Source organism: Streptomyces sp. NPDC050560 (assembly GCF_044457285.1).
Taxonomy (GTDB): domain Bacteria; phylum Actinomycetota; class Actinomycetes; order Streptomycetales; family Streptomycetaceae; genus Streptomyces.
Map to the genome: position 1 here is coordinate 151,262 of NZ_JBITGT010000015.1, position 57,201 is coordinate 208,462.

Genomic DNA, 57,201 nt, shown 5'->3' on the forward strand with positions numbered 1-57,201 from the left:
ACGACGGGGCGGGGGCGCAGGGCACCCCGGGTGGGGGGCCGCGGGGCTAGTCCCCCCCCCCGGGGGCCCGGGGGCCCCCCCCCCCCCCCGGGGGGGGGGGGGGCCGGGGCGGCGGGGGGGGCCGGGCCCGCGGGCCCCGGCGCCTCGCCCGTCAAAACGCATGGTCGCGCCACTGGTCTACGCCAATATTGAGCGGCGTGGCCCTGCCGGAAATCTGGTACGGACCCGCCCCCGCCCCCCATAGTGGGCTCTGCCACCCGATCCGCCCGAGACCGAAGAACCTTGGGGGTTCCCCGCCCATGAGCAAAGCCGCCGACACCTCACGCAGAACCGTCCTCGCCGCCGCGGCCGCGACCGTCGCCGCCGCGGCGGCAGGCGCCTCGCCCGCGTCCGCGGCGAGCCGGGGCCGCCACCCGGGCCACGGCCGCCCTGGGCGGCCGGGGGCGCGCGCCGCGCTCGTCGACTACCACGGCTGGAGCACCGCGTCCGACTGGCGCGCGGGAACCGGCGACGGCACCCGGGTCACCGCGGGCGCACGCCCCGGTGTGACGATCGCCGCCCCCGTCGGCAGCACCGACTACACCGACCCGCACACCGGCACCACCGCCACCTGGGAGTACGCGACCTGGGCCTCTCCGGAGCACCGCCTCACGGTGCCCGCCACCGAGGCCATCGCGTCCTGGAACGCCGACACCCCGGCCGGCACCTGGGTGCAGATCGAGCTGGGCGGCACCTACTCGGACGGCACCGCCACCCCCTGGTACGTGATGGGCCGCTGGGCCGCGGGCGACGGGGACATCCGCCGCACCTCCGTCGACGACCAGAGCGACGACCGCAGCAGCGTCTCCACGGACACCTTCTCCATCGACGATGCGGACTCCGGGCTGCGCCTCGCCGCGTACCGGCTGCGCCTGACCCTCTACCGCAAGCCCGGCGGCGGCGCCTCGCCCACCGTGTGGCGGGCCGGCGCCATGGGCTCGGACGTCCCGGCCCGCTTCGAGGTGCCCGCGTCCACCCCGGGGCTCGCCCGCGAGCTGGACGTGCCGCGCTACTCCCAGGACGTGCACTCCGGCCAGTACCCGGAGTACGACGGCGGCGGCGAGGCGTGGTGCAGCCCCACGTCCTCCGAGATGATCATCGAGTACTGGGGCCGGGGCCCGAGCGCGGAGCAGCTCTCCTGGGTCGACCCCTCGTACGCCGATCCCTCCGTCTGCCACGCCGCCCGCTACACCTACGACTACCAGTACGAGGGCTGCGGCAACTGGCCCTTCAACGCCGCCTACGCGGCCACGTACCAGGGCCTCCAGGGCGTGGTCACCCGGCTCGGCTCGCTGAACGACGCGGAGCGGCTCGTCGGCGCGGGCATCCCGGTGATCACCTCGCAGTCCTTCCTCAAGGAGGAGCTGCCGGGCGCGGGCTACGGCACCTCGGGGCACCTGATGACGGTGATCGGCTTCACCGCGGAGGGCGATGTGATCGCCAACGACCCGGCGTCCTCCGACGACGACGCGGTGCGCCATGTCTACGACCGCAGGTCGTGGGAGAACATCTGGCTGCGCACCCAGCGCCACGACGCCGACGGCAACGTCGTGAGCGGCACCGGCGGCGTCTGCTACCTGTACTTCCCCGTCGAGCCCACCGAGGAGCAGCGCGCCGCGCTGCGCGCGGTCGGCGTCGTCTGACGGAGTCCGGCGGCGCCACGGGGCCCGCGCGCGAGGGGGCCCGCCCGGCACACCGCCGGACGGGCCCCCTCGCCGCGCCCGGGGCGCGGCTCCCGGGTCTCACCTGACCGCGTCGATCAGCTCCCCGTTCTGGGTGTCGCCGCTCAACTCCCAGAGGAACGTGCCTCCGAGGCCCTGCTGGTCCTTGTAGTCCATCTTGCCCGCGATGGTCTCGGGCGTGTCGTAGCTCCACCACTCGTTGCCGCAGTGCGCGTACGCGGTGCCCGCGACCGTGCCGGTGGCCGGGCAGCGGTCCTTGAGCACCTTGTAGTCGTCGATGCCCTGCTCGTACGTGCCCTGCGCAGGCCCGGTGGCGGTCCCGCCCGGCGCGTCCTGGGTGACGCCGGTCCAGCCGCGCCCGTAGAAGCCGATGCCCAGCAGCAGCTTGTCCGCGGGCACGCCCATGCCCTTGAGCTTGGCGATGGTCGCGTCGGTGCTGTAGCCCTCGATCGGGATGCCGTCGTACGAGGTCAGTGGGGAGTGCGGGGCGGTGGGTCCCTGCGCGTCCCAGGCGCCGAAGTAGTCGTAGGTCATCGGGTTGTACCAGTCGACGTACTGGGCCGCGCCCGCGTAGTCCGCGGTGTCCAGCTTGCCGCCGTCGGTGGCGTCGGCCGCGATGGCGGAGGTGACGAGATCGCCGCCGAACTTGTCGCGCAGCGCCCCCATCAGGTTCTTGTACGCGGCCGGGTCGCTGGTGTCACAGGAGAGCCCGCAGGAGCCGGGGTACTCCCAGTCGATGTCGATCCCGTCGAAGACGTCGGCCCAGCGGGAGTCCTCGACCAGGTCGTAGCAGGACTGGGCGAAGCCCTGCGGGTCCTGCGCCGCCTGTCCGAAGCCGCCCGACCAGGTCCAGCCGCCGAACGACCAGAGGATCTTCAGCCCGGGGTGCAGCTCCTTGAGCTTGCGTAGCTGGTTGAAGTTGCCGCGCAGCGGCTGGTCCCAGGTGTCGGCGACGCCGTCCACCGCCTGGTCCGCGGTGTACGCCTTGTCGGTGTCCGCGTAGGAGTCGCCCATGGCGCACTTGCCGCCCGTGACGTTGCCGAAGGCGTAGTTGATGTGGGTGAGCTTGTCGGCGGAGCCCGAGGTCTCCACGTTCTTGACGTGGTAGTTGCGGTCGTAGACGCCCCATTCGGTGAAGTAGCCGACGACGCGCGAGCCCGCCGCCCGTTCGGTGCCCGACGGGGGCGCCGACACCGACGCGCTCGCGCCGCTCGCGCCCGCGAGCAGTCCGGCGCCGAGCACGGCGCAGCACACCGCGGACAAGAGGGCTCTGAGGCGTCTGGGGGAGTGGTTCTGTCTGAGCATCGTGCCTCCTCGTGGGGGAGGGGAGCGGATGAAGACGTGCGGAAAACCCCCGGCGCCCGGGGGCGGGGCCCGCCGGCGCGCCGTGGGGGAACAGTAGGAGGACTAGACCAGTCAGTCAATGGTGTGTACCAATCCGGACGCCTGTTCCCCGGGCCCTGAGGGCCGTTCACGGGGCACGGTCGGACAAGTGACGGCCTGCCTCCGATCGGGCATACTCAACGCGCCACCGCCGTTGATCCCCATGCCCGCGATCCGGGACCGGGACGATCGGTGGACAAGCAGCAGCGCCGGGGGCCGCCCCGGTCGTGGCGTCGCCGCCGTACCCGCGCGGGCGCCGCAGTGCCCGACAGGGAGGAGATCGCCGCCATGTCAGACCACGCGCCGCATCCGGTGGAGCGCCAACTGCCCACGAGCGAGGCGAGGGACCTCCTCGCGCTCGTACGGGACATCGCCCGCCGCGAGATCGCCCCGAGCGCGGGGGAGGACGAGGCCGCGGGCCGCTTCCCCCGCGAGGTCTTCACCCTGCTCTCCGAGTCCGGCCTCCTCGGCCTCCCCTACGACGCCGAGTACGGCGGCGGCGACCAGCCCTACGAGGTCTACCTCCAGGTCCTTGAGGAACTGGCGGCGGCCCGGCTCACCGTCGGGCTCGGCGTGAGCGTCCACTCCCTCGCCTGTCACGCCCTGGCCCGCTTCGGCACCAAGGAGCAGCGCGCGGAACACCTGCCCGCGATGCTCGGCGGCGGCCTGCTCGGCGCCTACTGCCTCTCGGAGCCCGCCTCCGGGTCCGACGCCGCCTCCCTGCACACCAGGGCCGTCAGGGACGGCGACGGCTGGGTGCTCGACGGCACCAAGGCGTGGATCACCCACGGCGGCATCGCCGACTTCCACACCGTCCTCGCCCGTACGGGCGGCGAGGGCGCGCACGGCGTGACCGCGTTCCTGGTGCCCGCGGGCGCCCAGGGGCTGAGCGCGGCGCCGCCCGAGAAGAAGATGGGCCTGGGCGGCTCACCCACCGCCCAACTCCACTTCGACGCGGTCCGGGTGGCCGACGCGCGCCGGGTCGGCGACGAGGGGCAGGGCTTCCCGATCGCGCTGTCCGCGCTCGACTCCGGCCGTCTCGGCATCGCCGCCTGCGCGGTCGGCGTCGCGCAGGCCGCCCTCGACGCCGCCCTCGCCTGGGTCGGCGAGCGACAGCAGTTCGGCAAGCCGATCGGCGACTTCCAGGGGCTGCGCTTCCTCCTCGCCGACATGGCCACCGGCATCGAGGCGGGCCGCGCCCTGTACCTGGCGGCCGCCCGGCTGCGCGACGCGGGCCTGCCGTTCTCCCGCCAGGCCGCCATGGCCAAGCTGCACTGCACCGACACCGCGATGCGGGTCACCACCGACGCCGTCCAGGTCTTCGGCGGCTACGGCTACACCGCGGACTTCCCCGTCGAGCGGTATATGCGCGAGGCCAAGGTGCTCCAGATCGTCGAGGGCACCAACCAGATCCAGCGGGTTGTCATCGCCCGTCATCTGCTGGGGCCCGAGGCGGGCCGGGCTCCCGCGGTTCACTGACGAGCCGCCAGCGCGCCGGGGGCGCCGCGAGCCGCACCCACTCCGGGTCCGGGCGCCCCGGCAGCGTCCGGCCGCGCTGCGACCAGGCCCGCAGCAGCGCGTGGTAGATCGGCGGGTCCCGTGGCGCGGGCGGCCGGGGAACCGATTCTGCGGACACCGGGACCAGAAGCCTCCGACGGCGTACGGCCGTTGGCTGGGTGGGGGCGGTCATACCCCCTCAACGCGACACGGCCCGCTCCGGTCACCCCCGGGGCGGCACCTGATGGGTTCCCGCACGTCCGGGGCGTGGCGGACGCGTCCGTACGGGTGACGCGGGCGGTGGCGCGCCGGCCCGTACGGGACCGGGGCGCGGGACGCCGACCGTGCGGGACGGGGCGGGGAGCCGGACGGCGCCGGGCGCGCTCCCGGCGGAACCGGGTGACGCGGCGTCAGGCGCCGTACGGCGCGGGCGCCGGGTGGATGCCGGGTGGATCTGGCGCGGCGTCAGGCGACGCGGGGCCGCGCGCGGTGGCCGCCCGCGTGGGAGAACGGCTGGGTGCGCCAGTCGAGCCCCTGCGGGAGCGTCAGCAACTGGGCGCTCTCCTGCTCCACACCGCCGGGAGCGGCGTCGGTGTACGCGGCGTCGGCGGCCCTGCGGCCCGTGCCGGGGCAGAGCTGGAGGCCGAACGGGTCCCAGGGGGTGGGGCACATCCCGTGCCGGGGGAGTACGTCGTCGTCGGAGTGGAGCGCGATCGGGCGGGCGCAGTCCGGGCAGACCACGCGGTAGGCGTCCTCCTCGAAGTCGCCGACGCCCGCGGCCTCCGCCGCGGACACCAGCTCCAGAGCCTCGAACTCCTGCGGCGCGACGGCCACGGCGGAACGCTGCCTGCGTCCCGAGGAACGACCGGCGCGCTTGGGATTCTGCATGAAAGGATCTCCCCCTCGAATGGGCCGACAAGGCACTCGGCCTCGACCAAGGCAAGCATTTCCCGTCCGCCCCCCGCGGTAATCGCGACGCCCCAGGGCACGTCGCTGCATTGATGTGGCGTTCATCACATATCCATGCGCGGGCCCTCCGCGCCACCGCCCCGCACCGCCGCTGCCGCCCCGCACCGCCGCCCGTCGCACGCACCCGCCCGTCCCCGTCCGACTGTCCGGCGGCAGCGCTGCCCTGTAGGTTCTTGCGCCATGGAGGAGCTGGACCGACGCATCGTGGAGCTGCTCGTCGCGGACGGGCGGATGAGCTACACCGACCTGGGCAAGGCCACCGGCCTCTCCACGTCGGCCGTGCACCAGCGGGTGCGCCGGCTGGAGCAGCGCGGCGTGATCCGCGGCTACGCGGCGGTCGTCGACGCCGAGTCCGTGGGGCTCCCGCTGACGGCCTTCATCTCCGTCAAGCCCTTCGACCCCTCCGCGCCCGACGACATCGCCGAACGCCTCGCGGGCGTCCAGGAGATCGAGGCGTGCCACAGCGTCGCGGGCGACGAGAACTACATCCTCAAGGTCAGGGTCGCCACCCCGCACGAGCTGGAGAACCTGCTCGCCCGCGTCCGTACCCTGGCCGGGGTCTCGACCCGTACCACCGTCGTCCTCTCCACGCCCTACGAGGCCCGGCCGCCCCGCCTGTGACGACACGGCCGGTGCGTGGCCCTGTGCCCGCTCCGCCGGGCCGTGACGACAGACTTGGGCCGTGAACGCGCCGAACCCGTCGAACCCGCCGCACTCGCCGACCCCCTCGAACCGGCCAGGACCGCCGGCCCATGCGGCCCCGCCCGAGCCGCCGGTCCCGCCCGCCGACGGCCGTACCGTGCTACTGCGCGGGGGCGTCGTACACAGCCCCGCCGACCCCTTCGCCACCGCGCTCGCCACCACGGGCGGCCGGATCGCCTGGGTCGGGTCCGAGGGGGCGGCGGACGCCCTCGCCGACCACGCGGACGAGGTCGTCGACCTCGAAGGGGCCCTGGTCACCCCCGCGTTCACCGACGCCCATGTGCACACCACCGCCACCGGACTCGCCCTGACGGGACTCGACCTCAGTGACGCCGCGGACCGCACGGAGGCGCTCGCCCGCGTCCGCGCCCACGCCGCGGCCCGCCCCCGGGACCGGGTCCTGCTCGGCCACGGCTGGGACGCCGCCCGCTGGCCGGAACCCGCCCCGCCGACCCGCGCGGAACTCGACGCGGCCACCGGCCACCGGCCCGTCTACCTCTCCAGGATCGACGTGCACTCCGCGGCCGTGAGCACCGCCCTGCTCGACCTGGTGCCCGGGATCGAGGACCGCCTCGGCTACGACCCCGGCGGGCCGCTCACCCGGGACGCCCACCACGCGGTGCGCGCCGCCGCCTTCGACGCCGTCACGCCCGCCCAGCGCGCCGACGCCCAGCGGGCCGCGCTGCGCAGGGCCGCGGCGCTCGGCATCGGCTCCGTCCACGAGTGCGCGGGCCCCGAGATCAGCGGCGAGGACGACCTGGTGGCGCTGCTCGCCCTCGCCGCGGCGGAGCCCGGGCCCCGGGTCACCGGCTACTGGGGCGTCCCCGTCACCGGCGCCAAGGACGCCCTGCGGGTGCGGGACCTCGGCGCGGTCGGCGCCGCGGGCGACCTGTTCGTGGACGGCGCGCTCGGCTCCCACACCGCCCGCCTCGACGAGCCCTACGCGGACGCGCCCCACACCGGCGTCGGCTACCTGGACGCCGACGCCGTCGCCGCTCATGTCGCCGCCTGCACCGAGGCCGGGCTGCAGGCGGGCTTCCACGCCATCGGCGACGCCGCCGTACGGGCCGTGACCGACGGGGTGCGGGCCGCCGCGGGGCGGCTCGGCGCCGAGCGGGTGCGCGCCGCGCGCCACCGCGTGGAACACGCCGAGATGCTGACCCCCGAGACCGTCGCCGCCTTCGCCGACCTGGGCCTGACCGCCTCCGTGCAGCCCGCCTTCGACGCCCTCTGGGGCGGCGGCGACGGCATGTACGCGGCCCGCCTCGGCGCGGACCGCGCCCGTACCCTCAACCCCTACGCGGCGCTGCTGCGCGCTGGGGTCCCCCTGGCCTTCGGCTCCGACAGCCCCGTCACCCCGCTCGACCCCTGGGGCACCGTCAGGGCCGCAGCCCTGCACCGCACCGCGCGCCACCGGGTGTCCGTACGGGCCGCGTTCACCGCCCACACCAGGGGCGGCTGGCGGGCGGTCGGCCGCGACGACGGCGGCGTCCTCGCGCCCGGCGCGCCCGCCGACTACGCCGTCTGGCGCGTCGGCGGCCTCGTCGTCCAGGCCCCGGACGACCGGGTGGCGCGCTGGTCCACCGACCCCCGCTCCGGCACCCCGGGGCTGCCCCCGCTCGGCGCCGACGACCCGCTTCCCGTCTGTCTGCGGACCGTGGTCGGCGGGCGCCCCGTCCATGTGCGCCCGGACGAGTGATGTGCGGGTCACGCTCCCGGCGCCCACGGTGCGGTGTGCTCCCGTACGACCCGTGTAATCCCCGGCGAGTTTCCGTGTACGGGGAAAACGCCCGGGTGGGAAGGGGTGTTGACAGCCTGCGGCCGTCGCCGGGTAGTTTCGGCCGGGTCCACCGCTGGACGCCCGACCGGGGAAGCTCCACGCAGTCGTACGACGCCGCTGGGTCAGGGGCGGTGTGCCGCACCGGCGCACCACCGCTGGGAGCCAGGCCCACCGCCCGCGTCACGGGGGCGAGGGAGCGTTCCGTCCGGTCGGCGGGTGTGACCCGGGTGCGGCCCGGACGCTCAGTAGACAACGGCTCTCGGTCGATCCGCAGCCAGCGGACCCCAGGTCGGCCCGAAGAGCGGCCGGGCCCATCCGCAGCGGCCCCTGCCTCCCGCCCCGTCGTCGGGGCCGTGCCCACGCCCGCTGCCGACGCTCCCCGTTCCGGTGGTCCGGAGGGGCGGGGCCCCCTACGGCGGAGCCTCTCGTACCGGGCGGCCCCACCGGCGCGTTGGCCCCCCGCCGGGACATTAAGGTGGTCCCCTGTGTTCGACATGAAGGGGCAGCATGAACGACGGTGACGGCACCTCGGCAACGGGCGCGGGCGACAGGAGCTTCGGCCCGCTCGGCACCGCCCTGGTGATCATCCCGACCTACGACGAGGCGGAGAACATCGAGGCCATCGTGGGTCGGGTGCGCGCGAGCGTGCCGGAGGCCCATGTGCTGGTCGCCGACGACAACAGCCCCGACGGCACCGGCAAGATCGCCGACAAGCTGGCCGCCGCCGACGACCAGGTCCACGTGCTGCACCGCGAGGCCAAGGACGGCCTGGGCGCGGCCTATCTCGCGGGCTTCGCCTGGGGCCTCGAACACGGCTACGGCGTGCTGATCGAGATGGACGCGGACGGCTCGCACCGCCCCGAGGAACTGCCCCGGCTGCTGACCGCGCTCGCCGGGGCCGACCTGGTGCTCGGCTCCCGCTGGGTGCCGGGCGGGCGCGCCGTGAACTGGCCCAAGCACCGCGAGCTGATCTCACGCGGCGGCAGCATCTACTCCCGGGTCCTGCTCGACGTGCCCATCAGAGACGTCACCGGCGGCTACCGCGCCTTCCGCCGCGAGACCCTGGAGGGCCTCGGCCTCGGCGACGTGGCCTCCCAGGGCTACTGCTTCCAGGTCGACCTGGCGCGCCGCGCGGTGAAGGCGGGCTACCACGTCGTCGAGGTGCCGATCACATTCGCCGACCGTGAGCGCGGCGACTCCAAGATGAACCGGGCGATCGTCGCCGAGGCTCTGTGGCGCGTCACCGCCTGGGGCGTGGGCGAGCGCCTCGGCCGGGTCGCGGGGAACATCACGGGCGGCAGGAAGCGCCGCTGAGGCACGGCACCCCCGCCGGGCCGCTCAGCCGGTCAGCGGGGGGCGGGGGCCGTCGTCGCGGGGGTCACGGTCCTCGGGCGGCGAGTCGTCGTGGACGACCTCGCCCTGGACCACCTTGCCGTCCCCCGACCCGCCGCGGCCCCGGCCGGGGCCGAACGGGCCGCCCGCCGGGCCGCCCGGGTACGCGGCGCGCACCCGGCGCTCGACCGAGCCCTGGATCGCCGAGGCGAGGGACCTGCGCAGCGGCGGCAGCAGGAGCAGCAGCCCCGCGCCGTCGCCGATCGGGCCCGGGATCATCAGCAGCAGCCCGGCCAGCATCAGCAGCCCGTTGCCCTCGGAGCGGCCCTCGTCGGGCGGCATCTCGCCGCGCTGCTGGGCCTGGACGGTACGGGTGAGGTTGCGGAAGGCACGGCGGCCCGCGCCCTTCATCACCACCGCCCCCAGTACGACCCCGGCGACCAGCAGCAGGAACACCGCGAAGCCGCCCGCGGCCGAGCCGATCAGGGTCAGCAGCCAGATCTCCAGGATCAGCCAGACGGCGATGCCGACGGGCACGAGGCGCCGCGCGCGCGAGCGCCGCGGCGGGGTCCGGGTCGGTGACGGGGTCGGTGTGCCGAAGCTCATGCGTCCAGTGTGCCTGGTCGCGGCCGGGGACGGGGCGGTGAGGGCGGGGGAGCGGCCCGGAACGCAGAACAGCCGCCGACGGTGACCGTTCAGATCACCGCCCGCGGCTGAATCGCTTACCGGCCCGCCCCCGCGAGGGGGACGGGTGTCAGGCGGACTTGCGGCTGTCCCGGGGATGAACCGCGATGTTCATCGCCCCGGACCTGAGAACCGCCAGCCGCTCCTCAAGGACCTCTTCCAGCTCCTCGCGCGTGCGCCGCTCCATCAGCATGTCCCAGTGCGTGCGCGCGGGCTTCGCCTTCTTCTCCTCGGGTCCCTCGCCGTCCACGAGGAGTGCCTGGGCCCCGCAGACCTTGCACTCCCACTCCGGCGGGATCTCCGCCTCGACGGAGAAGGGCATCTCGAAACGGTGCCCCTTCTCGCATGCGTACTCCACGGCCTGGCGCGGAGCCAAGTCGATGCCGCGGTCCGTCTCGTAGCTGGTCACCACGAGGCGCGTGCCGCGAAGAGCTCGCTCACTCATGAATCGTGCCTCCCGGGCTTGTCGCCCACAGGACAGGTGTCGCTGTCGTCGTCATCCGGTCAACGTCCGGTCGGCGGTAAAGATTCCCGCTCAGGGTCATGCGTCGCCGTCGTAGCCGCAGCCTTGCCAACCATTCCGTACCCGCCGACGCCCGGTTTGTCACATCTGACAGGGAGTGTCACCGAGTGTTTCGCTCACATTGACGTGCAGTAACGGTACGCCTGGCAGGCCAAACGCGTACACTACCGCCCCCGGCCGCCGGTGTTAAATCCGCTCGGGCGGCGCGTTTCCCGCGCCCCGTGCCGCGCGCCGCACGGGGACCCGGGCGAGCAGCCCGAACCCGACCACGAAGAACACGACAAGCGAGATGATCGCGGACCGGTAGCTCCCGGTGAGCTGGTACGTGAGGCCGAAGAGCAGGGGGCCCAGCCAAGACATGCCCCGGTCGCTCATCTCGTATGCCGCGAAGTACTCCGCCTCTTTGCCCCGGGGCACCAGATGGGAGAAGAGCGAGCGGGAGAGCGCCTGCGAGCCGCCGAGGACCACGCCGATCGCGGCGGCGAGCGCGAAGAACCACACCGGCGCCCTCGCCGGGATGAAGTACCCGGCGGCCAGGATCAGCGTCCACGCCGCGAGCGAGCCGAGCACGGTGCGCTGCGCCCCGTACGTACGCGCGAGCCTGCCCATCCACAGCGCCCCGGCCAGCGCGAGCACCTGCACCATCAGCACCGCCGCGATCAGCGTCGACTGCCCGAGGCCCAACTCCTCGGAGCCGTACACGGACGCCTGCGAGACCACGGTCTGGATGCCGTCGTTGTAGACCAGGTACGCCAGCAGAAACGCCAGCGTGAGCGGCCTGCGGCGCATGTCGCGCACCGTCGCGGCCAACTGCCGCCAGCCCTGCGCGGGTGCCGCCGCCACGGCGCCGGGCTCCGCGTCCGCGGGGCCGCGGTCCCGCAGCCTGCGCAGCGGTATCAGCGTGAAGCCGCCCCACCACAGGCCCGCCGAGCACAGGCAGATCCGCACCGCGGTGCCCTCGGACACGCCGAAGCTGTCGTGCGCGAGGAACAGCACCAGGTTGAGCACGAGCACCAGCGCGCCCGCCGCGTACCCGTACGCCCAGCCGCGCGAGGACACCGCGTCCCGCTCCTCCGGCGTGGAGATCTGCGGCAGATAGGAGTTGTACAGCGCCGACGACACCGCGGTGCCCGCGTTCGCCACGATCAGCAGCGCACCGCCCAGCAGATAGCGGTCACCGCCGAGGAAGAGCATCGCCGTGGTGGCCAGTGCCCCGGTGTACGCGGCCACGCCCATCAGCCGCTTCTTGTGCCCCGACCGGTCGGCCGCCGCGCCTGCCGCGGGCATCAGCAGCACCGACACCACGATCGACGCCGACACGCAGTAGGCGAAGTACGACCCCGAGCTGACCGGGATGCCCAGCGGGTGCACCCGGCCGTGCGTGTCCGCCGCCTCCTTCGCCACGTCGGTCAGGTAGGGGCCGAGGAACACCGTCAGCACGCTGGTCGCGTAGACCGAGTTCGCCCAGTCGTAGAAGTACCAGCCCTGCTGCTGCCGCCTGCGGTCCGCCGCCGCGCCGCCGTCGTCGTCCCGCGCGATGGCCCGCGCCGTCTCGCTCCCCACCCGTGCCCTCGCTCCCCGGGGTATCCCGTCGTGTCCCGGCGCGCCCCACGCGCGCGTTACGCCCCTCGGCCTCCCGCGGGGGCCGTGCCCCAGGCCCGCGCGCGTGCGCGCCTCACACCCAGGCGCCCCGTTCCCGCAGCACCGTGCGCAGCGTGTCCGTGCGGTCGGTCATGATGCCATCCACCCCGAGGTCGAGGAGCCGGTGCATCTCCGCCGGGTCGTCGACGGTCCACACATGGACCTGGAGCCCGCGCGCGTGGGCGGCCCGCACGAAGAGCCGGTCCGCGACCGGCAGCCCCGACTGCCGCACTGGCACCTGCGCGCACACCGCGGAGCGCCGCACCGCCGCGGGCACGCCGTACGAGCGCAGCCGCAGCCCGAGCACGCCCCGGGTGCCGAAGGACGTCGCGAGCCGGGGTCCGGCCAGCCGCTGGGCGCGCGCCACCCGCGCCTCGGAGAACGAGCCGACGCAGACCCGGTCCCACGCCGAGGCGCGCTCCAGCAGGTCGAGCAGGGGCCGCAGCGCGGACTCGGCCTTCATGTCCACGTTCCAGCGGATGCCGGGGAACTCCTCAAGCAGCTCCTCGAAGCGGGGCACCGGCTCCTTGCCGCCCACCCGGGCCCCCGCCACCGCCCGCCACGGCAGCTCCGCTATCCGGCCCGTGCCGTCCGTGACCCGGTCGAGCGTGGCGTCGTGGAGCGCCGCGAGCACCCCGTCGGCGGTGGCGTGCACGTCGGTCTCCATATAGCGGTAGCCCGCGTCCGCCGCCCGGCGGAACGCCTCCACGGTGTTCTCCAGGCCGTCGGCCGCGCCCCCGCGGTGCGCGAAGGCGAGGGGGCCCGGATGGTCGAGGTAGGGGTGGCGCGTCTGCATGCTCACGCGCGCAGTATGGCGCGTCAGGGTGGCCCCCCGGCCACCGCCGGGCGGCCGGGGGGTGCGGGGCGCACGGCGAACACCCGCAGGAAGACCTGGGAGAGCGGCCCTATCGCCAGCGCGTAGAGCGCCGTGCCGACGCCCACGGTGCCGCCGCACGCGAACCCTGTGACCACCACCGCCACCTCGACACCGGTGCGGGCCAGCCCGATCGAGCGCCCGGTGCGCCGGTGCAGGCCCGTCATCAGGCCGTCGCGCGGCCCGGCGCCGAAGTCCGCGGCGACGTACAGGCCGGTGGCCACGCCGTTCAGCAGGATCGCCGCCGCCATCAGCGGGACCCGCACCGCGAGCTGGTGGACCGCGGGCACGACGGAGAGCACCGCGTCGATCGCCACCCCGACCACGATCACATTGGACGCCGTGCCGAGCCCGGGCCGCTCCCGCAGCGGCAGCCACAGCAGCAGCACGACCGCGCCCACCACGATGCTCACCGCGCCGATCGAGACCCCCGTCAGCCGCGAGAGGCCCTGGTGCAGCACGCCCCAGGGTTCGAGCCCGAGCCCCGCCTCGACCAGCAGCGCGGAGCTGACCCCGTACAGCAGCAGCCCGACGTAGAGCTGCGCGAGGCGGCGCAGCCGGCGCCGGGAGCGCGGCGCGCCGACGGCTCCGGTGCCGGGCTCGGCGGGCGGTTCCTCGGGCGGCTCGGCGGGCACGGCGGCCTCCATGGTGGCAGTGGCATGGCGCGTGTCATGCTGTGGTCTGTACATGAGGGCTATCCATGGCCAATTCGAGAAAGGTGGACCGATTCCCATGGCGCAGTGGACGTCGGCGGTGGGATCGGCACAGTTGTCCCGCCTCCTCGCCTCCCAGCAGTCCCGTCCCCCGTCCCCCGGTGCGAGGCGCCCGCCCGCCTATCGCGCGCTCGCCGACGGCATCAGGCTGCTGGTGCTGGAGGGCCGGGTCCCGGTCGCCGCCCGGCTGCCCGCCGAGCGCGAACTCGCGCTGGCCCTCGCGGTCAGCCGTACCACCGTCGCCGCGGCGTACGAGGAGCTGCGCACCGAGGGCTTCCTCGAATCCCGCAGGGGCGCCGGCAGTTGGACCGCGGTGCCCGCGGGCAACCCGCTGCCCGCGCGCGGCCTCGAACCGCTGCCCCCCGAGGCGCTCGGCTCCATGATCGACCTCGGCTGCGCGGCGCTGCCCGCGCCCGAGCCCTGGCTCACCCGCGCCGTCCAGGGCGCCCTTGCGGAGCTGCCGCCGTACGCGGCCACCCACGGGGACTACCCGGCCGGGCTCCCGGCGCTGCGGGAGACCCTGGCCGCGCGGTACACCGAGCGCGGCATCCCCACGATGCCCGAGCAGATCATGGTCACCACCGGCGCCATGGGGGCCATCGACGCCATCTGCCACCTCTTCGCCGGGCGCGGCGAGCGGGTCGCGGTGGAGTCCCCGAGCTACGCCAACATCCTCCAGCTCATGCGGGAGGCGGGCGCCCGGCTTGTGCCCGTCGCCATGGCCGAGAACCTGGGCGGCTGGGAGCTGCCGCGCTGGCGCCAGGTGCTGCGGGAGGCCGCGCCCCGGCTCGCGTACGTCGTCGCCGACTTCCACAACCCCACCGGCGCCCTGGAGAGCGACGAGCAGCGCCGCGCGCTGGTGGAGGCGGCCCGGCACTCCGGGACCGTGCTCGTCGTCGACGAGACCATGACCGAGCTGTGCCTCGACCCCGGCGTCACCATGCCGCGCCAGGTGCCCGCGTTCGACCCCGCGGGCTCCACCGTGATCACCGTCGGCTCCGCGAGCAAGGCGTTCTGGGCGGGCCTGCGGGTCGGCTGGGTGCGCGCCGCGCCCGACGTCATCCGCTCCCTGGTGGCCGCCAGGGCCTACGCCGACCTCGGCACCCCCGTGCTCGAACAGCTCGCGCTGAACTGGCTGCTGACCACCGGGGGCTGGGCGCAGGCCGCCGACATCAGGCGCGCCCAGGCCAGGGAGAACCGCGACGCGCTGGTGGCCGCCCTGCGCAGGGAACTGCCCGAGTGGGAGTTCACGGTCCCCTCCGGCGGCCTGACCCTCTGGGCACGTACCGGCGACCTCTCGGGTTCCCGCATCGCCGCGGTGGGGGAGCGGGTCGGCGTACGGGTCCCGTCGGGCCCCAGGTTCGGCGTGGACGGCGCCTTCGAGGGCTATGTGCGCCTGTCGTTCACCGTCGGCGGCGCGGTGGCCGACGAGGCGGCGGCCCGCCTCGCGGCCGCCGCCCGCCTGGTGGCGGAGGGCGCGGCGGGCGGCGAGTCACCGCGCACGTTCGTGGCGTGAGGGTCGGCGCGCGGCGTGCGATTGGCCCGCGGACCGCGTAGGGGCCGCGCCTTTCGCGCGGGTCGCGCGCCCGGCAGCCGCCGACACGCGCGTGAGCCCGAACCCGCCGCCCCCTACCGCTACCCCTCCGCGATGACCGGTACCGCGCGCCGTGGCGCGGTCGGGGGCGTGGCGTCGTCCGGTGTGGTCCCGTTCTCCAGGGCGGCGTCCGCTTCGGGCTCTTCCGGTTCCCCGGGCTGCCCGCTCTCCCCGCCCGGCAGCAGGGCGAGTACCGCCTCGCGCTCGTCCGGGGCCGCGGTGGTGTCGTACGGGTCGGGTGTCGCGGGGACCTGGAGCCGGTGTACGGGGCCCGTGCCGAAGCGGGCGTGGCCGCGGCCCGGCGGCACCGGGTCGTCGGCGGCCGCGCGCGGCGCGGTGCCCAGCACGTCCGCGACGAGTTCCGGCGGCGCCGAGCCGAGCACCACGCGCGCGCGGGTGCGGTGGAACACCGTCTCGCCCAGGCCGTCGAGCCCGTCGAACTGCTCGGCCACCACCACCGTCACCCCCGCCCCGCGCCCGTGCCGCAGCGGCACGTCGAGCAGCTCGCGCGGGTCCTGCCGCCCCTCGGCGGCCGCCAGGTGCGCCAGCACCCCGGGGCGGTCGAGCAGCAGCCACAGCGGGCGCGCCGTGTCCCCGGGCGGCTCCTGGCCCGCCTGGCGCGCGGCGCCCGCCGCGAGCAGCCGCCGCTCCGTCTCGCGCGCCACCCACTCCAGCGCCGCGAGCGCACCCGTCAGACCGCACTCCACCGCCCGTACCCCCGGCCGCCCCCGCAGGCACGCGAACTCGCCCGAGCCGCCGCCCTCCACGACCACCACCTCGCCCTGCCGCAGCGCCTGGAGCGCCACCGAGCGCAGCAGCGACGTCGTACCGCTGCCCGGCTGGCCCACCGCCAGCAGATGCGGCTCCACCGAGCGCGGCCCCGTGCGCCACAGCACGGGCGGCACGTCGCGCGGGGCGCCGTCGACCGTCACCGGCAGCGTCCTGCGCACCGCCACCGCGTCCGTGAACCCCAGCACGATCTCCCCTGGCGCGGTCACGAACCGCTGCGCCACGATCCCCGCGGGCAGCGGTGGCAGCGCCTCGACCAGCAGCTCGTTCGCCTCCGCCCGCCACTCGAAGTGGTACTCCCTGCCCCGTCCCGCCTTGGCGGCCACCAACTGCTCCACGCGTGCGCGCGCCCGCGCGTCCCCGTCGTCGAAGTACGCGGCGTAGCGCACCGTGAGCCGTTCGAGCCCGCCGTCCCCGTCGAACTCGCCCCCCTCGAAGACCCGGTCCCACGCGCCACCGTGCACATACCGCGGCTCGGGGTCGTCCGGGGACGAGAAGTGCGGCACCAGCGCCTCGTACAGCGAGCGCAGCCGCTGCGACTCCGCCTCGTCGGGGCCCTCCCGCACGGCGCGCCGCGGGCCGCGGCCGAGCCAGGCTGCGGCGCCCATCAGCGCGATGCCCGCCGTCAGCGGGCCGTACGGCACCAGCGCGACGACGAGGGCCACCGCGGCGACGAGGAAGACCAGGGGGCCGCGCCGGTCGCGCGGCGTGCCCGACCAGCCGCGCCGCGCCGCGCCCGCCAGCCTGCCCAGACCGCGCCCGACGGTGATCAGCGGGTGCAGCACGTCGCTCGCGCCGTCGGCCGCGCTCCGCGCCAGCTCCCGGCTCCTGGCCAGCCGTGCGGCGCCGGGGTCGGCGCGGGTGAGGATGCGGGGGAGGGGGCGGGCCACGTCTGTCTCCTGGGGGTACGCGCGGGATGCCGGAGCGGAAAAGGGGCGCCGGGGCCCTCGGAGGCCCGGCGGTGGCGTGACGCCCGGGGAAGGGCACGGGCGTCAGCGCGGTGTGCCTGTCAGAACTTGATGCCCCCGAGCAGCCCGGCGAGGCTCGCCCCTCCGGCCTGGATGCTCGGCGCGATGGCGGTGCCCGACAGATAGAAGCCGAACAGGGCGCAGACCGTCGCATGGGACGCCTTCAGGCCGTCCTTGCGGAAGAAGAGGAAGACGATGACGCCCAGCAGCATCACACCGGAAATGGACAGGATCATGAGATCTCCTGGTCGAAAAGGGGACAGTCACGATGAGTTCTTCCAGGCTCACAGGATGTATCCATACGATAAAAGGTGCAAGCAGGTGAAAAATCATCAGATTCCACCCGTTGGGGGAGCCCTGTGCACCCATCACGCCGCGCCGCCCCCCTCCGGCGCCGCGCCGCGGTGATCGTTGCCAAGGTGACACCAGGTCATGTGCCGCCACGGGCAGTACGCTGGCGATTCACCCGTACGGCCGCGCGCCGTCCGTCCCCCCAAGCGCCACCGCAGTCCCCACGGAAAGGCGACCCGCTCATGAGCGAAGCACCCGACCCCCAGGTCGTGGAGCTGGCCACCAAGATCTTCGACCTCGCCCGGCAGGGCGACACGGAGAAGCTCGCGGCCTACGTCGACGCGGGCGTGCCCGCGAACCTCACCAACGACCGCGGCGACTCCCTCGTCATGCTCGCCGCCTACCACGGCCACGCCGACGCGGTACGGGCCCTGCTGGCGCGCGGCGCCGAGCCCGACCGCGCCAACGACCGCGGCCAGACCCCGCTCGCGGGCGCCGTCTTCAAGGGCGCGGACGAGGTGGTGCGGGCCCTGCTCGACGGCGGCGCCGACCCCTCGGCAGGGATGCCCTCCGCGCTCGACACGGCCCGGATGTTCGGCAAGACGGACCTCGTCGAGCTGTTCGGCTCGCACTGACCCGGCCCGCCGCCGGGCCGCGCACGGCCGCCGCCGGGAGCGCGCACCGGCGGCGGGAGAAATGTGGTCGCGGCGGACAGAACCCCTGGTCCATCATGACGACGTGATTCACGGACGCGACGGCGGGGCAGATGTTGCCGCACCGCGCGGGCCGTGAGCGGCCCATCGGGGCCACACCGACGAGAGGCAGAGGAAGATGGTCTACAGCAAGCCAAGGACGACGGGCGCCCCCCTGTGTTGCCGAGACGCCCGGTAGCGCACGGTCCCCGGCCACGTCGAGCTTGATGTGAGGCTGTTTCCCATGTTCGAACCGGTCATAGCGCCCAGTGGTACGCTCCTCGGCCTGCTCCAGCGCGGCCGCGGCGACGGCACGCTGCACGCGCTCACCGCCCCCAGGGACGAGGCGCTCACGGCCCTCACCCACTGCGTCCTGAGCGACCCCCGCAGGGACTGGCAGGTGGAGAACCGCTCCCTCTACTACGCCCGTCTCTATCTCGACCTGCACGGTGGCCTCGGCGCCGTCGAGCGCCACCTCTTCGATCCCGACGACGCCCTCGACACCGACGAGGCACGCACCGGGCTCGCCCTCTCCGTCCTCGGCCACCTCGCCTCGTACGGCAGGCGCGACGCCCTCGTGCTGCTGCGCCGCTACGCCGAGCGCGGCGCCAACTGGGCGTGGGCCCTCGACGAACTGGCCCTGCGCGACGACGACGCCGGTCTGCGCGCCCTCGCCAGGCCGGTACTCGCCCGCTTCCCCGCGGACCCCGAGGGCGGCGCCGCACTCGCCGCGGCCGTACGCGACGCCTATGAGCCCCGGCCCTGGCGGCTGTGGGAGGACGATCCGCGCGAGGACGTCCGCGCCCGCGTCAGGGCCGCCCGCGAGGCCGGCTCCTTCGACCGGTGGCAGCGCCAGCTCCGCACCCGCGGCCCCCGGCCCGAGTGGAGCGTCGAGGCCGTCCTCGACTGGGCCCAACAGGGCCTGGAGCACGGCACCGTGCTCCACGCGCCCGCCGCCCGCTGCCTCACCGCAGTCGCCCAGCCCGAGGACAGGCCCCGTATCGTGGCCGCCGCGGCCGACGGCTCCGACGGCGCCCGCTGTACGGCGCTGCGCTATCTCGCGGACGCCCACGACCCCCAGGCCCTCGCGCTGATCGAGGCCGCCGCCGCTGCCCCCTCCGCCACCGTCGCCGAGGCCGCCGTCGCCTCCTTCGAGCGGATGCGCAGCGTCGCCGCCGTCGAGCACGCCCGCCGCTGGGCCGCGCGTCCCGACGCCCTCGGCGCCGCGGCCGCCCGCGTCCTAGCCCTGCGGGGCGCCGCCGCCGACAGCCCGCTCGTCCTCGCCGCGCTGCGCGAGACCGTACGGGGCCAGGGGCCCGACGCCCCCACCCTCGACGTCCTCGTGGACGGCACCGCCCGCCTCGGCATCACCGCCGCCGCCCCCGTCCTGCGGCACGTCTACCGCGAGACCGCCTCCTCCCATCTGCGCGGCAGGACCGCACGCGCGCTCGCCGCCACCGACCCCTGCTTCGCCAGGTCCCTGGCCGTCGAATGCCTCTGGGACTGCGAGGAGTCCACCCGTGAGGTGGCCGCGAGGCACGCCGAGACCGGCGACGCGCGCGTGGTCGAGCGGCTGCGCCGCCTCGCCGCCGACCCCGCGGAGGAGGCCGAGGTCCAGACCGCGGTCCGCAGCCGTATCGTCCCCGAGCCGCCCGGCGCGTAGCGCGCGGCGCCGGGCCGTGCGCGGCGGCCCGGCGCCCGGCCGCCGCCCCGGCGCACACCGCCCGCGGCGCACCGTCCCAATGGCCACGGGACGTTATTCGCCTGGAAAGATCCTCGTTGACGTGGCCACGTCCGGCCCGACGACAACACGGGTATGCGTGTCGTCCTCGTCACCGAGTCCTTCCCCCCGGATGTCAACGGGGTGGCGCACTGCGCCCTCCAGACCGCGCGGCACCTCGCCGCCCGCGGCCATGACCCGCTCGTCGTCGCCCCCGCCACCGCCGCGGGAGCCGAAGCCGACGCCCACGCGCCCTGCCCCGTGGTGCGTGTGCCGTCCCTCCCCTTCCCCGGCTACGCCCAGGTCAGGGTGGCGCTGCCCAGCCGCAGGGTGGCCCAGGCCCTCACCGACCACCGTGCCGACCTCGTCCACCTCGCCAGCCCGTTCGTCCTCGGCGTGCGGGGCATGGCCGCCGCGGGACGCCGCGGAATCCCCGCCGTGGCCGTCTATCAGACCGACCTCGCCGGCTACGCCCGCACCTACATGGGAGGCGGCGAGGCCGCCGCCTGGCGCCGGCTGCGCGGCGTGCACACGGCGGCCGACCGCACCCTCGCCCCCTCCACCGCAGCCCGCCGTGACCTGGAGGCACACGGCATTCCCCGGGTCAGCCTCTGGCCGCGCGGTGTGGACACCGAGCGCTTCCACCCCCGCCACCGCGACGACGCGCTGCGCCGCGAACTCGCCCCCCACGGCGAACTCCTCGTCGGCTACGTGGGACGCCTCGCCCCCGAGAAGCAGGTCGAACTCCTCTCCGGCGTCTGCGGGCTCGACCGCGTCAGGCCCGTCCTCGTCGGCGAAGGACCCAGCGCCGACGCGCTCCGCAGGGCGCTGCCGGGCGCCGCCCTGCTCGGCCGCCGCACCGGGCACGAACTCGCCCGGATCTTCGCCTCCCTCGACGTGTTCGTCCACACCGGGCCCTTCGAGACGTTCTGCCAGACCGTCCAGGAGGCCATGGCCAGCGGGCTGCCCGTGGTCGCCCCCGCCGCCGGCGGCCCCCTCGACCTCGTCGACCACGGCACCACGGGGCTCCTCGTGCCGCCCGGCGACGCGGACGCGGTGCGCGGCGCCGTGGCCGCCCTTGCCGCACGGCCCGCGCTGCGCGCCCGGTTCGGCGCCGCGGGCCGCGCCGCCGTCGAGGGCCGCACCTGGCAGGCCGTCGGCGACCAGCTCCTCGACCACTACGCCGAGGTCCTCGAAGCCCGTACGGCGGTGGCCGCATGACGCCCCACGAGCCGGGCGCGCCGCTGCGGATCGTACGGCTCGCCAACTTCGTCGCCCCCCACTCCGGCGGACTGCGCACCGCGCTGCGCGAACTCGGCGCCGGATACCGGGCGCGCGGCCACGAACCCGTCCTGGTCGTCCCCGGCGAGCGGGCCACGGTCCGCGACACGGGACAGGGCCGCGTCATCACCCTGCCGGGCCCCGTGCTGCCCGGCACCGGCGGCTACCGGGTCCTCACCGACAGGCCCCGGCTCACCCGGCTACTCGAACGCCTCGCCCCCGACCGCCTCGAAGTGTCCGACCGCACCACGCTGCGCTGGACGGGGCGCTGGGCGCGGAGCGCGAGGGTGCCCGCCGTGATGGTCTCCCACGAGACCGCCGACGGTGTGCTGCGCACCTGGGGCGTGCCGGAGGCCGCGGCCCGCCGCGCCGCCGACGGCCTCAACCGCCGCACCGCGTGGGCGTACACGCGCGTGGTGTGCACCACCGAGTGGGCCGAGCGCGAGTTCGCCCGGATCGGCGCGCGCAACGTCGTACGCGCCCCGCTCGGCGTCGACCTGGAGGAACGGCACCCGGGCTGCCACGACCCCTGGCTGCGCGCGTGGTACGCGCGGGCGGACGAGACGCTGCTCGCGCTCTGCTCAAGGCTCTCCGTGGAGAAGCGCCCCGGCATCGCCCTCGACGCCCTCGCCGCGCTCCTCGCGCGCGGGGTGCGGGCCCGGCTCGTGGTGGCGGGGGACGGGCCGCTGGGGCCGCGGCTGCGGCAGCGCGCCGCCGCCAGGGGGCTGCCCGTGACCTTCCTGGGCCACATCTCCGACCGCGCCACCCTCGGCGCGCTCCAGGCCACCGCCGACGTCTGCCTCGCCCCGGGCCCCGCGGAGACCTTCGGGCTCGCCGCCCTTGAGGCGCTGGCCTGTGCCACCCCCGTCGTGGTGAACGCGGCCTCCGCGCTGCCCGGCATCGTCGCCGGGGCGGGTGCGGCCGCCGCGGGCGACGGCGCGGCCTTCGCCGACGCCGTGTGCGACGTGCTCGACAGGGACGGGGACCAGCGCAGGAAGGAGGCACGCGCGCGTGCCGAGTGCTTCGGCTGGAACACCGCGGTCGAGGGCTTCCTCACCGCCCTCGACGCGCCCCTGTGGGCCGCACCCGCGTCGGACGGCGCGCACGGCGCCCTCCCGGCGCCTGGGAGGCGCGCCGCGGCAGCGCTCGGCGGCGCGGGAAGGGACGGCACCGGATGAGGCCCCTGCGGTTCGTGGCCCTCGGCGACTCCCTCACCGAGGGCATGGGGGACCCGGTGCCCCCCGGCGGGCGGCGCGGCTGGGCCGCCCTGCTCGCGGCGGGCCTCGGCACCCCCGCGGCGCCCGCCGAGTTCCACAACCTCGCCCGCGGCGGCGCCCGCACGGCGGACGTCGCCGAGCGCCAGGCCCCCGCCGCGCTCGCCCTGCGGCCCGACGTCGCCACGGTGCTCGTCGGCGTCAACGACACGCTGCGCCGCAGCTACGACATCCACGCCGTCGCCGCGGGCCTCGGCTCCGTGTACGGCGCCTTCGCCGCCCGTGGCACCGTCGTCGTCACCGCCTGCCTGCCCGACCCCGGCACCATGCTCGGCCTGCCCGCGGTGCTCGGCCGCCCGCTGGCGCGCCGTCAGGCCGCCGTCAACGCGGTGGTGCACGCCCTCTCCGACCACCATGGCGCGCTCCATGTGCACATGGCCGAGGGCGCCTGGCTGCGCGACCGGGCGATGTGGAGCGCCGACCGGCTGCACCCGGGGGAGCGCGGCCACCGGCTGCTGGCCCGCGAGGTGCACGCGCTGCTCGCCGCCGAGGGCATCGCCCGCGGCCCGGTGCCGTCCGCCGAGCCCGACATGCCGCCGCCGACACGGGCGGCCGAGCTGCGCTGGCTCGCCACCCAGGGCACGGGCTGGGTCGCCCGCAGGGCCCGCGACCTGCTGCCGCAGCTCCTCGCGCTCGCCGCCCGCGAGGCCGGGCACCGGGCGCGCGGCACCAGCGCCGGGCTCGACGCGCGCGCCGCGGGCGCCGTCGCCTCCGCGCTCGCGGCGCTCGCCGCACGGCACGAGCCGCCCGTGGCGCGGGGCGCGACGACACCCCGGCTGCCTCAACCACCGTCCCAGGGCCAGCCGGTGCCGGTGGCCACGAAGCGGACGGAGGTGCCCGGCGCCGCCTGAGCCACGGCGGGGAGCGACGCCCCCGACACCACGGCCGCCACCGGGTAGCCGCCCGTCGTCGGATGGTCGGCGAGGAAGACCACGGGACGCCCGTCGGACGGCACCTGCACCGCCCCGAGCACCGTGCCCTCGCTCGGCAGCTCGCCCCCGACGGCGCGGGTGAGCGCCGGGCCCTCGGTGCGCATCCCGATGCGGTTGCTCGCCGGGGCCACCCGGTACGCACGCGTGGTGAGCGTCCGCAGCGCCGCGGGCGTGAACCAGTCAAGGCGCGGGCCGGGGCGCACCGCGAGCACCAGCTCGGCGGGCGGTCCCGGCAGCGGCGCGGCGTCCACGCGCGCGCGGGGCCCCTGCGGCGGCCCGAGCGGCAGTACGGCGCCGTCGGCGAGGGGCGGGGGGCCGAGCCCGGAGAGCAGGTCGGTGGCGCGGCTGCCGAGCACCGGCTCCACCGCCACCCCGCCGCTGAGCGCCAGATACGACCGCACCCCGCGCACCGCGGGCCCCACGTCGAGCACCGCGCCCGCGGGCACCGCCACCGGCGCCCCCCACGCCGCGGGCCGCCCCCCGACCCGTACCGCGCAGGGCGCCCCGGTGACCGCGGCCGTGACCCGGCAGCGCGGGCGCACCGCGCAGCCGGACGCGGTGGTCTCCAGGACCGCGGCCCCCGGCGCGTTGCCCACGAGCCGGTTGGCCAGCGCCGCCGCGGGCCTGTCGAGGGCGCCGGAGCGCGGCACCCCGAGAGCGGCGTGCCCGGGGCGCCCACGGTCCTGCACCGTGGTCAGCGCGCCCGCGCGTACGACCACGAGGGCCCGGTCGGTCATGGCGCCGCCACCGGTACGAAGCGCACCCGCACACCCGGCGACAACAGGGCCGCGGGCACGCGCGCGTGGTCCCACAGCACCGCGTCCGTGGTGCCGAGCAGCCGCCAGCCGCCCGGCGAGGCACGCGGGTAGACGCCCGTCCAGGCCCCGGCGAGCGCCACCGCCCCCGCGGGCACCGCGGTGCGGGGCGTGGCCCTGCGCGCCACCGCGTACCGCTCGGGAAGGCCCGTCAGATAGCCGAAGCCCGGCGCGAACCCGCAGAACGCCACCCGGTACTCCACCGCCGCGTGCAGCGCGGCCGCCCGCGCGGGCGACACGCCCCAGCACGCCGCGACCTCCGCCAGGTCGGGGCCGTCGTAGCGCACCGGCAGCTCCAGCACCTCGCCCGCGTCCCGCACCGGCGGCGGGCTCGGCCACGCGCGCAACGCCCGCGCGAGCGCGGCCGGTTCCGGCACCCCGTCGAGCAGCACCGTGCGGGCGCCCGGCACGATCTCGCGCGCGTGCAGCTCGCCAAGCGCGCGGCGGCGCAGCAGGTCCGCGTGGAGCGCGCGCGCCGCGCCGCCGTCCGCGACCTCCACGAGCAGGGCGTGCTCCCCCGCGGGCAGCACCCGGGGCGCGGCAGGTACGCCGTCGCCGCTCACGCGAACGCCGCCACACGGACCCCGGCCGCCTCAAGGCCGTCCCGCACCCGCCGGGCCAGCGCGGCGGCGCCCGGCGTGTCGCCATGGAGACAGAGCGACGCGGCCCGCACGGCGACGTCCGCGCCGTCGAGCGCGGCGACCCGGCCCGTGCGCGCGAGCCGCACCGAGCGCGCCACCACCTCGGCGGGCTCCGCCACCAGCGCGCCCGCGGCGCCCCGCGGCACCAGGCCGCCCGCCGCCGTGTAGGCACGGTCGGCGAAGCCCTCCGCGACGGCGGGCAGCCCCGCCTCCGCGGCCGCGGACAGCAGCAGCGACCCCGGGGGGCCGAGCACCGCGAGGGCACCGCCCGCGAGCCGTACGCCCGCCGCGACCGCGGCGGCCTGCCCGGCGTCGTGTGCCGCGCGGTGGTAGAGCGCCCCGTGCGGTTTGACGTAGGACACGCGCGAGCCCGCGGCCCTGGCGAACACGTCGAGCGCCCCTATCTGGTACGCCACTTCCGCCGCCAGCTCGGCGGGCGGCACGTCCATCGCACGGCGGCCGAAACCGGCCAGGTCGCGGTAGGCCACGTGCGCCCCGATCCGCACCCCGCACGCCGCAGCCATCTCGCAGACGGAGCGCATGGTGGCGGCGTCGCCCGCGTGGAAGCCGCAGGCCACGTTGGCGCTGGTGACGACGGTGAGCAGGCGCTCGTCGTCGGTCAGCCGCCAGCGGCCGAAGCCCTCGCCGAGATCGGCGTTGAGATCGATGGACGTGCCGGTCATGAGGTCGGTCCTCCAGGAGGGTTCGGGGCGTGCCGCTCCCGGGCGCTCAGAGCACCCGGTAGCGGTCGTCGGGGACGTCGGTGACGAACATGTGCCCGGGAGCGTGGGTGAGCGCGAACGGCGGGGCGGCCGCCCGCAGCGCGGCCTGCGGGGTGACGCCGCAGGCCCAGAACGCCGGGATGTCGCCGGGCTCGGCCCGCACCGGGTCGCCGAAGTCGGGCCTGGCCAGGTCCGCGATGCCGAGCACCCCCGGGTCCCCGAGGTGGACGGGGCTGCCGTGCACCGCGGGCATCAGCGAGGTCTCCCTGACCGCGTCCGAGAGGCGGTCGGGCGGCACCGGGCGCATCGACACCACCAGCGGGCCGCGCAGCCGCCCGGCGGGGCGGCACACCCGGTCCGTCGTGTACATCGGCACGTTGCGGCCCTGCTCCGTGTGGCGCATCGGCACGCCCGCGCGCGTGAGCGCCCACTCGAAGGTGAAGCTGCATCCGAGCAGCAGCGTCACCAGATCGGCGCGCCAGTACGGGCGCGCGTCCCCCGGCTCGGCGACGAGTTCACCGCGCTCCCACACCCGGTAGCGCGGCAGGTCGGTGCGCAGGTCCGCGCCCGGCGCGAGCGTGGTGGACCAGGAGCCCGCGTCCGTCACGTCGAGCACCGGGCACGGCTTGGGGTTGCGCTGGCAGAAGAGCAGCATCTCGTACGCCCAGTCGGCGGGCACCGCCACCAGGTTGGCCTGCGCGTACCCGGGCGCGAGCCCCGCGGTGGGGCGCTCATCCCCGGCCCGGAAACGCGCGCGTACCGTCCCGGCGTCCGCCACGCGCGCGTGGCCGTCCGCCATGGGCGCCCGCCGTCCTCGCTGGAGCCCGTTCACCGCAGTTCCTCTCCCCGGGTCTCGGGCAGCCAGAACAGCGCAAGTACGGCGATCGCGTAGGCCAGGGCGCCGAACACCAGCGCGCCGCCCACGCCCCAACTGTCCGCGAGGAAGCCCACCAGCGTGGGGAACACGGCGCCCACGGCCCGCCCCGCGTTGTAGACGAAGCCCTGCCCCGTGCCGCGCACGGCGCTCGGGTACAGCTCGCTCAGATACGAGCCGAAGCCGCTGAAGATCGCGGACATGCAGAACCCCAACGGGAAGCCGAGCAGCATGAGCAGCGTGTTCGCGTCCCCGGGGATGTGGGTGTACGCGATCACCGCCGCGGCCGAGAGCACCGCGAACAGGGCGATGTTGCGCTTGCGCCCGAGCGTGTCGGTCAGCCGGCCGCCCGTCAGATAGCCGGCGAAGGCGCCGGTGATGAGGAAGGCCAGATAGCCGCCGGTGTTGACCACCGAGAGCCCGCGGTCGTCCTTGAGGTAGGCGGGCACCCAGGTGGCCAGCGTGTAGTAGCCGCCCTGCACACCGGTCGACATCAGCACCCCGAACAGCGTGGTCCGCAGCAGCCCGGGGGAGCCCGGCCCGCCAGGCGTGAAGATCGCGGCGAGGGCGCGGAGCGCGCTCCCGGGCGCCGGGTGCTCCGTCCCGCGCGCCGTGTCCGTCTCGACCGGCGCGGCCTCGCGGCGGGGCGCGTCGGTGACCCGGCGGCGCAGGTAGACCACGAACAGCGCGGGCAGCGCCCCCGTGCAGAACATGACGCGCCAGGCGAGGTCCTCGTCGAGCAGCGCGAACACCACCGTGTACACGACCGCGGCGAGCCCCCAGCCCACCGCCCAGGCGCTCTGCACCGCGCCCAGCGTCCTGCCCCGGTGGCGCGCCGAGGCGTACTCGGCGACGAGCACGGCGCCGACGCCCCACTCGCCGCCGAAGCCAAGGCCCTGGAGCGCCCTGAACGCCATCAGCCACTCGTAGCTCGGCGCGAGACCGCAGGCCAGGGTGAAGACCGCGTACGCGAGCACCGTGACGACCAGCGCCCTGGCGCGGCCGACGCGGTCCGCGAGCACGCCCGCGGCCGCGCCGCCGATGCCGGACATCAGCATGGTGACGGTGGTGATCAGGCCGGTCTGGCCGCTGCTGAGGCCGAAGTACGCGGCGAGCGCGGTCATGCTCAGCGGCAGCGTGAAGTAGTCGTACGAGTCGAGGGCATAGCCGCCGAAGGCGCCCGCGAAGGCGCTGCGGCCCCGCGGTCCGAGGTCCCGCAGCCAGCCGGACCAGGCGGTCGTGCCGGGGTCTTCAGCCGGGGCCGGGGGTGGCGCGGTACGCGCCGCGGCCCCGGCCCGCGCGGCGGGTGACGGGTGGGTGGTGCCGGTACCCGGCGGGCTGCCGTGGCGTCGGTCCTGTGGAGTGCTCATGGGCACCTCGCGGTGTGTGGGAGGTCGTACGAACGGAGCCGTTCCGTGGTGCGGAGCGACCTGGTACGCGCCCGCCCCGCCCCGGAAGGGCGGGCCGCGCCCGCGCGCCCCGGTGGGGGCGGCGGGCCTCCGGCGCGCGAACGAGCCGGTCCTGTGCGGGTGGTGAGCGGAGCAGAGCTGAGCGGTACGGACCGCGGCCCGAGGGCCGGTGTCCGTCGCATCAAAGTAGAGGATCGTTGAACGATCCTTCAATACCCGTGTTGTCTCGTCCGGAGGTCTGAGGTTGAATCCCTGGCATGGCCGAACTGCCCGGACTTGCCGATGACCGTGCGCTTCTGGGGCGAACCAGTACCGCGGAGCGGGTTTCGGACATTCTCAGGAACCGGGTCGCCGAGGGGTACTTCCCGCCCGGCACCAAGCTCTCCGAGGACTCCATCGGCGGCGCGCTCGGCGTCTCCCGGAACACCCTGCGGGAGGCGTTCCGGCTGCTCACCCACGAGGGACTGCTCGAACACCAGCTCAACAGGGGGGTGTTCGTACGGGTACTCACCGTCGAGGACGTCGAGGACATCTACCGCACCAGGCGGCTCGTCGAGTGCGCCGTCGTCCGCGGACTCGCCGCGCGGCCCCGGCCGCTCGACGGCCTCGCCGCCGCCGTCGCGGGCGGCCTCGACGCCGCGCGCCGCAGGGCCTGGGCCGAGGTCTCCACCGCCAACATCCACTTCCACCGCGAACTCGTCGCCCTCAGCGGCAGCGAGCGCACCGACGAGCTGATGCGCCGGGTGCTGGCCGAACTGCGCCTCGCCTTCCACGTGGTGGCCGACCCCCGGCTGCTGCACGAGCCCTACCTCGCCCGCAACCAGCGCCTGCTGGCGATCCTGGAGGCCGGCGACTTCCGGGAGGCCGAACGCGAACTCGCCCGCTACCTCGACGACTCCCTGCACGGCCTCGTCGAGGTCTACGGACGCAGCGTCCGCGGCTAGGCCCCGGACGAACTCCCTCTGCGCCCACCGGCCGCGCCGACCCGGAACAGGAGGCCGGGGAATCCCGCGCGGCCCCGCTCACGGCCCGGTGCCTTCGCGCCGTTTCGTACGATGTCACACCCAGGATCTAGGCTGTCGAGCGTGATGTCGTCAGCAGCCACGGAAGCCGCCCCGCCCCAGCTCAGCGGAGCCAGGCCCGCGCCAGGACCCGCCGCGGACGAGGGCCTGGCGCGGCGGCTGCGCGCCCTCGCCTGCACCGCGCCGCTGCACGACCTGGACACCCGCAAGGCGTCGCTCGCCGGTGAGTACGCGGTCTACGGGATGGCGGAGATCGCCCTCGCCGCCATCGACCTGATCACCCTCTCGATGGACTTCGACACCGGCGCCGACCCCGACCAGGTCGTCGCCCGGCTGCTGCCCAGGGCCGCGGCCCAGGCCCCGGGCCGCCCCGCGGCCGAGCACGAGCGCGTCGCCCGCTGGGTCCTGGAGAGCCTGCTCAACGTCGGCAGCGTCGACCGCGGATTCCGCGCCGTCTACGGCACGTTCACCCCCGAGGGCGACTACGTCCGCCGCGACTACGACTTCAAGCTCATCGAGGAGGTGCCCGGGTACGGCGGCGCGATCTGGCTGCGCACCACCGACGAGGCGGTCAACGTCCTGGTCGGCGCCCTCGACACCGACGTGACCAGCGCCCAGATCGCCGCCGAGGTCAAGCTCGACGTCCTCATCGCGCGCGGCCGCCTCGCCGACGCCCAACTCGCCGCCGAGCAGGCCAGGTACCGCACGGTCCAGTACTCGGAGACCCTGCGCCGCGCCCTCGACGCCACCCGGCGCAACGTACGCGCGGTCGACTGGCTCGCCGCCGTCCCCGACATGATCGCCGAGGCCCTCGACCACGTCGCCGACCGCTACCGCCACGAGAACGCGATCCTCACCAACATCCGCAAGGCACGCGACGAGACCGAGGACCCGGGGCACAAGCGCCGCGCCGCCGAACTTGTCGACATCGTCAAGGACTGCATCCGCCGCCACACCCAGCTCCAGTCCCGACTCCTCGAAGCGGGCCCGCTGTTCCGCGCGGAGCAGGACCGCCAGGCGTTCGCCCCGCCCACCCCGCACAGCGGCCTCGACCTGTACGGGCAGCTCCTCGCGCCCCTGCTGCCGCTCCCCGTCGAGCAGGCGGCCCGCGTCACCGACGCCTGGTTCGCGCGCGGCACCGGCGGGCGCACCCCCGCGTCCGTGCGCCTCGCCGACCTCGTCGGACTGCTCCTCACCCCGCCCGCGGAGCGCAAGCACCTCGGTGACGAGATGCCCGAGCCCGACCTGATCGCCACCCCCGACGACAGCCGCTTCACCGAGGAGCAGCTCACCGCCGCCACCGAACTCCTCGACCTGCCGCCCGACGCGCCCCGCCGCCTCTCCGGGCTGCTCGCCGCCGCCCGCGCCCGCGACCCCGACCTGCCCTACCTCGTCGCACTGCTCGCCGTGCACGCCGCGAGCCCGCCCGTCGGCACCGCCTACCGGCAGGGCGAGCCCCGGCTGCTGTTCGCCGTCGACGACGGCACCGAGCTGGACGACCCGCACTTCGGCGGTGCCGATCTCGTCGTCGGCACCGCGCTCCTCGACGCCGCCGGGATGGCGGCCGACCGCACGGAGGCCCGGTGACCACCCCGCACCGCGGCCCCCTGCCGCACCGCGAGCCCCCGCACGGCCACTCGTACCGGCCCGTCACTCCCGCCAGTCCGGCCAGCCCGGCCAGTCCCGCCAGGAAGTACCCGCAGTGAACGACCACACCGACACCTGGAGCACCGCGGAGCACCCGCAGGGGCGCGAGCCCGCGCCCCCGGTCACCCCCGCCGACGTCGCCGACGCCGCACGGCTCGTCGCCTTCGGTCTCCAGCCCAGGCTTCAGCCCGCCCGCGACCAGGAGTACGCGGAACTGCTCCGCAGGCACCGCGAGGACCCCGCCTTCGCGCGCCTCGCCGACGCCGTCGCCGCCGGGCTCGGACTGATCGTCCTTGAGGTGTCCCCGCGCGCGGGCATGGCCGTCACCGCGGCCGAGGACTCCGTGTTCGCGGTCCGCATGGGCGACTACGCCCGCCGCGCGGGCACCGACTCCACCGACCGCTTCCTGCACGGCCTCGCCCATCTCGCCGTCGCCGCCCTCGCCTTCCCCAGGCCGGAGGACCTCGCCGACGACGGCTACATCGGCCGCGTCACCGTCAACGGCGTCGACGGCTTCGTCCGCCAGGCATGCCACCGCCTCGCCGAACGCGCCGAGGAGCAGGGCGAGAACACCGACCCCGCCACCGACGCACCGGGACTTGAGGCCGCCTGGCGGGTCTGGTCCCGGCGCAGCTCCACGGGCGCCACCAAGGACGCCCGCAGGCTCGCGGGCTCCACCACCGGCATCGTCGCCAAGGCCGTCGTCTTCCTCACCGAGTCCGGCTTCCTCCAGCGCACCGGCGACGACGCGGGCGGCACCTACCGCACCACCGCCCGCTACCAGCTCCAGGTCCGCGACATGGCGGGCACCGGCGCCCTGAGCGAACTGCTCGACCTCGGCGTCGTGCCCGTCGCGGGCGAAGGACCCACCCTGCTGCCCCCCGACGCCGGCGACGACCTGGAACTCGCCGCCGACGCCGGACTCCCCTTCCACTCCTGACCGCACCCGTACGCGCCCCGCCGTACGCGCCCCCACCGCACTGACCATCCGACGACGAGAGTCCCCGCCATGTACGAGCTGTCCCGGGTCCGCCTCTACTCCATCGGACCCGCCGGAGCCCGCTACGCCGACACCGTGCTCGACCTGCGCGGCGTCGGCGAGCCCGTGCCGGAGCCGGCGCCCGCCCAGGCGGAGTTCTTCGAGGAGGAGCCCGTCGGCCCGCCCCGCAGGCCCGCCCCCGCGGGGGTGCTCTTCCTGGAGAACGGCGGCGGCAAGTCCGTCCTGCTCAAGCTGATCTTCTCGGTGATGCTCCCCGGCCACCGCAACACCCTCGGCGGCGCCAGCTCGGGCGTGCTGCGCAAGTTCCTCCTCGCCGACGACTGCGGCCACGTCGCCCTGGAGTGGCAGCACACCCGCACCGGCGAACTCGTCGTCGTCGGCAAGGTCAGCGAATGGCGCGGACGCCAGCTCTCCCACGACCCCCGCAAGTTCGCCGAGGGCTGGTACTCCTTCCGCCCAGGACCCGGGCTCGGCCTCGACAGCCTGCCCGTCGCCGAGGCCACCACGGTACGGCCGCCCACCGAGGGCCAGTCGGGCGCGCGCGGCAGGCGGCGCACCATGAAGGGCTTCCGCGACGCCGTCACCGAGGCCGACAAGGCGTACCCGCACCTGGACCTGCACTGGGAGGAGATCCACGAGCGCTGGACGGAACACCTCGGCGACCTCGGACTCGACCCCGAACTCTTCCGCTACCAGCGCGAGATGAACGCCGACGAGGGCGAGGCCGCCGGGCTCTTCGCCGTCAAGAAGGACTCCGACTTCACCGACCTGCTGCTGCGCGCCGTCACCGACACCCGCGACACCGACGGACTCGCCGACCTCGTCAGCAGCTTCGGCAACAAGCTCGGCCGCCGCGCCGAACTCATCGCGGAGCGCGACTTCACCGCGGGCTCCGTCGACCTGCTCGGCCGCATCGTCGACGCCTCCGAGGCACGCGCGCGCAGCCGCGACATCCACGCCGCCGCGGAGCGCCGCGCCCGCACCCTCGCCAGATCGCTCACGGCACGCGGCGCCGCGGAACGCGCACGCGCCGCCGAACTGGCCGCCGAGGTCACCGCCTGCGCCGACACCGTCACGGCGCTGGAGCGCACCCGGGGCCGCAGCGCCCTCATCGCCGCCGAACTCGCCTACCGGCACGCCGCGCTCGCCCTCGCGGGCGCCGAGAAGGCCGCCGCCGCCCACAAGCGGGAACTCGCCGACGCCCGCACCCTGCACGCCGCCTGGCAGGCCGCGGAGGCGGTGCTGCGGCACCGCGCCGCCGCCGACCGCTCGGCCAGGGTCGCGGCGGCCATCAGGGAGGCGGAGCGCGACGCCGCCCCCGCCCTCGCGGCCCGCGCCGCCGCCGCCACCGCGCTCGTACGCGCCCTGCACACCGCGGCCGACGACGCGGAACACCTCGCCGCCGAGGGCGAGGAGCGCTCCCGGGCCCTCCAGGAGACCGGCGAGGCCGCCCACCGCGACGCCACCGCCGCCGCCACCGAGGCCCAGCGCGCCCGCAGCGAGTCCTCGCACCTGCGCCAGCGCCTCACCGAGGTCGAGCAGGAGACCGCCGAGGCCGTCCGCGCGGGCTGGCTCGACGACAGCGCCCCCGACGCCGACCCGGCGCGCGCCGCCCTCGCCGCCTCCGACGCCGAGAAGACCGCCGTCGCCGCCTGGGACACCGCCCGTGAGAGCGCGCACCGCACCGCGGAGCGCACCCGCGAGGCCACCGCCGCCGAGAGCCGCGCCGAACTCGCCGCCGCCCGCGCCTCCGACGCCGCCACCGCCGCCGCCCGCGCCCACGAGGCCGAGCGCGCCACCGCCGCCGCCCTCGCCGCCGAGGAACGCCTCGCCGCGCTCCTCGGCCTGCCCGGCGCCGCGGACGGCGCCCAGGTGCCGGGAGTGCCGGGCCCCCGCCGCGCCGACACCCCGCCGCCGCACGACGCCGACGGGCAGCCGCTCACCCCCGAGGGCTTCGACGCCGCCGCCGACGACCTCGCCCGCCTCCTCGACGACACCGTCGGCGCGGCCGAGCGCCAGCTCTTCGAACTGCGCACCGGCGCCGCCGACGACTCCCGCATCCTCGCCGCACTCGGCGACGGCGGGCTGCTGCCGCCCGGGCCCGACGTCCTCGCCACCGTCGCCCACCTCGGCGAGCACGGCATCCCCGCGCTGCCCGGCTGGCGCTACCTCGCCCAGGCCGTCGACCCCGCCGACCACGCGCGCGTCCTCGCTGCCAGGCCCGAGTTGGTGGACGGCGTCATCATCACCGACCCTGCGGGACACGCCCGCGCCCGCGAGGCCCTGCACGAGGCCGCCCTGCTGCCGCGCTCCGCCGTCGCCGTCGGCACCGCCGCCGCCCTGCTCGCGCCCACCCCGTCCGACGGCACCGACGACGGCGCCGTCTTCCTCGTGCCGCCGAACCCGGCCATGCACGACGAGGGCGCCGCCGACGAGGAGCGGCAGACGCTGCGGGCCCGCGCCGTCGCCAGGGACGAGGAGATCAGGGCCCTCGCCGCCCGCCTCGCCAAGGACCGCGAACTCGCCGCCAGGATCGCCTCCTGGCGCACCGGCTGCCCCCGCGGCCGTCTCGCCGAACTCGCCGACGCCGCCCACGGCGCCCGCGAGGCCGCGACCCGGGCCGAGGCCGCCCTCGACGCCGCACGTACCGAGCGCGCCGAGGCCGAGGAGGCCGCGGCCGAGGCCGCCCGGGTCCGCGACGCCCGCCAGGAGGAGGCGCAGCGCGCCCGCCGCGCCGCCGACGCCCTCGCCGGGCTCGCCTTCCGGCTGCGCGAGCGCGCCGCCTGGGGCAGCAGGCTGCGGGAGCTTGCCGACGAGGGTGTCGAGGCCGAGGCGCGCGCCACCGCCTGCCTGGAGCGGGCCCGCGCCGCCGACGAAGACCGCAGGGCCGCCCAGCGCGCCGCCGACGACGCCCACCGCACCGCCCGCGCCCTGCGCGCCGAGCGCGCCGGCATCGCGGGCGTCCCCGACGACCTCCCGGAACAGGACGAGGGCGCCGAGCGCCCGCCCGTCGCGCTGCCCGCCCTGCGCGAGGCGTACCGCGCCGCCTCCCAGCTCTACGAGAAGGTCGGCGTCGGCGCCGACCTGCGCGCCGAGCAGGCCAGGGCGGAGAGCGACGAGAGCAGCGCCCTCGCGGATCTTGACCGGCTCAGCAACAAGGTCCGTACCCGCGCGGGCAACCTCCTGGAGTCGCCCGACGGCGCCGACGGCCCCTCAAGGGGCGCGGCGGCCGCCCGCGCCGAGGAACTGGTCCAGCTCCTCGAAGGCCGCGCCTCCACCGCGAGCGAGCAGCTCGGCAGGCTGCGCGGCGAGGCGGAACGGCTCGCCCCCGACGACGGCAGCGAGCACACCGCGCTCCCCGACGACCTCGTCCCCACCGGCGCCGAGCACGCCCAGACCCTGCTGCGCACCGCCACCGCCACCCTCGCCGCCGACACCGACGCCCTCACCGGCGCCCGCGAGGCCCACCAGGAACTCCTGGCCGCCCACCGCGCCGCCCAGGACGCCACGGGCGGCTTCGAGGAGAGCGCGGCCCACCTCGGCGACCTGCTCCGCGACCACCACGACGGCACGGCGGGCGACCCCACCGCGCCCCCGGAGCCGTACGCACGCGGCCTGGAGGAGGCCCGGCACGACGCCGCCACCGCGCGCCGCTCGCTGCGCGGCTGCGCCGCCGACCTGTCCGCCGCCGAGTCCGCGGTCCGCGAGGCGTGCGACGTCCTCGTGCGGCACGCCAACGCCACCCGCTACGAACAGGTACGCACCCCGGCGAGACAGCAGATCAGGGAGCTGCCGGGCGCGGCGCTCCCGGAGCACGCCCAGCGCTGGGCCGAGGCGTTCGCGCCCCGGCTGCGGGTCCTCACCGACGAACTCGACCAACTGGAGCGCAACCGCGACAGCATCGTCGACCGGCTGCGCGGCCTGGTCGAGTCCGCGCTCGCCACCCTCCGCTCCGCTCAGCGCCTCTCCCGGCTGCCGGAGGGCCTGGGGGAGTGGTCGGGGCAGGAGTTCCTGCGCATCCGCTTCGAGGAGCCCGACCAGGCCACCCTTTCCGAGCGGCTGGGCGAGGTCATCGACGAGGCGACGCGGGCCGCCGTCCGCAAGAACTCCGACCTGCGCCGCGATGGGATGTCCCTGCTGCTGCGCGGCGTACAGGCGGCCCTCAAGCCGCGCGGCGTCGCCGTCGAGATCCTGAAGCCCGACGCGGTGCTGCGCGCGGAGCGGGTCCCCGTCGGGCAGATGGGCGACGTCTTCTCCGGCGGCCAACTGCTGACCGCCGCCATCGCGCTCTACTGCACCATGGCCGCCCTGCGCTCCAACGACCGCGGCCACGACAAGCACCGCCACGCCGGCACGCTCTTCCTCGACAACCCCATCGGACGCGCCAACGCCACCTATCTGCTGGAGCTGCAACGCGCCGTCGCCGACGCCCTCGGCGTGCAGCTCCTCTACACCACGGGCCTTTTCGACACCACGGCGCTCGCGGAGTTCCCCCTGGTGATCCGGCTGCGCAACGACGCGGACCTGCGGGCGGGGCTGAAGTACATCAGCGTGGAGGAGCACCTCAGGCCCGGCCTGCCCCAGCAGCGCCCGGGGGAGGAGACGGTGCACGGGGAGATCACCGCGACCCGTATGTTCAAACGCCCCGCACAGACCTGAGCCCCGCGGCGGCCCTACAGGGGAGCGGCCCTACAGGGGATGGGACAACTGCCGCCCCACCTGCCCCGACTTCTTCGCTATCCGATCCCGGTCCCGTGCCGAGCGGCGCGCCTCCCTGCGCGCCCTGCGCCGCTCCCTGCGCAGGGCGCGCGCGGAGCTGCTGGGGGCGGAGACGACGCCATGGCGCTGGTTCCACACCTGGCGGGTGATCCACACGTCCAGGACCGCCCAGGTGGCGACGACGGTGCTGGCGACGCTGCTGAGGACCATCGGGAAGGCGAGCCAGGACCCGGCGAGCGTCGACAGGAAGGCCACCATCGCCTCCACCAGCGTCACCGACACGATCAGCACCGCCCGCACCGCGGCTCTGCGCACCGCGTCCGGCATACGGCGCCTGGGGCGGGGGTCGTCGATCCACAGGCCGCCCTCGTCGTCGCTCTCCTGCCAGTCCACGCCCGCCCCGTCCTCCCGCGCCCCCGCGGGTATCCCGGCGCCGCGCCCCACGGGAGCGCCGGCCCCCAGCGACCCGCGGGGGGCGTGCGCGGGCGCGGCCCCGCCCCGCGCGGCCTCGCCCCGCGACTCCTGTGCCCCGCCACGCCGCTCCGCCGTGCTCATCACTCCGTCACTCCCCACCATCGGCTCGCCTGTCCCTGCCGGTTCACACGCACCCGTCCCACCGGATGCCCGGCGGGTGCCGCCGTACGCCACCGGACCAGGCGCAACCACGCACGAGCCGGTCGTTCCGGTTCCCCCTTTCAAGGACGAACGACACGGTGTGAAGATTCCCCGCACCGGCACAGAAATCCGGCCAACCATGGCGGCGGCTCCGGCGCGCCACCGGCCGTCCGGGCGCGCGCCCTCCGGCCGATCTGCCGCATTGTTCCCGTCATGTCCGCGGCCCGCCGCCCCCGTGGTGAGGCAACCGTCCGCAGCCGTCTTCGAGTTGTCCTCGTGTCAGTAGTAGGCTCACGCCGTTTGCTGGGGAAGGCCGGACCCCCGCGCGCGGCTGGCGCGGACGGAACGGTGCGTCCGGCCGCGACGCCGGGCACGCCAGCAGGAGACGACCTGCCGGCGCGGTGACGCGGCGGTGCGGTGACACCGGACACGGACGAGGCAGGCGCACACCCTCCCCCGGAGGGCGCGAGCGGGGGGATGCCATGCGCTTTCGCGGGAAGACGATCCGCCGGAAGATCGTGGCCCTTCTCCTGGTGCCCCTGCTCTCCCTCACCGCCATCTGGGGCTTCGCCACCGTCCTGACAGGACGCGAGGCGGCCAGGATGCTCGGCACCGCCACGGTCGTCGACAAGATCGGCTACCCGGTCGAGGACACCGCCCGCGTCCTGGAGAGCGAGCGCCGCCAGACCCTCGTCTACCTCGCCGACCCCCGCTCCGCCACCTCGCTCGACGCCCTGGGGCGCAGCCGCGCCGCCACCGACAAGGTCGTACGCCGCGTGCGCTCGCACGCCGCCGACGGCGGGCTGCGCGACAAGATGTCCGCGCAGGCCAGGCGCCGCCTCGACGCGCTGCTCGAAGAACTCGACGGGCTCGGCTCGCTGCGCGAGTCCGTACGCGGCGGCATGACGAGCAGCGACACCGCGCTCGACCTCTACAGCCGCATGATCGACCCCTGCTACGGCGTCCTCACCACCATCCAGACCGTGGACAACGTGGACCTCGCCCAGCAGGGCCGCGCCATCGTCGCCATCGGCAGGGCCCGCGAGCTGCTGTCCGAGGAGGACGCGCTGGTCTCGGCCGCGCTGGTGGAGGGGCGCCTCGCACACGCCGACATACGCCAGATATCCGACCTGATCGCCCAGCGCACCCTGCTCTACGACGTCAACCTCGAACTCCTCCCCGACGACGAGCGCGACCGCTTCCAGCGCTACTGGCAGGGCCCCGCCACCCGCCCGCTGCGGCTCGCCGAGGAAGCCCTCTCCGAGTCGGAGCCCGGACCCCCGCGCGTGATCGACGCCGCCGAGTGGAACCGTCTCGCCGACCCGGTGCTCGACGGCCTCGCGGACCGCGACAGCGACGCCGACGACCGCTACCAGGACCGCGTCCAGCCCGTGGCCACCGGCATCATGGTGCGGGCCGGCGTCGCGGGCATCCTCGGGCTCGCCGCGCTGCTGTTCTCCGTCATCCTCTCGGTGCGCGTCGGCCGCGGCCTCATCCGCGACCTGCACCGGCTGCGCACCGAGGCCCACGAGTCGTCCGGGGTGCGGCTGCCCGCCGTGATGCGGCGGCTCGCGGCGGGCGAGGAGGTCGACGTGGAGACCGAGGCGCCCCGGCTCGAATACGAGCGCAGCGAGCTGGGCCAGGTCGGCCGCGCCCTCAACACCCTGCAAAGGGCCGCCGTGGAGGCCGCCGTCAAACAGGCCGAGCTGCGCCGCGGCGTCTCCGAGGTCTTCGTCAACCTCGCCCGCCGCAGCCAGGTCCTCCTGCACAAGCAGCTCACCCTCCTCGACAGCATGGAGCGCAGGACCGAGGACACCGACGAACTCGCCGACCTCTTCCGCCTCGACCACCTCACCACCCGTATGCGGCGGCACGCCGAGGGCCTGGTGATCCTCTCCGGCGCCGCGCCCTCCCGGCAGTGGCGCAGGCCCGTCCAGCTCATGGACGTGGTGCGGGCCTCGGTCGCCGAGGTCGAGGACTACGAGCGCATCGAGGTCCGCAGGCTGCCCAGGCTCGCCGTCATCGGGCCCGCGGTGGCCGACCTCACCCACCTCGTCGCGGAACTCCTGGAGAACGCCACCGTGTTCTCGCCGCCGCACACCACCGTGCAGGTCGTCGGCGAGCACGTGGCCAACGGCTTCACCCTGGAGATCCACGACCGGGGCCTCGGGCTCTCTCCCGACCTCCTCCTCGACGCCAACCTGCGGCTCGCCGAGACCCCCGAGTTCGAGCTGTCCGACACCGACCGCCTCGGGCTCTTCGTGGTCGCGAGGCTCGCCAGGCGCCAGAACGTCCGCGTCTCCCTCCAGCCGTCGCCGTACGGCGGCACCACGGCCGTCGTCTTCATCCCCGACGAACTGCTCACCGAGCCGCCCGACCAGGACACCGCCTCGCTGCGCATCGAACGCGCCCTCAACCCCGAGGACGAGCGGCGCCCCGCGGCGGGCGGCCCCCGCCGCGCCGCCGCACCGGCCCCCGGCGCCCTCGACGGCCCGGCGCGGCCCGCGCCGCTCGCCCCCGCGCCCGCCTCGGGCGACGCGGGCGCCACAGGTGACACGGCCGCCGCGGACGACACGGGCGAGCAGCACCAGCAGCCGCCCGACCGCGGCCCCGGCACCGGCGAGCCCGCACGGGCCAGGACGGGCGAGCCCGGCGCCAAGGACGCGCCCAGGCCGCTGCCCAGGCGCCGCACCCCCAAGCTCGTCAGCTCCCACGGCCGCCCCGTCCAGCGGCGCGGCCCCGGGGCGGCAGGGCCGCGCCCCGAGCCCGCCGCCCCCGACGACACCGCCGCCCCGAGCCCCGCCCCCGCGGACCCTGGCACCGCCCCCGGTGCGCTGCCGCGCCGGGTGCGGCAGGCCAGCCTCGCCCCGCAGCTCAAGAACGCCCCCGCGGCGGCCCCGGCCCCGGCGCCTGAACCGGGCGGCGGCCAGGACACGGCAGAGCGCGACGCCGACGAGGTCCGCTCCAGGATGGCCTCCCTCCAGCGCGGCTGGCAGCGTGGACGCCGCGAGAACACCGCCGGGGACACAGCAGGAGACGACACCGCCGGGGGCGCCGCGGAACCGGGCCCCGCGGCCACGGGGGACGCCGGTGGCGCGGCGCCCGACAGCACGGCAGAGCAGACGACACACGAGGGAGAGGGCCGATGACGGCACCGAAGGCCACGGGCAGGACGTCACGGGAGCTGAACTGGCTCCTCGACGACCTGGTGGAACGGGTGGCCAGCATCCGCAAGGCGCTGGTCCTGTCGAGCGACGGCCTGCCCACGGGCGTCTCCAAGGACCTCACCCGCGAGGACAGCGAGCACCTGGCCGCCGTCGCCTCCGGCTTCCACAGCCTCGCCAGGGGAGTGGGCCGCCACTTCGAGGCGGGCGGCGTCCGCCAGACCGTGGTCGAGCTGGACGAGGCGTTCCTCTTCGTCACCGCGGCGGGCGACGGCAGTTGCCTCGCGGTGCTCTCCGACTCCGACTCGGACGTCGGCCAGGTCGCGTACGAGATGACCCTGCTGGTCAAGCGGGTCGGCACCCATCTGGGGGCCGCGCCGCGCACCGATCTGACCGCCGGTGGGTAGTGGGATGACATGAGCAAGGACGGTCAGGGCAGCCCCCGATGGTTCGACGACGACGCCGGTCCCGTCGTGCGCCCGTACGCGATGACACGCGGGCGCACCACCAGCGAGGGCAGGCCCGATCTCGACCTCATCGCGCTCGTCCACGCCGAGCGTGACGCCGCCGACCTGGAGGGCGAGGAGACGCTGTCGCCCGAGCACCTCGACATCGTCGAGCGCTGCCGCCAGGAGCCGCAGTCCCTCGCGGAACTCGCCACCGACCTCGACCTCCCGGCGGGCGTGGTCCGGGTCCTGGTGGGCGACCTGCTGGCCGCGGAGCTGATCCGCGTGACACGCCCCGTACCCCCGGCCGAACTGGTCGACGAGAGTATCCTGCGCGACGTGATCAATGGGCTGCGGGCGCTGTGAGCAGCGCGGAAGCGGGTAACGGGCACGTGACGGGCTGGCAGTTCTGGATCGACCGCGGCGGCACGTTCACCGACATCGTCGCCCGCCGCCCCGACGGCACCCTGGTCACCCACAAGCTCCTGTCCGAGCGGCCCACGCGCTACTCCGACGCAGCCGTCCAGGGCATCCGCGACATCCTCGCCGCCGACGGCGTCGAGGCCGCCCCCGGCCCCGGACTCGTCGACTCGGTGCGGATGGGCACCACCGTCGCCACCAACGCCCTGCTGGAGCGCAAGGGCGAGCGCACGCTGCTGGTGACCACCCGCGGCTTCCGCGACGCGCTGCGCATCGCCTACCAGAACAGGCCCGCCATCTTCGCCCGGCACATCGCGCCGCCCGGGCTGCTGCACGAGCGCGTCGTCGAGGCCGACGAGCGCGTCACCGCAGAGGGCGAGGTGCTGCGCCCCCTCGACCTCGACGCCCTCGAACGGGAACTGCGCGCCGCGCGCGACGACGGCTTCGCGGCCGTCGCGTTCGTCTTCATGCACAGCCATCTCCACCCCGGGCACGAGCGGGCAGCGGGCGCGCTCGCCGCCCGTCTCGGCTTCCCGCAGATCTCCCTCTCCAGCGAGGTCAGCCCGCTGATGAAGCTGGTGCCGCGCGGAGACACCGCCGTCGTGGACGCCTACCTCTCCCCGGTGCTGCGCCGCTACGTCCGCCGGTTCACCGACGAACTCCACGGCGTGCGCCTCATGTTCATGCAGTCCAACGGCGGACTCACCGAGGCCGGGCACTTCCGCGGCAAGGACGCCATCCTCTCCGGGCCCGCGGGCGGCATCGTCGGCATGGCCCGGATGTCGCGGCTCGCCGGCTTCGACCGGGTCATCGGCTTCGACATGGGCGGCACCTCCACCGACGTCTCGCACTACGCGGGCGCGTACGAGCGCGTCTTCACCACCCTCATCGCGGGGGTACGGCTGCGCGCCCCCATGCTCGACATCCACACCGTCGCCGCGGGCGGCGGCTCCGTGCTCCACTTCGACGGCAGCCGCTACCGGGTGGGCCCCGACTCGGCGGGCGCCGACCCGGGGCCCGCCTGCTACCGGGCGGGCGGCCCGCTCACCGTGACCGACGCCAACCTCGCCCTCGGCCGCATCCAGGCCGACCACTTCCCCCGGGTCTTCGGACCCGAGGGCGACCAGCCCCTCGACACCGCCCTGGTCCGCGACCGCTTCGCCGCCCTCGCGCGCGAGATCGCCGGGCAGACCGGCGACGACCGCACCGCCGAGCAGGTCGCCGAGGGCTATCTGCGGATCGCCGTCACCAACATCGCGGGCGCCGTCAAGCGGATCTCCGTGCAGCAGGGCCACGACGTCACCCGCTACGCCCTCACCACCTTCGGCGGCGCGGGGGGCCAGCACGCGTGCATGGTCGCCGACGCGCTCGGCATCCGCACCGTCCTCGTGCCGCCCGCCGCCGGGGTGCTCTCCGCCCTCGGCATCGGCCTCGCGGACACCACCGCCATGCGCGAGCAGTCCGTCGAGACCGTCCTCGACGAGGCCGCGGTGCCCCGCCTCACCCGCACCGCCGACGACCTGGCCGAGGCCGCAAGGGCCGAACTCCTCGGTGAGGGCGTCCCCGAGGAGCACGTCACGACCACCCGCCGCGCCCACCTGCGCTACGACGGCACCGACACCGCCCTCACTGTCGAACTCGACGAGCCCGCCGCCATGGTCAGGGCCTTCGAGGAGCGCCACCGCGCCACGTACTCCTTCACCCTCAGCCGCCCCGTCGTCGTCGAGGCCCTGTCGGTGGAGGCCACCGGGCTCTCCGAGCCCCCGGGGCTCGACGCCCTCGCGCCGCGCCCCGAGCGGGGCGCGCCGCCCGGCGCCGTACGGCTGCACACCGGCGGCGCCTGGCGCGACGTGCCGCTGTACCGGCGCGACGGCCTGCCGCCCGGGGAGTCCGTCGAGGGCCCCGCGATCGTCGCAGAGTCGGGCTCGACGACCGTCGTCGACGCCGGCTGGTCGGCCGCGGTCGACGACAGCGGCCACCTGGTGATGCGCCGCGTCGCCGCCAGACAGGACGCCGACGCGGGCACCGCCGCCGACCCGGTGCTCCTTGAGGTCTTCAACAACCTCTTCATGTCGATCGCCGAGCAGATGGGCGCCCGCCTCGAATCGACCGCCCAGTCCGTCAACATCAAGGAGCGCCTGGACTTCTCCTGCGCCCTGTTCGACCCCGACGGCAACCTCGTCGCGAACGCCCCGCACATCCCCGTGCACCTCGGCTCCATGGGCACCAGCGTCAAGGAGGTCATCGAGCGCAGGCGCGGACGGATGCGCCCCGGCGACACCTACGCCGTCAACGACCCCTACCACGGCGGCACCCACCTGCCGGACGTCACCGTCATCACCCCCGTCTTCGGCACCGGCGCCGACGGGCGGCGCGACATCCTCTTCCACGTCGCCTCCCGCGGCCACCACGCCGAGATCGGCGGCATCGCGCCGGGCTCCATGCCCGCGGGCAGCCGCACCATCGACGAGGAGGGCGTCCTCTTCGACAACTGGCTGCTCGTCGAGGAGGGCCGCTTCCGCGAGCGCGAGACCCACGCCCTGCTCACCGGGGCCGCCCACCCCTCCCGCAACCCGGCCACCAACCTGGCCGACCTGCGCGCCCAGATCGCCGCCAACCAGAAGGGCGTCGACGAGGTCGGCCGGATGATCGAGGACTTCGGCCTCGACGTCGTCCAGGCGTACATGCGGCACGTCCAGGACAACGCGGAGGAGGCGGTGCGCCGCGTCATCGGCACCCTGCGCGACGGCTCCTGCGCCTACGAGACCGACTCGGGCGCCACCATCCGGGTCCGCGTCGCCGTGGACCGCGCGGCGCGCTCCGCCACCGTCGACTTCACCGGCACCTCCGCCCAGCTCGCCACCAACTTCAACGCTCCGTTCTCCGTCGTCAACGCCGCCGTGCTGTACGTCTTCCGCACCCTCGTCGACGACGACATCCCCCTCAACGACGGCTGTCTGCGCCCCCTCGACATCATCGTGCCGCCCGGCTCGCTGCTCGCGCCCGAGCCGCCCGCCGCCGTCGTCGCGGGCAACGTGGAGACCTCACAGTCCGTCACCGGCGCCCTCTACGCCGCCCTCGGGGTGCAGGCCGAGGGCTCAGGCACCATGAACAACATCACCTTCGGCAACGACCGCCACCAGTACTACGAGACGGTCGCCTCCGGCTCCGGCGCCGGTGACGGCTTCCCGGGCGCAGCCGTCGTACAGACCCACATGACCAACTCGCGGCTGACCGACCCCGAGATCCTGGAGTGGCGGCTGCCGGTCCTGCTCGACGAGTTCGCGGTGCGCCGGGGCAGCGGCGGCGCGGGGCGCTGGCGCGGCGGCGACGGCGCCGTGCGCCGCATCCGCTTCCGCGAGCCCATGACCGTCTCCACCCTCTCCCAGCACCGCAGGGTGCCCCCGTACGGCATGGCGGGCGGCGCGCCAGGCGCGCTCGGTTCGGGGCGCGTGGAGCGCGCCGACGGGACCGTGACCGCCCTCGCGGGCAGCGACTCGGCCGAGGTGGGCCCCGGCGACGTCCTCGTGGTCGAGACCCCCGGCGGCGGGGGATACGGGACGCCGCCGCCCGTCGGCGGAACGGCGCGAGAGGAGTCCGATGACCGGCGCGACGGCTGACCACGGGGCGCAGACCCCGTTCGTCACCCTCAAGATCGTGGTGGCCGGGGGCTTCGGCGTCGGCAAGACCACCCTCGTCGCAGCCGTCAGCGAGATCAGGCCGCTGCGCACCGAGGAGCCGCTGAGCGAGGCGGGCCGCCCCTTCGACGACACCGGAGGGGTGGCGGACAAGCACACCACCACGGTCGCCATGGACTTCGGCCGCATCACACTCCGCCGCGACCTGACGCTCTACCTCTTCGGCACGCCGGGGCAGGACCGCTTCTGGTTCCTCTGGGACGACCTCGCCACCGGGGCGCTGGGCGCCGTCGTCCTCGCGGACACCCGGCGGCTCGCGGACTGCTTCGCCTCCGTCGACTACTTCGAGCGCCGCGGCATCCCCTTCGTCGTCGCCGTCAACTGCTTCGAGGGCAGCGCCCGGCACACGGCGGAGGCGGTACGGGACGCGCTCGACCTCGACGAGGGCGTGCCCGTCGTCCTGTGCGACGCGCGCGAGCGCGAGTCGGTGAAGGAGGTGCTCGTCGGCGTGGTCGAGCACGCCATAGCCACCGGCGCGGCCCGGCGCGCGGAGGCGGCCGTCTGACGGCGCCGCGCGCGGGGGAGCGGCGGCGGGCGGCTCAGTCGTCGTGCTCGGCGAGCCACTTGGCGGCGGTGTCGCCGAGTTCGCGGTCGCGTCCCGTGAGCATCATCCCGATCATCGCGGCGTCGCCCCGCAGCGACCACAGGGGGTGCCCGAACGTCGCCGGGTTGTTCTTCTCGATCAGGAAGTGCGCCGTCCACGCCGTCCCGTACCCGATCACCGGCAGCCCCGCCAGATACCGCCTGCGCCCCCGGGCCGCCCCGTACACGCTCACCGCGAGCCCGGCGAGCGTCCCCCCGAGGTGCGCCCACCGGGTGGCGGCCCTGGAGTGCATCGCCACGTAGTACGGCCAGAACTCCTCATATGAATCGAACGAACGCTTCATGAGGGCACGGTACTGCCGGTGCGGCGCCGCAAGCAGCCCCCGTGCGCGCCGTACCCGCCCTCGCCGCCGCGCCGGGTGCGGTCCGGGGCGCCCGGGGTCGGTTCACACGCCCCGGCCCGCCACCCGGCGCCGGTGCGCGCGCTGGCGGCACGCCGGGCCGCAGTAGCGCGCGGGACGGCCCCTGCCCGCCCCGCCGAGCGGGGCGCCGCACTCCTCGCAGCGCGGCCCGGTTCCGTGACCGGCAGCACCTCCGTGACGAAAGTCGCCGCTTTCCGTGACGCCCGCGGGAGCGCGCAGGCTCTCCAGGGCGAGCCGCACCATACGGTCGGCGCGCGCCGGCTCCGGATGCGCCGACCTGATCGAGGCGCAGCCGTAGGCGAACGCGATGATGTCGGCGGTGTCGAGCCCCGCCCGCACCCCGCCGCCGCGCTGCGCGGCGGCGAGCAGTTCGCCCAGCACCCGGCGAAAGCGCCGCACCGCCGCCGTGAGCAGCGGCCGCGGCCAGCCGGTCTCCGCGGCGATCACGTCGCAGACGTGCCGCTGCCGGGCGGACTTCGCCACGATGTCCGTGACGAGCCCGAAGAGCGCCGTGGTGGGGTCGGCCCCGGCCGCCCTGCGGCCCGCCGCCGCGACCAGCTCCTCGACGTGCACCACCTGCACCGCCTCCACCAGTGTCTCCTTGCTCGGGAAGTGCCGGTAGACGGTGCCGACCCCGACTCCCGCGGCGCGCGCGATCTCCAGCAGCGAGACGTCGACACCGCGCTCGGTGAAGGCGCGGGTGGCCGCGTCGAGTACCCGCGCGCGGTTGCGCCTGGCGTCGGAGCGCACCGCGCCCCCGGGAGCCTCGGCCATGTCACGTAATCCTTGTCGCCGCCCTCAACCGGGTGCAGCATTCCACATCGGCTCCGGGACCACCACGCCGAGACCAGGCAAGCCGACACCCCCGGGCCCGAGGAGAACCATGACCGCTCCACCCCCGCCCTCCGCGTCCACCGGCGCCGCGCCCGTAGTGGTCACCGGCGCCACGGGACGCCAGGGCGGCGCCACCGCCCGCCGCCTGCTCGCCGCCGGACGCCCGGTACGCGCCCTCGTGCGCGACCCGGCCGCGCCCGCCGCCGCGGCCCTCGCCCGGGCCGGCGCCGCACTGGTACGCGCCGACTTCGACGACCCGGCGAGCCTGCCGCCCGCGCTCGCCGGGGCCCGGGGCCTCTTCATCGTGCCGCCCGCCGCGTTCGGTCCTGGCGGCACGGAACTCGACGTCGCCAGGGGCCGCGCCCTCGCCGACGCGGCGGCCGGTGCGGGCGTGGACCACGTCGTCTTCACCGGCGTCGCCTCCGTCCCCGGCGGCGCGCCCGGCTGGGACGGGAAGTACCTCGTCGAGGGCGTGCTGCGCGCCCGGCTGCCCCGGGTGACGGTGCTGCGCCCGGCGCGCTTCATGTCCAACTACCTCGGCACGCTCGCCCACGGCATCGAGGGCATCCATGACGGCGTGCACCGCCATCTCTTCCCGCCGGACGAGCCGGTGCAGATCATCGCCGTCGAGGACATCGCCGAGTTCGCCGCGCTCGCCTTCGACGATCCGGAGCGCTTCGGCGGCAGGACCCTCGAACTGGCGGGGGACGCCCCCACCCCGCTGGCGGCGGCCGCCGCGATCAGCGAGGCCGTCGGCTCCGAGGTCCGCTACGAACAGCTCACCGCCGAGCAGGCGGCCGCGCTCGGCCCCGAGGTCGCCGGGGCCCGCGAGCGCTGGCTCGGCGGGGCGCACTGGCACGCCGACATCGAGGCGCTGCGGGTGATCCACCCCGGGCTGCGCACCCTCGGCACCTGGCTCGCCGAGACCGGCGCGGCCGCCCTGCGCGCCCAGCTCCGCGCCGACGGCACGCGCGCGCACGCGCAGGACTGACGGCCCACGCGACTGACCGCCCACGCGCGCGGGTGACCGCCGACGGCCGCGGGGCGCGCGGCGGTCACCCGGGGCGCGCCGCGGCCGGTCAGCGCCGGTGCGGCAGGGACGCGCGCGAGATCGGGAAGTCGAAGTACGTGTCGGGGAAGGTCTCCGGCTCCAGGGTGTAGTGCCACCACTCCTCCGGCAGGTTCTCGAAGCCCTGCGGCGAGAGGATGTCACGCAGCAGGTCCCGGTTCTCCCGCTGCACTCCGGTCACCCGGGGGTCGTCGGTGTGGGCGAGCGTGTCGAAGCAGTCGAACCCGGTCCCCATGTCGATGGAGTTGTCCGGAAAGCGCTCGTCCTGCGGGCCGTAACACGGCGTCAGCGGCTCACCGGGGACATACGGGCGGGTGGGCACCGCGGGCAGCCGCACCAGGGTGAGGTCGATCGTGGAGCCCCTGCTGTGCCCCGACTGTTCCGCGATGTAGCCGTCGTCGAACAGCCGGGTCTTGTCGACCCGCGGATAGAACTCGGCCTTCATCCGCTGGTCGTCCAGGTCCTCGGCCCAGCGCACGAAGTGGTCCACGGCGCGCTGCGGGCGGTAGCAGTCGTAGACCTTCAGCGAGTAGCCCCTGCGCAGCGCCGTGCGCTGGGCCCTGTGCAGCGCGTCGGCCGTGTCCCTGGTGACGATGCACATCGGCATCTCGTAGCCGTCGGCCGGCTCGCCCATGAAGTCGTGCGGGGTGATGTACCTGATCTCCTGGATGATCGTCGGATCGACGTCGGCCAGTGCCACGAACGCGCGCGGCGCCTCGGGGTCCCCGGAGCCCGGCCGCCCCTGGTGCGCCTGCGCGGGGGCCGCGAGCCCCACGGCCGTCAGCAGCGCCACGGCGGCCAGGCCGAGGCGGCGCAGCGCCCCGCGCGGGTTCGGCCGGACGGGTGGCACGGACGGACGCGGGCCACGCCCGCGGGAGTTGAAGAATGTCATGTCCCCTGCGTCTACCAGGTCGGGTGGACACCGCGGAAGACGACGAACGGATGATCAGATACAGTCCGCGCGTGTCCGCATCCCAACTTCCTTCCACCAACCCCGCGCCAGGTTCCCACTGTTCGGCCTGCGGGGCGCCCTACGAGGGCGAAGCGACCGGCTGGCCCCGCACCTGCCCGGCCTGTGGCCACGTCGCCTACAGCAATCCCCTCCCGGTCGCCGTGGCCCTCCAGCCCGTATACGACCCCAGGGGCACGGCGCTGGTCACCATCACCCGCACCGTCGCCCCCGCGAGCGGCGGCATCGCCCTCCCCGGCGGCTTCGTCGACCACCGCGAGGACTGGCGGCACGCCGTCGTACGCGAACTCAAGGAGGAGACCGGCATCGACGCCGCAGCCCGCGACGTCCGCCTCGCCGACGCGATGAGTTCGCCCGACGGGCACCTGCTGCTCTTCGGACTGCTCCCCGAGCGGCCCGCCCCCGAACTGCCCGCGTCCGAGGCCACGGACGAGACCGAGGGCTGGCAACTCCTGCGCAGGCCGGCCGAGCTGGCCTTCCCCCTGCACACCGCGGCCGTCGCCGCCTGGTTCGACGGCCGCTACATCTAGCCACCCCGGGCGGCCATCGCAACCGGCCGCCGACACGCGCGCGTGTGTGTGCCCCGCGGCGCCCGGTCACACGGGCGCCGCGGCGCCGGGAGCCGCCTCCTCAGAGCCCCCGCACCCGTACCGGCCGCTCCGTCGCCCGGGGCCGTCCGGGACCCTTGCGCTCCACCACCACGCCGCCCCCCGACCACCGCGCCGCATAGCGCTCAAGTACCGCGTCCGCCCCGTCCTCGGCGAGCAGTTCGCCCCGCCCCGTGCGCCCGCGCTGCGGCGCCCACGCGTCGAGGACCACCCGGGCCGTGCTCCCGCCGCTCCCGCCCTTCTCGCCGTGCCCCAGCACCGGCACCACCGCGCCCGCGCGCGCCAGCACCGGAATCCGCGACAGCGGCGCGTCGAGCACCACGGACCCCGGGCCCTCGTACACCCCGCCGGTCGCCGTGTCGTACCAGCGGCCCCACGGCAGCCGCACCCGGCGGCTGCGCGCCCCCGGCGCGAACACCGGCGCCACCAGCAGCGCGTCCCCCAGCAGGAACGCGTCCTCGCAGTCCCGCAGCGCCCGGTCGCCGGGACTGCCCCACCACAGCGGCCGCACATAGGGCGCGCCCGTCCTGCGCGCCAGATGCGCCAGCGTCGTGAAGTACGGCCGCAGCCGCTCCCGCTCGGCGAGCGCCACCCGCGCGTGCTCCACCGCCGCGTCCCCCAGCTCCCACAGCTCCCGCCCGTCGGCCCCCAGCGGCCCCCTGGTCCGCAGCAGCGGCAGATACGCCGCGAGCTGGAGCCGCCGCAGCACCAGCTCCGTGTCGCCGCCCCCGACGTCCGGCCCCGCGTACGCCACCCCGCACAGCCCGAGGCCCAGCACGAGCGCGAGCCCCGCCCGCAGCCCCTCCCACCCCGGGGCCCCGCCGCACCAGGCGCCCCCGTACCGCTGCATGCCCGCCCACCCCGACCGCGACAGCACGAACGGCGCCTCGTCAGGACGCGCGGCCGCCAGGCCCTCCTGGGCCGCACGCGCCATCCCCAGCCCGTACACGTTGTGCGCCGCTCTGTGGTCCCCAGGACGCCCGTCCAGATCGTGCCGCGACGAGCGCGGCAGCGCGGGCTCCCCGAACACGGGCGACGCCACCAACTCGTCCGCGTCGTGCCAGAACCCCGCGAACCCCCGCCCCACGCCCTCCCCGTACCACCCGCCCCACCACGCACGCGCGCGCGGCAGCGTGAAGTCCGGGTACACCGACTCGCCGCCGCGCGCCTCACCCCGCACCGCGCGCCCCGCGGCGTCCCGTACGAACACCCCCGCCGCCGTCCCCGCCTCGAACACCGCGCCGCCCCGCTCCGCCCGCACCCCGGGCCCCACCGCGGCCACCAGCCGCACCCCGGACACCTCAAGCTCCTGCGCCAACTGCGGCAGCTTCGGGAACCGCTCCCCGTCCACCGAGAACGCCCGCCCGCCGTCCGTGTGCCCCAGGTCCAGGTGCACCGCGCCGAGCGGCAGCCCCCGCGCCCTGTGCCCCTCCACGGTGCGCCGCAGCTCCGCCTCCCCGCCGCCCGCACGGAGCTGGTGGTGTCCGTGCGCCCAGCCGGGCGGCACCACGGGCCCGCCGGTCAGCACCGCCCACGTGTGCAGCACACGCGCGGGCGTGCCCACCACCACCCAGCACCGCAGCGGCCCACCGGCCGCCCGCAGCACACAGGAACCCGCCCTGTCGTGCCCCGACCCCGCGCCCTCCACGCCCTCCCGCAGCGTCACCGCGGCGTCCCACGTGGTGTCGTGGAACACCAGGTGCGTCCCCGCGTCCGCCACCACGAGCTGCGTCGGCATCGTGATGCGCGCCGCCCGCGGCTCCGCGCCCGGGTCCGCGTTCCACAACCGGTACGTACCGTCCCGCAGCCTGGGCCCCGACGCCCGGCCGCCGAGCCCGAAGAACCGCGCGTCCGCCGCCACCGCGGAACGCTGCAACCACCGCCCGCCGCCCCCCGCCACCGGCTCCCACCAGCGCGGCGGATCGTCACGCCGCAGCCTGACCCCGCCGGGCGTCAGCACCTCGATCCCGCCCACCCGCGACACCGCCACCGTCACCCGCTCCGCCACCACCCGCCAGCCGCCGTCCTTGTCCGGTTCGAGCACCGCCCGCGGATCGGGCTCAGGCGCCGCCCCCGCGAGCCCGTACGAGGGCAGCGGCCCGGCACCGTCCCAGCCCCAGAACACCGCGCCGCCCACGGTCACCGCTATCGCCAGCTCCGCGCGCGCGAAACGCACCGTGCCGCCGCCCGGACCCGGCTCCGCCGCCACCAGCGCCCCCGGCACCCTGGCACGCTCGCGCCCGCCGGACGGCAGCCCCGCCAGGTCCGCACGGTGCCTGCGCCACGCCGCCCGTACCACCCGCATCCCCCGAGTCGGCCCCACCGAGCCCACCGCCTTCACCGAACGCACCAGGTCACGACCGTCCATACGGATCACCCTGCCATCCCCGCCCGGGCCCGGGCGCCCCGTTCAACTGCCGTTCACCCCGGCCCGCACCAGAACTTCACCGGCACCCGCCCCGCCGACCGGCCTGGTGCACAAGTCGATCACGTGGCATCGTCACGTCGGGCACGTACCCCGCCGCACGGGAGCGGACGCGGCTGCCCCACACCACGCGCGCATCGCCGGGAGCCACCATGACCGAAGTGAACGACGCACCGCTCTGGGAGCCCGACCTGGGCACCATCGACAACGCCCGGATCACCCGCTTCCAGCGCTGGGCCGCGCGGCACCACGGCGCCCCCGCCGACGGCGGATACCCCGCACTGCACCGCTGGTCCGTGACCGACCTGGACGCCTTCTGGGCCGCCGTCGCCGAGTGGTTCGACGTCCGCTTCACCACGCCCCCCGCGCGCGTGCTCGGGGGCCGCACCATGCCGGGCGCCGAATGGTTCCCGGGCGCCACCCTCAACTACGCCCAGCACGCCCTGCGCGCCGCCGACGAGCGCCCCGCGGAACCCGCCGTGCTCGCCGTCGACGAGACCCACGAACCGCGCCCCCTGACCTGGGCCGAGCTGCGCCGCCAGGTCGGCTCCCTCGCCGCGGAGCTGCGCCGCCTCGGCGTGCGCCCCGGCGACCTCGTCAGCGCCTACGTCCCCAACATCCCCGAGGCCGCCGTCGCGCTCCTCGCCACCGCCGCCGTCGGCGCCACCTGGACGTCCTGCGCCCCCGACTTCGGCGCCCGCGGCGTCCTCGACCGCTTCCAACAGGTCGAACCCGTCGTCCTGTTCGCCGTCGACGGCTACCGCTACGGCGGCAAGGAGTACGACCGCACGGACACCGTCGCCGCACTCCGCCGCGACCTGCCCACCGTCCGCACCGTCGTGCACATCCCGCTGCTCGGCACCCCCGCCCCCGACGGCGCGCTCGCCTGGTCCGACCTCACCGCGGGCGACACCGAGCCCGTCTACGAGCAGGTGCCCTTCGACCACCCGCTCTGGGTGCTCTACTCCTCCGGCACCACGGGACTGCCCAAGGCCATCGTGCAGTCCCAGGGCGGCATCCTCCTCGAACACCTCAAACAGCTCGGCCTCCACTGCGACCTCGGCCCCGGCGACCGCTTCTTCTGGTACACCTCCACCGGCTGGATGATGTGGAACTTCCTCGTCTCAGGGCTGCTCACCGGCTCCACCGTCGTCCTCTACGACGGCAGCCCCGGCCACCCGGGCACCGACGCCCAGTGGCGCGTCGCCGCCCGCACCGGCACCCAGCTCTACGGCACCTCGGCCGCCTACGTCATGGCCTGCCGCAAGGCCGGCCTCAGACCCACCCGCGACCACGACCTCTCGCGCCTGCGCGCCGTCGCCACCACGGGCTCGCCCCTGCCGCCCGACGGATTCCGCTGGCTCCACGACGACGTACGCGACGACCTGTGGATCTCCTCCGTCAGCGGCGGCACCGACGTCTGCTCCTGCTTCGCGGGCGCCGTCCCCACCCTCCCCGTGTACACCGGCGAGATCCAGGCACCCTGCCTCGGCACCGACCTCCAGTCCTGGGACCCCGACGGCAACCCGCTCACCGGCGAGGTCGGCGAACTCGTCGTCACCCGCCCCATGCCGTCCATGCCCATCCGCTTCTGGAACGACCCCGAAGGACAGCGCTACCACGACAGCTACTTCGCCACCTACCCCGGCGTCTGGCGGCACGGCGACTGGATCACCCGCACCTCGCGCGACACCGTGATCATCCACGGCCGCTCCGACTCCACCCTCAACCGCCAGGGCGTCCGCATGGGCTCCGCCGACATCTACGAGGCCGTCGAGCGGCTCCCCGAGATCCGCGAATCCCTCGTCATCGGCATCGAACAGCCCGACGGCGGCTACTGGATGCCGCTCTTCGTGCACCTCGCCCCCGGCGCCGTCCTCGACGACGCCCTGCGCGAGCGCGTCAAGCGCACCATCCGCGAGAACCTGTCGCCCCGCCACGTCCCCGACGAGATCATCGAAGCCCCCGGGGTGCCCCACACCCTCACGGGAAAGCGCATCGAGATCCCCGTCAAACGCCTCCTCCAGGGCACCCCCATGGACAAGGCGGTTAACCCCGGCTCCGTCGACAGCGTCGACCTGCTCCGCTTCTACGCCGACCTGGCCGACCGCCGCCGCGAACACCCCGCCCCCTGACCCCGCGACCCGGCACGGACCCGTTGTCAGACCCCCCGGTTACGGTGAGTGAGCACCGATCGACCGTGACCAGGGGGACCCGTGAACGCCACCGACCGCACCACCCGCCGGCACCCGCTCGACCGCGAGGTCGCCGGCATCATCGGCCTCCTCGCCGACGAGCGCGACTTCACCGCCATGCGCCGCTACCCCACGTTCGCCTTCACCGACCACCCGGCCTACCTCCGCCAGATCGAGGACCTCCTCAGAGCCCGCGCCGCCGACGGCAGCCACACCAGCGTCGCCCTCTTCGACCCCACGGAGTTCGAGGAGTACTGCGCCGCGGGCGGCCTCGACCCCGACACTCCCACGAGCCGCGCCCACTTCACCGCGAGCCTCGCCGCCGCCGGAGCCGCCCTCGCCTACCGGGGCCAGCCCCTCATCGACCTCGTCCCCGACCTCATCACCGCCTCGGTGCGCCAGGCCACCTGGGAGTACGCGACCGCCGTCCTCGCCGACATCGGCGACTGCGTCGTCTGCGGCGAGGACATCGGCTGGTCCGCCTACACCCGCGCGGCGGACCTGCTGTTGCGCATCGTCGACGCCATCGGCAGCGGCGACCACCACCTCGTGTGCAGCGTCTCCACCGGCACGCAGCCCCTCCTGGCCGTCCTCACCGTCACCGGCATCGACGCCACTGTCGATCTCGACGAGGGCCAGGCCCAGGAGTTCACCGCCCTGCTCGCCACCGGACTCGCCACCGGCGCACCCGGCGGCCTCGTCACCCGCACCACCCGCCCAGGCGACGACGACCGCGTCTTCGGCTGGCGCCTGCGCCACTGGGGCCTCGCCCCGCTCACCGCCGCCGAGGTCTTCGACGCCTACTGCACCGACGCCACCACCGGCGACCTCGTCTCCCCGGAGTCCCGGGTCGACTACGGCACACCCCCCGACCTCGGCGAGGTGGACCCGCCCCCAGGACACCGCCACTGACCCGCCGACACCGAGGGGGAGACCGCCACGGCCTCCCCCTCACCACACCGCATCGCGAGCCGCCTACACCTCGGAGAGGACCCGCGCCGCGGCCGCCCGCGACTCCTCCGCCGTATCCGCGGCACGCGCCGCGGCCGCCGCCCGCTCACACTGCGTCAGCGTGCAGCCGCCAAGACGCGCCCGTACGTACGGAATCGACGCCGCCCCCATCGACAGGGAGGTCACCCCGAGCCCCGTCAGCACACACGCCAGCAGCGGATCGGCCGCCGCCTCACCGCACACCCCGCAGCCACGGCCCTCGGCCCGCGCCGCCTCGGCGGCCAGCGCCACCAGGTCGAGCAGCGCGGGCTGCCATGGGTCCTGCAACCGCGCCACCGCCCCCACCTGACGGTCCGCCGCGAACGTGTACTGCGCCAGATCGTTCGTCCCCAGGGAAAGGAACTCCACCTCACGCAGGATCGACCGCGCCCGCAGCGCCGCCGAGGGGATCTCCACCATCGCCCCGACCTTCGCATCGAGCCCCACCGCCCGGCACGCCTGCGCGAACGCCCTCGCGTCCGCCGTGTCGGCCACCATCGGCGCCATCACCTCAAGCCGCACCGACAGCCCGTCGGCGGCCTCCGCGAGCGCCGCCAACTGCGTCCGCAGCACCTCGGGATGCTCAAGCAGCGAGCGCAGCCCCCGCACCCCGAGCGCCGGGTTGGGCTCCTCGCCCGGCGTCAGGAAGTCCAGCGGCTTGTCGGCCCCCGCGTCCAGCACCCGCACCACGACCCTGCCCTCGGGAAACGCCTCAAGGACCGGGCGGTACGCCGCCACCTGCTTCTCCTGCGACGGCGCCGCGGAGCTGTCGTCGAGGAACAGGAACTCGGTGCGGAACAGCCCCACCCCCTCGGCGCCCGCCGCGAGCGCAGCCGATACGTCGGAGGGGCCGCCGATGTTCGCCAGCAGCGGCACCCGGTGCCCGTCCGCGGTCGCCCCGGGCCCCGACACCGCCGCCACGGCGGCCGCCCGCTCGGCCGCTGCCGCGGAAAGCCGCTCCCGCAGCTCGGGGGAGGGCTCCACGAACACCTCGCCCGTCCCGCCGTCGACCGCGATCTCCACCCCCTCGGAGAGCCCCGCCGCGCCCGGCAGCGCCACCACCGCGGGCACCCCGAGCGACCGCGCCAGGATCGCGCTGTGGCTCGTCGGCCCGCCCTCCTCGGTCACGAAGCCCAGCACGAGGGAGGGATCGAGCAGCGCGGTGTCCGCAGGGGCGAGATCCCTCGCCACCAGCACATACGGCTCGTCGCTGTCCGGCACCCCCGGCATCGGCACCCCGAGCAGCCGCGCCACGATCCGGTTGCGCACGTCGTCGAGGTCGGCGACCCGGCCCGCCAGGTACTCGCCCGCGTCCGCGAGCAGCGCACGGTACGTCGCGAACGCGTCGTACACCGCGCGCTCGGCGCTGCCGCCTTCCACCACCCGCCGCCGTACGTCGGCCATCAGCTCGGGGTCCGTCGCCATCATGGCCTGTGCTTCGAGCACGGCCTGGGCCTCGCCGCCCGCCAGGTTGCCGCGCGCGATCAGATCGGCGGACACCGCGTCCGCCGCCTGCCGTGCCCTGTCCTCCTCGTGCTCCGCGCTCCGCCCGGGCCGCGGCTCCGCGGGCGGCTCCAGCACGGCGGTGCCCATGTGGCGCGCCTTGCCGACGGCCGTGCCCTGGCTCACCCCGACACCTCGCAGCGTTGTCTCCATGTCATCCGTCCCGGTCGGGCGGCGGACGGTCCGCCGCGGTCACTTCGGTCAACAGCCCCGGTGGTGGTACCCGGTCAGTGCCAGCCGAACAGCACGTCACCCGCGCCCACGGTCCCGTCCTCCACGATGTCCGACAGCGCCTCCGCGGTGGCGTCCACGGCGATCACGGGGCAGACAGGGGACCGGCCCGCGGCCTCGACCGCCGCCGGGTCCCAGCGGACCACGGGCTGCCCGAGCTCCACCCGGTCGCCCTTGTACACGAGCAGTTCGAAGCCCTGTCCGCCCAGTTGGACGGTGTCGATACCCAGATGGGTGAGCACCCCGTGCCCCTCGTCGTCCACCACCACGAACGCGTGCGGATGCAGCGACACCACCACCCCGGCCACCGGGGCGAGCGCGGGCCCCGCCGTACGCTCGGGGTCGACCGCGGTGCCGGGGCCGACCATCGCCCCGGAGAAGACGGGGTCGGGAACGGCGGCGAGACCGATGACTCGGCCGGCGAGCGGAGCTGTCACGCTGGTCATGGGGCCCTCCAGAAGCGCGGATGCGGGGGCGCGGTCAGCAACAGCCCGGACAGCGCACTGTTGAGCAGCGTAAGTCATAGGAAGTACCGGTTCCGCACAAGAGGTCCGGGTTGCCGGTTAAGCGGGGGCGCACAAACGATTTGCGCCCGCCGCGCGACGGGCTGTACAGTCATACCCCTGCTTGAGCCGGGCGACGAAACGCGCCCAGGTTCGGCAGCACCCTATTAAGTCCGACTCTTAACCCTGGCCTTGGCCACGCATGCCTTGCGGACCCCCTGGTCCGGGAGCTGAAAAAGACCTGATAGTGTGGGGAACACGGAAAGGGAAAGCGCCCGGAGGAAAGCCTGCTGAGTGTGGGTGAGTACGAAGGAAGTGTCCGTTCCTTGAGAACTCAACAGTGTGCCAAAAGTCAA

At 75.5% G+C, this 57,201-nt stretch carries 45 protein-coding genes; 24 read left to right on the forward strand and 21 right to left on the reverse strand.

Going from position 1 to position 57,201, the window contains the following annotated elements; genetic code table 11:
* Positions 1-299 precede the first annotated feature (299 nt).
* Positions 300-1,682, forward strand: coding sequence for a peptidase C39 family protein (locus tag ACIBIW_RS30060; RefSeq protein WP_399340518.1), 1,383 nt, complete (start codon positions 300-302; stop codon positions 1,680-1,682).
* A gap of 99 nt (positions 1,683-1,781) precedes the next feature.
* Here ACIBIW_RS30060 and ACIBIW_RS30065 read toward each other — a convergent pair whose 3' ends face one another.
* Entirely contained in the window at positions 1,782-3,026 is a 1,245-nt protein-coding gene (locus tag ACIBIW_RS30065; RefSeq protein ID WP_399340519.1) for a glycoside hydrolase family 18 protein, read from the reverse strand.
* 366 nt (positions 3,027-3,392) lie between these two features.
* Here ACIBIW_RS30065 and ACIBIW_RS30070 point away from each other — a divergent pair, with 366 nt between their 5' ends.
* Positions 3,393-4,583 (forward strand): acyl-CoA dehydrogenase family protein, encoded by a 1,191-nt coding sequence (locus tag ACIBIW_RS30070; protein WP_399340521.1) that lies wholly within the window; start codon positions 3,393-3,395, stop codon positions 4,581-4,583.
* A gap of 483 nt (positions 4,584-5,066) precedes the next feature.
* On the opposite strand, the gene ACIBIW_RS30075 is transcribed toward ACIBIW_RS30070, so the two are convergent.
* Positions 5,067-5,489 (reverse strand): hypothetical protein, encoded by a 423-nt coding sequence (locus ACIBIW_RS30075; protein ID WP_399340523.1) that lies wholly within the window; start codon positions 5,487-5,489, stop codon positions 5,067-5,069.
* 261 nt (positions 5,490-5,750) lie between these two features.
* Here ACIBIW_RS30075 and ACIBIW_RS30080 point away from each other — a divergent pair, with 261 nt between their 5' ends.
* The 3 genes from ACIBIW_RS30080 (at position 5,751) to ACIBIW_RS30090 (ending at position 9,366) form a co-directional block, all read left to right on the forward strand.
* Complete coding sequence (locus ACIBIW_RS30080; protein ID WP_399340524.1) at positions 5,751-6,191, forward strand: Lrp/AsnC family transcriptional regulator; 441 nt, start codon at positions 5,751-5,753, stop codon at positions 6,189-6,191.
* Positions 6,192-6,369: 178 nt separating this feature from the next.
* Complete coding sequence (locus ACIBIW_RS30085) at positions 6,370-7,971, forward strand: amidohydrolase (protein WP_399340616.1); 1,602 nt, start codon at positions 6,370-6,372, stop codon at positions 7,969-7,971.
* Between the two features lie 588 nt (positions 7,972-8,559).
* Positions 8,560-9,366 carry a polyprenol monophosphomannose synthase gene (locus ACIBIW_RS30090; protein ID WP_399340525.1) on the forward strand — a complete coding sequence of 269 codons (807 nt, stop codon included), beginning with the start codon at positions 8,560-8,562 and terminating at the stop codon, positions 9,364-9,366.
* A gap of 24 nt (positions 9,367-9,390) precedes the next feature.
* Here the strand turns inward: ACIBIW_RS30090 and fxsA are convergent, their stop codons facing one another.
* The 5 genes from fxsA to ACIBIW_RS30115 form a co-directional block, all read right to left on the reverse strand.
* Entirely contained in the window at positions 9,391-9,990 is a 600-nt protein-coding gene (gene fxsA / locus ACIBIW_RS30095; protein WP_399340527.1) for an FxsA family membrane protein, read from the reverse strand.
* Positions 9,991-10,138: 148 nt separating this feature from the next.
* Positions 10,139-10,513: an RNA polymerase-binding protein RbpA gene (locus tag ACIBIW_RS30100; protein ID WP_099500427.1), complete on the reverse strand. Its 375-nt coding sequence runs from the start codon at positions 10,511-10,513 to the stop codon at positions 10,139-10,141.
* Positions 10,514-10,777: 264 nt separating this feature from the next.
* Positions 10,778-12,154 (reverse strand): MFS transporter, encoded by a 1,377-nt coding sequence (locus tag ACIBIW_RS30105; RefSeq protein ID WP_399340529.1) that lies wholly within the window; start codon positions 12,152-12,154, stop codon positions 10,778-10,780.
* A 112-nt stretch (positions 12,155-12,266) separates the two neighbouring features.
* A complete protein-coding gene (locus ACIBIW_RS30110) occupies positions 12,267-13,028 on the reverse strand; it encodes a glycerophosphodiester phosphodiesterase (protein WP_399340618.1) in 762 nt (253 codons plus the stop codon).
* Between the two features lie 23 nt (positions 13,029-13,051).
* Positions 13,052-13,795, reverse strand: a complete 744-nt coding sequence (locus ACIBIW_RS30115; protein ID WP_399340532.1) for a YitT family protein — start codon at positions 13,793-13,795, stop codon at positions 13,052-13,054.
* 43 nt (positions 13,796-13,838) lie between these two features.
* Here ACIBIW_RS30115 and ACIBIW_RS30120 point away from each other — a divergent pair, with 43 nt between their 5' ends.
* On the forward strand, positions 13,839-15,335 hold the full coding sequence (locus ACIBIW_RS30120; protein ID WP_399340534.1) for a PLP-dependent aminotransferase family protein: 1,497 nt from the start codon (positions 13,839-13,841) through the stop codon (positions 15,333-15,335).
* Between the two features lie 119 nt (positions 15,336-15,454).
* Here the strand turns inward: ACIBIW_RS30120 and ACIBIW_RS30125 are convergent, their stop codons facing one another.
* Together ACIBIW_RS30125 and ACIBIW_RS30130 are read right to left on the reverse strand one after the other, a co-directional pair.
* Positions 15,455-17,092, reverse strand: a complete 1,638-nt coding sequence (locus tag ACIBIW_RS30125) for a hypothetical protein (protein WP_399340536.1) — start codon at positions 17,090-17,092, stop codon at positions 15,455-15,457.
* A 119-nt stretch (positions 17,093-17,211) separates the two neighbouring features.
* Complete coding sequence (locus tag ACIBIW_RS30130) at positions 17,212-17,406, reverse strand: hypothetical protein (RefSeq protein ID WP_399340538.1); 195 nt, start codon at positions 17,404-17,406, stop codon at positions 17,212-17,214.
* 297 nt (positions 17,407-17,703) lie between these two features.
* Between ACIBIW_RS30130 and ACIBIW_RS30135 the strand changes: the two genes are divergently transcribed.
* From ACIBIW_RS30135 to ACIBIW_RS30155, 5 genes are all read left to right on the forward strand, one after another.
* Positions 17,704-18,096, forward strand: coding sequence for an ankyrin repeat domain-containing protein (locus ACIBIW_RS30135; protein ID WP_399340540.1), 393 nt, complete (start codon positions 17,704-17,706; stop codon positions 18,094-18,096).
* Positions 18,097-18,397: 301 nt separating this feature from the next.
* A complete protein-coding gene (locus ACIBIW_RS30140) occupies positions 18,398-19,816 on the forward strand; it encodes a HEAT repeat domain-containing protein (protein WP_399340542.1) in 1,419 nt (472 codons plus the stop codon).
* A 153-nt stretch (positions 19,817-19,969) separates the two neighbouring features.
* Complete coding sequence (locus ACIBIW_RS30145; protein WP_399340544.1) at positions 19,970-21,094, forward strand: glycosyltransferase family 4 protein; 1,125 nt, start codon at positions 19,970-19,972, stop codon at positions 21,092-21,094.
* The gene (locus tag ACIBIW_RS30150; RefSeq protein ID WP_399340546.1) at positions 21,091-22,332 is read left to right on the forward strand and encodes a glycosyltransferase; all 1,242 of its coding nucleotides are present in this window, start codon (positions 21,091-21,093) and stop codon (positions 22,330-22,332) included. The genes ACIBIW_RS30145 and ACIBIW_RS30150 overlap by 4 nt, the downstream gene beginning before the upstream one ends.
* A complete protein-coding gene (locus ACIBIW_RS30155) occupies positions 22,329-23,279 on the forward strand; it encodes an SGNH/GDSL hydrolase family protein (protein WP_399340548.1) in 951 nt (316 codons plus the stop codon). Before ACIBIW_RS30150 ends, ACIBIW_RS30155 begins: the two co-directional genes overlap by 4 nt.
* Here ACIBIW_RS30155 and ACIBIW_RS30160 read toward each other — a convergent pair.
* The 5 genes from ACIBIW_RS30160 to ACIBIW_RS30180 are packed head-to-tail and all read right to left on the reverse strand — an operon-like array spanning position 23,210 to position 27,782.
* Positions 23,210-24,097, reverse strand: coding sequence for a biotin-dependent carboxyltransferase family protein (locus tag ACIBIW_RS30160; protein ID WP_399340550.1), 888 nt, complete (start codon positions 24,095-24,097; stop codon positions 23,210-23,212). The genes ACIBIW_RS30155 and ACIBIW_RS30160 overlap by 70 nt on opposite strands.
* On the reverse strand, positions 24,094-24,738 hold the full coding sequence (locus tag ACIBIW_RS30165; protein ID WP_399340552.1) for an allophanate hydrolase subunit 1: 645 nt from the start codon (positions 24,736-24,738) through the stop codon (positions 24,094-24,096). Before ACIBIW_RS30165 ends, ACIBIW_RS30160 begins: the two co-directional genes overlap by 4 nt.
* On the reverse strand, positions 24,735-25,499 hold the full coding sequence (locus ACIBIW_RS30170; RefSeq protein WP_399340554.1) for a LamB/YcsF family protein: 765 nt from the start codon (positions 25,497-25,499) through the stop codon (positions 24,735-24,737). Before ACIBIW_RS30170 ends, ACIBIW_RS30165 begins: the two co-directional genes overlap by 4 nt.
* A gap of 46 nt (positions 25,500-25,545) precedes the next feature.
* The gene (locus tag ACIBIW_RS30175; RefSeq protein WP_399340556.1) at positions 25,546-26,337 is read right to left on the reverse strand and encodes a putative hydro-lyase; all 792 of its coding nucleotides are present in this window, start codon (positions 26,335-26,337) and stop codon (positions 25,546-25,548) included.
* Between the two features lie 29 nt (positions 26,338-26,366).
* A complete protein-coding gene (locus ACIBIW_RS30180; RefSeq protein ID WP_399340558.1) occupies positions 26,367-27,782 on the reverse strand; it encodes an MFS transporter in 1,416 nt (471 codons plus the stop codon).
* A 296-nt stretch (positions 27,783-28,078) separates the two neighbouring features.
* Between ACIBIW_RS30180 and ACIBIW_RS30185 the strand changes: the two genes are divergently transcribed.
* The 4 genes from ACIBIW_RS30185 to ACIBIW_RS30200 all read left to right on the forward strand — a co-directional run bounded on the left by ACIBIW_RS30185 (position 28,079) and on the right by ACIBIW_RS30200 (position 36,149).
* The gene (locus ACIBIW_RS30185; RefSeq protein ID WP_399340560.1) at positions 28,079-28,765 is read left to right on the forward strand and encodes a GntR family transcriptional regulator; all 687 of its coding nucleotides are present in this window, start codon (positions 28,079-28,081) and stop codon (positions 28,763-28,765) included.
* A gap of 141 nt (positions 28,766-28,906) precedes the next feature.
* Positions 28,907-30,430, forward strand: a complete 1,524-nt coding sequence (locus ACIBIW_RS30190; protein ID WP_399340562.1) for a hypothetical protein — start codon at positions 28,907-28,909, stop codon at positions 30,428-30,430.
* A 115-nt stretch (positions 30,431-30,545) separates the two neighbouring features.
* Complete coding sequence (locus ACIBIW_RS30195) at positions 30,546-31,430, forward strand: hypothetical protein (protein ID WP_399340565.1); 885 nt, start codon at positions 30,546-30,548, stop codon at positions 31,428-31,430.
* Between the two features lie 69 nt (positions 31,431-31,499).
* Positions 31,500-36,149, forward strand: coding sequence for a hypothetical protein (locus tag ACIBIW_RS30200; RefSeq protein ID WP_399340567.1), 4,650 nt, complete (start codon positions 31,500-31,502; stop codon positions 36,147-36,149).
* A 30-nt stretch (positions 36,150-36,179) separates the two neighbouring features.
* On the opposite strand, the gene ACIBIW_RS30205 is transcribed toward ACIBIW_RS30200, so the two are convergent.
* Positions 36,180-36,764: a hypothetical protein gene (locus tag ACIBIW_RS30205; RefSeq protein ID WP_399340568.1), complete on the reverse strand. Its 585-nt coding sequence runs from the start codon at positions 36,762-36,764 to the stop codon at positions 36,180-36,182.
* 542 nt (positions 36,765-37,306) lie between these two features.
* On the opposite strand from ACIBIW_RS30205, the gene ACIBIW_RS30210 reads away from it, so the two are divergent.
* From ACIBIW_RS30210 to ACIBIW_RS30230, 5 genes are read left to right on the forward strand one after another with little or no spacing between them, the layout of a single operon-like run.
* Positions 37,307-39,973, forward strand: a complete 2,667-nt coding sequence (locus tag ACIBIW_RS30210) for a nitrate- and nitrite sensing domain-containing protein (protein WP_399340570.1) — start codon at positions 37,307-37,309, stop codon at positions 39,971-39,973.
* Entirely contained in the window at positions 39,970-40,395 is a 426-nt protein-coding gene (locus ACIBIW_RS30215) for a roadblock/LC7 domain-containing protein (protein WP_399340571.1), read from the forward strand. The genes ACIBIW_RS30210 and ACIBIW_RS30215 overlap by 4 nt, the downstream gene beginning before the upstream one ends.
* 9 nt (positions 40,396-40,404) lie before the next feature.
* Positions 40,405-40,800 (forward strand): DUF742 domain-containing protein, encoded by a 396-nt coding sequence (locus tag ACIBIW_RS30220; protein ID WP_399340573.1) that lies wholly within the window; start codon positions 40,405-40,407, stop codon positions 40,798-40,800.
* A gap of 26 nt (positions 40,801-40,826) precedes the next feature.
* Positions 40,827-44,474 carry a hydantoinase B/oxoprolinase family protein gene (locus tag ACIBIW_RS30225; RefSeq protein WP_399340574.1) on the forward strand — a complete coding sequence of 1,216 codons (3,648 nt, stop codon included), beginning with the start codon at positions 40,827-40,829 and terminating at the stop codon, positions 44,472-44,474.
* Entirely contained in the window at positions 44,455-45,057 is a 603-nt protein-coding gene (locus ACIBIW_RS30230) for a GTP-binding protein (protein ID WP_399340576.1), read from the forward strand. The genes ACIBIW_RS30225 and ACIBIW_RS30230 overlap by 20 nt, the downstream gene beginning before the upstream one ends.
* A gap of 34 nt (positions 45,058-45,091) precedes the next feature.
* Here ACIBIW_RS30230 and ACIBIW_RS30235 read toward each other — a convergent pair whose 3' ends face one another.
* Together ACIBIW_RS30235 and ACIBIW_RS30240 are read right to left on the reverse strand one after the other, a co-directional pair.
* On the reverse strand, positions 45,092-45,439 hold the full coding sequence (locus ACIBIW_RS30235; RefSeq protein WP_399340578.1) for an Mpo1-like protein: 348 nt from the start codon (positions 45,437-45,439) through the stop codon (positions 45,092-45,094).
* A gap of 102 nt (positions 45,440-45,541) precedes the next feature.
* Complete coding sequence (locus tag ACIBIW_RS30240; RefSeq protein ID WP_399340580.1) at positions 45,542-46,291, reverse strand: TetR/AcrR family transcriptional regulator; 750 nt, start codon at positions 46,289-46,291, stop codon at positions 45,542-45,544.
* Between the two features lie 109 nt (positions 46,292-46,400).
* Between ACIBIW_RS30240 and ACIBIW_RS30245 the strand changes: the two genes are divergently transcribed.
* Positions 46,401-47,342: an NmrA family NAD(P)-binding protein gene (locus ACIBIW_RS30245; protein ID WP_399340582.1), complete on the forward strand. Its 942-nt coding sequence runs from the start codon at positions 46,401-46,403 to the stop codon at positions 47,340-47,342.
* Between the two features lie 88 nt (positions 47,343-47,430).
* On the opposite strand, the gene ACIBIW_RS30250 is transcribed toward ACIBIW_RS30245, so the two are convergent.
* Positions 47,431-48,237, reverse strand: coding sequence for a M15 family metallopeptidase (locus ACIBIW_RS30250; protein WP_399340620.1), 807 nt, complete (start codon positions 48,235-48,237; stop codon positions 47,431-47,433).
* Positions 48,238-48,362: 125 nt separating this feature from the next.
* On the opposite strand from ACIBIW_RS30250, the gene ACIBIW_RS30255 reads away from it, so the two are divergent.
* The gene (locus ACIBIW_RS30255) at positions 48,363-48,920 is read left to right on the forward strand and encodes an NUDIX domain-containing protein (protein ID WP_399340584.1); all 558 of its coding nucleotides are present in this window, start codon (positions 48,363-48,365) and stop codon (positions 48,918-48,920) included.
* 100 nt (positions 48,921-49,020) lie between these two features.
* Here the strand turns inward: ACIBIW_RS30255 and ACIBIW_RS30260 are convergent, their stop codons facing one another.
* On the reverse strand, positions 49,021-51,366 hold the full coding sequence (locus ACIBIW_RS30260; protein ID WP_399340587.1) for a glycoside hydrolase family 31 protein: 2,346 nt from the start codon (positions 51,364-51,366) through the stop codon (positions 49,021-49,023).
* A gap of 209 nt (positions 51,367-51,575) precedes the next feature.
* Between ACIBIW_RS30260 and ACIBIW_RS30265 the strand changes: the two genes are divergently transcribed.
* Complete coding sequence (locus ACIBIW_RS30265; protein WP_399340589.1) at positions 51,576-53,558, forward strand: acetoacetate--CoA ligase; 1,983 nt, start codon at positions 51,576-51,578, stop codon at positions 53,556-53,558.
* Positions 53,559-53,639: 81 nt separating this feature from the next.
* Positions 53,640-54,530, forward strand: a complete 891-nt coding sequence (locus ACIBIW_RS30270) for a hypothetical protein (RefSeq protein ID WP_399340591.1) — start codon at positions 53,640-53,642, stop codon at positions 54,528-54,530.
* A 63-nt stretch (positions 54,531-54,593) separates the two neighbouring features.
* On the opposite strand, the gene ptsP is transcribed toward ACIBIW_RS30270, so the two are convergent.
* Together ptsP and ACIBIW_RS30280 are read right to left on the reverse strand one after the other, a co-directional pair.
* Positions 54,594-56,264: a phosphoenolpyruvate--protein phosphotransferase gene (gene ptsP / locus ACIBIW_RS30275; RefSeq protein ID WP_399340593.1), complete on the reverse strand. Its 1,671-nt coding sequence runs from the start codon at positions 56,262-56,264 to the stop codon at positions 54,594-54,596.
* Between the two features lie 74 nt (positions 56,265-56,338).
* Complete coding sequence (locus ACIBIW_RS30280) at positions 56,339-56,788, reverse strand: PTS glucose transporter subunit IIA (RefSeq protein WP_399340595.1); 450 nt, start codon at positions 56,786-56,788, stop codon at positions 56,339-56,341.
* Positions 56,789-57,201: the final 413 nt, after the last annotated feature.

Excerpts from the sequence above, each read along its gene's own strand:
- ACIBIW_RS30090 (WP_399340525.1), top strand. The coding sequence starts at position 8,560 with ATGAACGACGGTGACGGCACCTCGGCAACGGGCGCGGGCGACAGGAGC.
- ACIBIW_RS30180 (WP_399340558.1), bottom strand. The coding sequence starts at position 27,782 with ATGAGCACTCCACAGGACCGACGCCACGGCAGCCCGCCGGGTACCGGC.
- ACIBIW_RS30075 (WP_399340523.1), bottom strand. The coding sequence starts at position 5,489 with ATGCAGAATCCCAAGCGCGCCGGTCGTTCCTCGGGACGCAGGCAGCGT.
- ACIBIW_RS30170 (WP_399340554.1), bottom strand. The coding sequence starts at position 25,499 with ATGACCGGCACGTCCATCGATCTCAACGCCGATCTCGGCGAGGGCTTC.
- ACIBIW_RS30200 (WP_399340567.1), top strand. The coding sequence starts at position 31,500 with ATGTACGAGCTGTCCCGGGTCCGCCTCTACTCCATCGGACCCGCCGGA.
- ACIBIW_RS30240 (WP_399340580.1), bottom strand. The coding sequence starts at position 46,291 with ATGGCCGAGGCTCCCGGGGGCGCGGTGCGCTCCGACGCCAGGCGCAAC.
- ACIBIW_RS30060 (WP_399340518.1), top strand. The coding sequence starts at position 300 with ATGAGCAAAGCCGCCGACACCTCACGCAGAACCGTCCTCGCCGCCGCG.
- ACIBIW_RS30235 (WP_399340578.1), bottom strand. The coding sequence starts at position 45,439 with ATGAAGCGTTCGTTCGATTCATATGAGGAGTTCTGGCCGTACTACGTG.
- ACIBIW_RS30230 (WP_399340576.1), top strand. The coding sequence starts at position 44,455 with ATGACCGGCGCGACGGCTGACCACGGGGCGCAGACCCCGTTCGTCACC.
- ACIBIW_RS30185 (WP_399340560.1), top strand. The coding sequence starts at position 28,079 with ATGGCCGAACTGCCCGGACTTGCCGATGACCGTGCGCTTCTGGGGCGA.
- ACIBIW_RS30115 (WP_399340532.1), bottom strand. The coding sequence starts at position 13,795 with ATGTACAGACCACAGCATGACACGCGCCATGCCACTGCCACCATGGAG.
- ACIBIW_RS30135 (WP_399340540.1), top strand. The coding sequence starts at position 17,704 with ATGAGCGAAGCACCCGACCCCCAGGTCGTGGAGCTGGCCACCAAGATC.
- ACIBIW_RS30255 (WP_399340584.1), top strand. The coding sequence starts at position 48,363 with ATGATCAGATACAGTCCGCGCGTGTCCGCATCCCAACTTCCTTCCACC.
- ACIBIW_RS30220 (WP_399340573.1), top strand. The coding sequence starts at position 40,405 with ATGAGCAAGGACGGTCAGGGCAGCCCCCGATGGTTCGACGACGACGCC.
- ACIBIW_RS30110 (WP_399340618.1), bottom strand. The coding sequence starts at position 13,028 with ATGCAGACGCGCCACCCCTACCTCGACCATCCGGGCCCCCTCGCCTTC.
- ACIBIW_RS30215 (WP_399340571.1), top strand. The coding sequence starts at position 39,970 with ATGACGGCACCGAAGGCCACGGGCAGGACGTCACGGGAGCTGAACTGG.
- ACIBIW_RS30150 (WP_399340546.1), top strand. The coding sequence starts at position 21,091 with ATGACGCCCCACGAGCCGGGCGCGCCGCTGCGGATCGTACGGCTCGCC.
- ACIBIW_RS30260 (WP_399340587.1), bottom strand. The coding sequence starts at position 51,366 with ATGGACGGTCGTGACCTGGTGCGTTCGGTGAAGGCGGTGGGCTCGGTG.
- ACIBIW_RS30065 (WP_399340519.1), bottom strand. The coding sequence starts at position 3,026 with ATGCTCAGACAGAACCACTCCCCCAGACGCCTCAGAGCCCTCTTGTCC.
- ACIBIW_RS30205 (WP_399340568.1), bottom strand. The coding sequence starts at position 36,764 with ATGAGCACGGCGGAGCGGCGTGGCGGGGCACAGGAGTCGCGGGGCGAG.
- ACIBIW_RS30265 (WP_399340589.1), top strand. The coding sequence starts at position 51,576 with ATGACCGAAGTGAACGACGCACCGCTCTGGGAGCCCGACCTGGGCACC.
- ptsP (WP_399340593.1), bottom strand. The coding sequence starts at position 56,264 with ATGGAGACAACGCTGCGAGGTGTCGGGGTGAGCCAGGGCACGGCCGTC.
- ACIBIW_RS30160 (WP_399340550.1), bottom strand. The coding sequence starts at position 24,097 with ATGACCGACCGGGCCCTCGTGGTCGTACGCGCGGGCGCGCTGACCACG.
- ACIBIW_RS30145 (WP_399340544.1), top strand. The coding sequence starts at position 19,970 with ATGCGTGTCGTCCTCGTCACCGAGTCCTTCCCCCCGGATGTCAACGGG.
- ACIBIW_RS30080 (WP_399340524.1), top strand. The coding sequence starts at position 5,751 with ATGGAGGAGCTGGACCGACGCATCGTGGAGCTGCTCGTCGCGGACGGG.
- ACIBIW_RS30070 (WP_399340521.1), top strand. The coding sequence starts at position 3,393 with ATGTCAGACCACGCGCCGCATCCGGTGGAGCGCCAACTGCCCACGAGC.
- ACIBIW_RS30140 (WP_399340542.1), top strand. The coding sequence starts at position 18,398 with ATGTTCGAACCGGTCATAGCGCCCAGTGGTACGCTCCTCGGCCTGCTC.
- ACIBIW_RS30100 (WP_099500427.1), bottom strand. The coding sequence starts at position 10,513 with ATGAGTGAGCGAGCTCTTCGCGGCACGCGCCTCGTGGTGACCAGCTAC.
- ACIBIW_RS30120 (WP_399340534.1), top strand. The coding sequence starts at position 13,839 with ATGGCGCAGTGGACGTCGGCGGTGGGATCGGCACAGTTGTCCCGCCTC.
- ACIBIW_RS30175 (WP_399340556.1), bottom strand. The coding sequence starts at position 26,337 with ATGGCGGACGGCCACGCGCGCGTGGCGGACGCCGGGACGGTACGCGCG.
- ACIBIW_RS30280 (WP_399340595.1), bottom strand. The coding sequence starts at position 56,788 with ATGACCAGCGTGACAGCTCCGCTCGCCGGCCGAGTCATCGGTCTCGCC.
- fxsA (WP_399340527.1), bottom strand. The coding sequence starts at position 9,990 with ATGAGCTTCGGCACACCGACCCCGTCACCGACCCGGACCCCGCCGCGG.
- ACIBIW_RS30210 (WP_399340570.1), top strand. The coding sequence starts at position 37,307 with ATGCGCTTTCGCGGGAAGACGATCCGCCGGAAGATCGTGGCCCTTCTC.
- ACIBIW_RS30155 (WP_399340548.1), top strand. The coding sequence starts at position 22,329 with ATGAGGCCCCTGCGGTTCGTGGCCCTCGGCGACTCCCTCACCGAGGGC.
- ACIBIW_RS30130 (WP_399340538.1), bottom strand. The coding sequence starts at position 17,406 with ATGATCCTGTCCATTTCCGGTGTGATGCTGCTGGGCGTCATCGTCTTC.
- ACIBIW_RS30245 (WP_399340582.1), top strand. The coding sequence starts at position 46,401 with ATGACCGCTCCACCCCCGCCCTCCGCGTCCACCGGCGCCGCGCCCGTA.